The sequence below is a fragment of the Chlamydiota bacterium genome (assembly GCA_016178055.1).
Lineage (GTDB): Bacteria > Auribacterota > JACPWU01 > JACPWU01 > JACPWU01 > JACOUC01.
Genome location: JACOUC010000035.1, coordinates 1 through 57671 on the forward strand (window position 1 = coordinate 1; position 57671 = coordinate 57671).

General features: G+C 40.6%; 49 protein-coding genes (1 of these 49 running past the window's edge). 12 read left to right on the forward strand and 37 right to left on the reverse strand.

The window, feature by feature from the left end; all coding sequences use genetic code 11:
* The 8 genes from HYS07_04525 to HYS07_04560 form a co-directional block, all read right to left on the reverse strand.
* A partial coding sequence (locus HYS07_04525) for a hypothetical protein (GenBank protein MBI1870441.1) occupies positions 1–681 on the reverse strand: 681 nt, incomplete at its 3' end.
* A gap of 6 nt (positions 682–687) precedes the next feature.
* Positions 688–1293 (reverse strand): septum formation protein Maf, encoded by a 606-nt coding sequence (gene maf / locus HYS07_04530; GenBank protein MBI1870442.1) that lies wholly within the window; start codon positions 1291–1293, stop codon positions 688–690.
* 134 nt (positions 1294–1427) lie between these two features.
* A complete protein-coding gene (locus tag HYS07_04535; GenBank protein MBI1870443.1) occupies positions 1428–2804 on the reverse strand; it encodes a glycosyltransferase family 39 protein in 1377 nt (458 codons plus the stop codon).
* On the reverse strand, positions 2801–4390 hold the full coding sequence (locus HYS07_04540; protein ID MBI1870444.1) for an FAD-binding oxidoreductase: 1590 nt from the start codon (positions 4388–4390) through the stop codon (positions 2801–2803). The genes HYS07_04535 and HYS07_04540 overlap by 4 nt, the downstream gene beginning before the upstream one ends.
* A gap of 118 nt (positions 4391–4508) precedes the next feature.
* Positions 4509–5756, reverse strand: coding sequence for a tetratricopeptide repeat protein (locus tag HYS07_04545; GenBank protein MBI1870445.1), 1248 nt, complete (start codon positions 5754–5756; stop codon positions 4509–4511).
* Positions 5753–7375, reverse strand: a complete 1623-nt coding sequence (locus tag HYS07_04550) for a tetratricopeptide repeat protein (GenBank protein MBI1870446.1) — start codon at positions 7373–7375, stop codon at positions 5753–5755. Before HYS07_04550 ends, HYS07_04545 begins: the two co-directional genes overlap by 4 nt.
* A gap of 198 nt (positions 7376–7573) precedes the next feature.
* Entirely contained in the window at positions 7574–7768 is a 195-nt protein-coding gene (locus HYS07_04555; GenBank protein ID MBI1870447.1) for a hypothetical protein, read from the reverse strand.
* A 54-nt stretch (positions 7769–7822) separates the two neighbouring features.
* Positions 7823–8734, reverse strand: a complete 912-nt coding sequence (locus tag HYS07_04560) for a hypothetical protein (protein ID MBI1870448.1) — start codon at positions 8732–8734, stop codon at positions 7823–7825.
* 516 nt (positions 8735–9250) lie between these two features.
* Here HYS07_04560 and HYS07_04565 point away from each other — a divergent pair.
* Together HYS07_04565 and HYS07_04570 are read left to right on the forward strand one after the other, a co-directional pair.
* Positions 9251–9433: a hypothetical protein gene (locus tag HYS07_04565; GenBank protein MBI1870449.1), complete on the forward strand. Its 183-nt coding sequence runs from the start codon at positions 9251–9253 to the stop codon at positions 9431–9433.
* Between the two features lie 248 nt (positions 9434–9681).
* Complete coding sequence (locus tag HYS07_04570) at positions 9682–11088, forward strand: sigma-54-dependent Fis family transcriptional regulator (GenBank protein MBI1870450.1); 1407 nt, start codon at positions 9682–9684, stop codon at positions 11086–11088.
* Here HYS07_04570 and HYS07_04575 read toward each other — a convergent pair.
* From HYS07_04575 to HYS07_04585, 3 genes are read right to left on the reverse strand one after another with little or no spacing between them, the layout of a single operon-like run.
* Positions 11083–11856: an ABC transporter permease gene (locus HYS07_04575; GenBank protein ID MBI1870451.1), complete on the reverse strand. Its 774-nt coding sequence runs from the start codon at positions 11854–11856 to the stop codon at positions 11083–11085. The two genes, HYS07_04570 and HYS07_04575, sit on opposite strands and share 6 nt — an antisense overlap.
* 25 nt (positions 11857–11881) lie before the next feature.
* Positions 11882–12676: a polysaccharide deacetylase family protein gene (locus HYS07_04580; protein ID MBI1870452.1), complete on the reverse strand. Its 795-nt coding sequence runs from the start codon at positions 12674–12676 to the stop codon at positions 11882–11884.
* Positions 12673–13776: a glycosyltransferase family 4 protein gene (locus HYS07_04585; GenBank protein MBI1870453.1), complete on the reverse strand. Its 1104-nt coding sequence runs from the start codon at positions 13774–13776 to the stop codon at positions 12673–12675. Before HYS07_04585 ends, HYS07_04580 begins: the two co-directional genes overlap by 4 nt.
* A gap of 124 nt (positions 13777–13900) precedes the next feature.
* Between HYS07_04585 and ugpC the strand changes: the two genes are divergently transcribed.
* The 5 genes from ugpC to HYS07_04610 all read left to right on the forward strand — a co-directional run bounded on the left by ugpC (position 13901) and on the right by HYS07_04610 (position 20488).
* Positions 13901–15004, forward strand: coding sequence for a sn-glycerol-3-phosphate ABC transporter ATP-binding protein UgpC (gene ugpC, locus HYS07_04590; protein ID MBI1870454.1), 1104 nt, complete (start codon positions 13901–13903; stop codon positions 15002–15004).
* A 104-nt stretch (positions 15005–15108) separates the two neighbouring features.
* Complete coding sequence (locus tag HYS07_04595) at positions 15109–16524, forward strand: sensor domain-containing diguanylate cyclase (protein MBI1870455.1); 1416 nt, start codon at positions 15109–15111, stop codon at positions 16522–16524.
* Positions 16524–17852 (forward strand): GGDEF domain-containing protein, encoded by a 1329-nt coding sequence (locus HYS07_04600; GenBank protein MBI1870456.1) that lies wholly within the window; start codon positions 16524–16526, stop codon positions 17850–17852. Before HYS07_04595 ends, HYS07_04600 begins: the two co-directional genes overlap by 1 nt.
* Positions 17853–18132: 280 nt before the next feature.
* Complete coding sequence (locus HYS07_04605) at positions 18133–18333, forward strand: cold-shock protein (GenBank protein ID MBI1870457.1); 201 nt, start codon at positions 18133–18135, stop codon at positions 18331–18333.
* 121 nt (positions 18334–18454) lie between these two features.
* Positions 18455–20488, forward strand: a complete 2034-nt coding sequence (locus tag HYS07_04610) for a response regulator (GenBank protein MBI1870458.1) — start codon at positions 18455–18457, stop codon at positions 20486–20488.
* A gap of 5 nt (positions 20489–20493) precedes the next feature.
* Here the strand turns inward: HYS07_04610 and HYS07_04615 are convergent, their stop codons facing one another.
* The 11 genes from HYS07_04615 to HYS07_04665 all read right to left on the reverse strand — a co-directional run bounded on the left by HYS07_04615 (position 20494) and on the right by HYS07_04665 (position 32920).
* Positions 20494–21639: a citrate synthase gene (locus HYS07_04615; GenBank protein ID MBI1870459.1), complete on the reverse strand. Its 1146-nt coding sequence runs from the start codon at positions 21637–21639 to the stop codon at positions 20494–20496.
* Positions 21640–21650: 11 nt separating this feature from the next.
* Positions 21651–22487, reverse strand: coding sequence for a methylisocitrate lyase (gene prpB, locus HYS07_04620; protein MBI1870460.1), 837 nt, complete (start codon positions 22485–22487; stop codon positions 21651–21653).
* Positions 22484–23866 carry an MmgE/PrpD family protein gene (locus tag HYS07_04625; GenBank protein ID MBI1870461.1) on the reverse strand — a complete coding sequence of 461 codons (1383 nt, stop codon included), beginning with the start codon at positions 23864–23866 and terminating at the stop codon, positions 22484–22486. The genes prpB and HYS07_04625 overlap by 4 nt, the downstream gene beginning before the upstream one ends.
* 156 nt (positions 23867–24022) lie before the next feature.
* Positions 24023–24658 (reverse strand): metal-dependent hydrolase, encoded by a 636-nt coding sequence (locus tag HYS07_04630; protein ID MBI1870462.1) that lies wholly within the window; start codon positions 24656–24658, stop codon positions 24023–24025.
* A 3-nt stretch (positions 24659–24661) separates the two neighbouring features.
* Positions 24662–25507, reverse strand: a complete 846-nt coding sequence (locus HYS07_04635) for a ferredoxin--NADP(+) reductase (protein ID MBI1870463.1) — start codon at positions 25505–25507, stop codon at positions 24662–24664.
* A gap of 36 nt (positions 25508–25543) precedes the next feature.
* On the reverse strand, positions 25544–26059 hold the full coding sequence (locus tag HYS07_04640; protein MBI1870464.1) for a cyclic nucleotide-binding domain-containing protein: 516 nt from the start codon (positions 26057–26059) through the stop codon (positions 25544–25546).
* 73 nt (positions 26060–26132) lie between these two features.
* Positions 26133–27362: a glutamate dehydrogenase gene (locus HYS07_04645; GenBank protein ID MBI1870465.1), complete on the reverse strand. Its 1230-nt coding sequence runs from the start codon at positions 27360–27362 to the stop codon at positions 26133–26135.
* Entirely contained in the window at positions 27362–28798 is a 1437-nt protein-coding gene (locus HYS07_04650) for an undecaprenyl/decaprenyl-phosphate alpha-N-acetylglucosaminyl 1-phosphate transferase (GenBank protein ID MBI1870466.1), read from the reverse strand. The genes HYS07_04645 and HYS07_04650 overlap by 1 nt, the downstream gene beginning before the upstream one ends.
* Complete coding sequence (locus HYS07_04655) at positions 28795–29988, reverse strand: glycosyltransferase family 4 protein (GenBank protein ID MBI1870467.1); 1194 nt, start codon at positions 29986–29988, stop codon at positions 28795–28797. The genes HYS07_04650 and HYS07_04655 overlap by 4 nt, the downstream gene beginning before the upstream one ends.
* 177 nt (positions 29989–30165) lie before the next feature.
* Complete coding sequence (locus HYS07_04660) at positions 30166–31155, reverse strand: NAD-dependent epimerase/dehydratase family protein (protein ID MBI1870468.1); 990 nt, start codon at positions 31153–31155, stop codon at positions 30166–30168.
* A 16-nt stretch (positions 31156–31171) separates the two neighbouring features.
* On the reverse strand, positions 31172–32920 hold the full coding sequence (locus HYS07_04665; GenBank protein ID MBI1870469.1) for a carbamoyltransferase: 1749 nt from the start codon (positions 32918–32920) through the stop codon (positions 31172–31174).
* A gap of 267 nt (positions 32921–33187) precedes the next feature.
* Here HYS07_04665 and HYS07_04670 point away from each other — a divergent pair, with 267 nt between their 5' ends.
* The 5 genes from HYS07_04670 to HYS07_04690 all read left to right on the forward strand — a co-directional run bounded on the left by HYS07_04670 (position 33188) and on the right by HYS07_04690 (position 39729).
* The gene (locus HYS07_04670) at positions 33188–33676 is read left to right on the forward strand and encodes a hypothetical protein (protein MBI1870470.1); all 489 of its coding nucleotides are present in this window, start codon (positions 33188–33190) and stop codon (positions 33674–33676) included.
* A gap of 62 nt (positions 33677–33738) precedes the next feature.
* The gene (locus HYS07_04675; GenBank protein ID MBI1870471.1) at positions 33739–34935 is read left to right on the forward strand and encodes an outer membrane beta-barrel protein; all 1197 of its coding nucleotides are present in this window, start codon (positions 33739–33741) and stop codon (positions 34933–34935) included.
* 41 nt (positions 34936–34976) lie between these two features.
* Positions 34977–35825, forward strand: coding sequence for a polysaccharide biosynthesis/export family protein (locus tag HYS07_04680; protein MBI1870472.1), 849 nt, complete (start codon positions 34977–34979; stop codon positions 35823–35825).
* A 27-nt stretch (positions 35826–35852) separates the two neighbouring features.
* Positions 35853–37793, forward strand: coding sequence for a polysaccharide biosynthesis tyrosine autokinase (locus HYS07_04685; GenBank protein MBI1870473.1), 1941 nt, complete (start codon positions 35853–35855; stop codon positions 37791–37793).
* A 340-nt stretch (positions 37794–38133) separates the two neighbouring features.
* A complete protein-coding gene (locus tag HYS07_04690; protein MBI1870474.1) occupies positions 38134–39729 on the forward strand; it encodes an O-antigen ligase family protein in 1596 nt (531 codons plus the stop codon).
* Between the two features lie 265 nt (positions 39730–39994).
* Here HYS07_04690 and HYS07_04695 read toward each other — a convergent pair whose 3' ends face one another.
* The 15 genes from HYS07_04695 to HYS07_04765 all read right to left on the reverse strand — a co-directional run.
* Positions 39995–40420 (reverse strand): hypothetical protein, encoded by a 426-nt coding sequence (locus HYS07_04695; GenBank protein MBI1870475.1) that lies wholly within the window; start codon positions 40418–40420, stop codon positions 39995–39997.
* Complete coding sequence (locus tag HYS07_04700; protein ID MBI1870476.1) at positions 40407–42224, reverse strand: carbamoyltransferase; 1818 nt, start codon at positions 42222–42224, stop codon at positions 40407–40409. The genes HYS07_04695 and HYS07_04700 overlap by 14 nt, the downstream gene beginning before the upstream one ends.
* Before the next feature lie 43 nt (positions 42225–42267).
* Positions 42268–43353 (reverse strand): methyltransferase domain-containing protein, encoded by a 1086-nt coding sequence (locus HYS07_04705; protein ID MBI1870477.1) that lies wholly within the window; start codon positions 43351–43353, stop codon positions 42268–42270.
* A gap of 374 nt (positions 43354–43727) precedes the next feature.
* A complete protein-coding gene (locus HYS07_04710; GenBank protein MBI1870478.1) occupies positions 43728–44954 on the reverse strand; it encodes a putative DNA binding domain-containing protein in 1227 nt (408 codons plus the stop codon).
* A 124-nt stretch (positions 44955–45078) separates the two neighbouring features.
* Positions 45079–46164, reverse strand: a complete 1086-nt coding sequence (locus tag HYS07_04715) for a Gfo/Idh/MocA family oxidoreductase (protein MBI1870479.1) — start codon at positions 46162–46164, stop codon at positions 45079–45081.
* 50 nt (positions 46165–46214) lie between these two features.
* On the reverse strand, positions 46215–46994 hold the full coding sequence (locus HYS07_04720) for a methyltransferase domain-containing protein (GenBank protein MBI1870480.1): 780 nt from the start codon (positions 46992–46994) through the stop codon (positions 46215–46217).
* A gap of 31 nt (positions 46995–47025) precedes the next feature.
* Complete coding sequence (asnB, locus tag HYS07_04725; GenBank protein MBI1870481.1) at positions 47026–48927, reverse strand: asparagine synthase (glutamine-hydrolyzing); 1902 nt, start codon at positions 48925–48927, stop codon at positions 47026–47028.
* Positions 48928–49095: 168 nt separating this feature from the next.
* Positions 49096–49980: a nucleotidyl transferase AbiEii/AbiGii toxin family protein gene (locus HYS07_04730; GenBank protein MBI1870482.1), complete on the reverse strand. Its 885-nt coding sequence runs from the start codon at positions 49978–49980 to the stop codon at positions 49096–49098.
* Between the two features lie 15 nt (positions 49981–49995).
* A complete protein-coding gene (locus tag HYS07_04735) occupies positions 49996–50808 on the reverse strand; it encodes a hypothetical protein (GenBank protein MBI1870483.1) in 813 nt (270 codons plus the stop codon).
* Positions 50809–50872: 64 nt separating this feature from the next.
* On the reverse strand, positions 50873–52930 hold the full coding sequence (locus HYS07_04740) for a glycosyltransferase (GenBank protein MBI1870484.1): 2058 nt from the start codon (positions 52928–52930) through the stop codon (positions 50873–50875).
* A 6-nt stretch (positions 52931–52936) separates the two neighbouring features.
* Positions 52937–54070 carry a glycosyltransferase gene (locus HYS07_04745; protein ID MBI1870485.1) on the reverse strand — a complete coding sequence of 378 codons (1134 nt, stop codon included), beginning with the start codon at positions 54068–54070 and terminating at the stop codon, positions 52937–52939.
* The gene (locus HYS07_04750; protein MBI1870486.1) at positions 54071–54883 is read right to left on the reverse strand and encodes a hypothetical protein; all 813 of its coding nucleotides are present in this window, start codon (positions 54881–54883) and stop codon (positions 54071–54073) included.
* 8 nt (positions 54884–54891) lie between these two features.
* The gene (locus HYS07_04755; protein ID MBI1870487.1) at positions 54892–55956 is read right to left on the reverse strand and encodes a hypothetical protein; all 1065 of its coding nucleotides are present in this window, start codon (positions 55954–55956) and stop codon (positions 54892–54894) included.
* Positions 55944–57263, reverse strand: coding sequence for a hypothetical protein (locus tag HYS07_04760; GenBank protein MBI1870488.1), 1320 nt, complete (start codon positions 57261–57263; stop codon positions 55944–55946). Before HYS07_04760 ends, HYS07_04755 begins: the two co-directional genes overlap by 13 nt.
* A gap of 13 nt (positions 57264–57276) precedes the next feature.
* Positions 57277–57671 carry the 3' portion of a glycosyltransferase family 4 protein gene (locus HYS07_04765; protein ID MBI1870489.1) on the reverse strand. It continues 805 nt past the right edge of the window, so 395 of the gene's 1200 nt are visible here — the last part of the coding sequence; its start codon lies off the right edge, out of view; its stop codon occupies positions 57277–57279.

The following is a 57671-nucleotide window of genomic DNA, read 5'->3' on the forward strand; positions in this document are numbered from 1 at the left end:
AACATGTTCCAATTCCCTCTGGAGAAGCCCTATTTTATTTTTCTCATTCCATGCCAGAATCAACTCTCTGGACTTTTCCAGACTCAATCCATGCAGGCGAAATTCCGACAGCAATCGAATCACAGAATTATTTCTTAAACCCGGTTCGACAGAGTTCTCATACATTTTTAAAAAGGCTGGGCACAAAAATTCTGAAATCGTATTGGAAAGAATTTCTTCTACACTTAAAGGAATTTTATACAGCTTAGATTTTTCATGAAGCGTGTTCGCAAGCCTCAAAAGGCGCACGGCATCTTTGATCGTCAAGTCCACCAAGGCATGATCAAAAAGCGGAAGTTCATACATTAAATTTTCGCGCAAAGTCGAAAAAATCTGATGCAAATGTTGATTCGCAAGTACTCTCCCGAATAATCGAATGTCTAAAAGAATATGAAAGCCCTTCGAGCCGCTGAAATAAAAATGACACGCCTCTCCTGGAACTTTCCATTCCTGAATCAAAGTTTTTGCAATCACACGTGCCGCATCCAAAGCCTTTTCAAGATCCACCGCGTCTATATCCAAAGGTAAAAAAGGCGCCCATAATTTCCCCGGAAATCCGCTGATCGAAGGATGATCCTTTTCGACATGCGTATTCATGTAGGCAAAAATTTCATCTGTATCGTGCGGATCTTTATTGCTCAATGTTGCCTAATTCTTATTTTTTAATAGAGAAATACTACGCAACATCTTGTTTAGCAACTCTTTAGGAAGTCCAACCACATTTGAATAAGAGCCATTGATTCTCTCAACAATCTTCGGTCCCTCTTGAATAGCGTACGCCCCTGCTTTATCCAGAGGATTCACACAATTAAAATAATAAAGAATTCTTGCTTCTGTTAGATTTTTTATCCAAACATACGTCTGGGCACATCCGGTCAAAAGCCGATCACTGATACGATCCCACAAAACAACCCCCGTCCACACCTCATGCCTTTGGCCAGACAAAGCCTTCATCATTTTCAAAGCTTCCTTTAAATGCCTCGGCTTACCCAACGCCTTACCGCGACAAAACACCATCGTGTCCGCTCCCAAAATCCATTGCGCCGATTTTGGAACCTCCGCTTTTCTCGCCTTTCCCAAAGCATGTCTCAGAACCAACTCCTCAGGCTCAATCCCTTTAAAAATTTTCTCATGATAGGAAGAAGAAACGACCTGAAAAGGAATCTTCATCTTTTCTAAAATTTCTCTGCGCCGAGGGGATTGGGATGCGAGATAAATAGAAGAAGGACGATAACGATAAAAATAATCGTTCATAACATTCTCTTTAAGAATGTATTATTATTTTTTCATAACACTCTTTTGAATAAAATTCTGCTCCTTTACATTTACTTCTCAATGCAAGAGCGTTCCGACAGCTGTTGTTCACATAAGCAATACTAACTCTCTTCTTAGCTTCCATCACAACAATATTTCTTTTTAATACGCTCTAAAAGATAAGACACACCCTGCCCAGCAAAAATAATGATCAGAGGCATGATGGGATGTCGAAATCTTGAGACAGCATGAGGTCCTCCTGAAAGGGCCCAAAAATAACTTGAAGTGAGAATCAATAGCCCACTGATGGGTGAATGCGGTTTCAAAAAAAACCCTAAAACTCCCAAAGAAAAATATAAAAATGGTACGACACCCATCAAAAGACATAGAAGAAATAGGCGGGGTTGTTTTAAAAAAATATGTCTCGCCATTTTAAATATCCCTTGATCAACGACTTCGGCTAATAATCCCCCAGATGAAGGATAGATTTTTAACATTTTCAGATATTCAAAAGTCCCTGGATCCCATAAAACCCTGAACATTCCTTTAAGATGAATCACAAAATAGCGCAAGGGATACTCCAAAACAATTTTGAGCCCCTCTTTTTTTAGATATTGATAAATCTTGCCTTGATTCCAAAATTTTTGGTCGGGATGACTTTTATAATAAATTTCCTGATCATGATATCCCATCGAATCTTGTATTTCGTGATACGAACGATTTTGAGCAATAGAAAGAATGGAAGCCCCTTGATAAAAATATAAATTAATATCTGTGATAGCGGAAAAACCTGAATATCCTGTTTCAGAGTTATTTCTGATCTGCCATAAAGCTGTCGAGCCTACAGAAATCAAAAGAAAAAGAAAAATACAGAAAAGATCTTTAGCTCTCTTACATTTTAAAAACCAAAAAAATAAAAGAAATACGAAAATGACCCACGTCAAATAGTAAGAGATCGGCCGAATATAAGTTGCAAGACTGAACGATATTGAGGAAAAGAGAAGTGCCTTCACTGATCTATGATTTAAAAATTGAACAAGGCCATAAATTCCAGCCATGAGGATAAAAGTGAATAACGTCTCGGTTAAAATTTTGACAGAATATAAAATTGAAAGGGGTTCTACCGCAAATAAAAAAGCACAAATAAGAGCTGTTTTTTTATCTTGATAAAAAAGAAAAGCAGTTTTGTAGATTAAATACAATGTCCAACCGCTCAAAAGAATTTGTAAACTGATCGTTACCCATTCCAAATGTCCCAAAATTAAACCCGGGATTAAGAAAAGGGGATAACCCGGAGTTCGAACAAGTTCCGGAATCCCGTGAATTGAAAAATGATGTAGGGTGATCATTTCTTTGGCGAGCGCCACATAGGATGCAGAATCAGGAGAATAAAAGATAGATGCATCCCGCGTAAAATAAAAAGCCACCATCCCCCATAAACCTCTCAACATCACCGCCAAAAATAAAATACTTCTTAGGGAAAGCATCGATCTCTTTATTTCTTGTTTCATATCTGCTTTTTCCCATATTTTTCATAAAATTTATTTGAAAATAATCCGATCGAATCGTAATGCTTCTTGATCTCAAAGAAGGCGTCAATCTCTGGATAAGCTTTACGAAGCTGCTCTTTAGAATAATAAAGCTGATAGGGCAAATAAAACGTCCCATCTAAATGAATAGCCAAATCAATCAACTCTCTTGTTGTCTTTTCTAAAATTCTTGATTCTTTCTCATTAAATTTTTGATTAAAACATAAAACAAATGCGAACATATTTTCTTTTGCATAGGGAAGTGACGTAATATGATCTTTACTCACAATTCTGATCGTCACGTTCAAAAGATTGGCCCCATTTCTTTTGACTGTATTTCTTAACCCATCAATAAACTCGGGCATTTGGTCATGGGGAACAAAATATTCTTGTAAAATATCAGTATCCTTTAATCTATTTTTTAAGTAATTCATGGTGTCATACATTTCTTGATTTCTAGAAACCAAACAAACCTCTTTCTCACCCATCGCTTGATTTCGAGAGCAAAGATGTAGAGTAGGTTCCACATATTTTTCAAGCATCCATCGGATCCAGCGGCCCAAGTTCCCAGTTTTTGAAAAGTTAATGACCAATCTGTTGATCCAAGTATGCTTAGGAAATTGAAGAGGAGGCAATTTTGTCTCTATTAATTTTTTTCCATATTTATGAATAATAACCTCTTTCAAGTAAGAAGTTGGAGATAGGGATAATCTTCCATACAAAAGACCTATGTTTGAATGGTTCTCAATATTTTTTTTATAATATTCTGGAAAATCTCTGTAATTCATAAAATCCCTTGTCCATTGGTAGATCTCGTTATCTACAACCTCTAAATCAACATCAAGGATAACGCCCAAAAGGCCATAACCACCTAGAACGGATCTAAATAACTCAGAATTTTCAACTGGACTTGCAGTTTTAATTTCTCCACTGCTTAGCATAATGTGCATCGACTTTACAGTTGGGGCAATGGATCCAGGACAATGATCAATCCCATGAGCATTAACGCTTAACGTACCGCCAACGGTAAAAATGTTAATCGACTGCATCGCTTTAACCGCAAGCCCCTCTTTATTGAGAAATTCCTGTACATTGGCCCAAATTGCACCGCTTTGAACCTTAAGAATTTTGTGCCCTTTATCCAAGGTCATCTGATTAAAATTTTTCATGTCAAGCACCAACCCATTTGAAATAAAACTTTGTCCCCCCATACTATGTTGCTGGCCAGCACTCGTTACCTTCAAATTGTTTTCCTTCGCAAAAAAGAGGGCATTTTTAACATCTTCAACAGAGGATATTTTAGCAATGCCATAAACCGATGTTTTATTGAGATAACTTGCATCGTTCGTAAAACCACCTTTTTGTTTGAACTGAATCCGAAACGGTGAAGGATTGACCTTTATGATAACGGGCTTAGCTTCATCTTCATGATGAGGATAAACAAAATTTCCCTCTTTTTGTTCGGTGGGTAAAGCTCCATATTGATAAATTTTTGCACTTAGGAAAATGATCACCGCAATGAGCAGCGATGCTATGACAATCTGTTTTTTACGAAAAATTTTTCTCATATCATGCGCAAGCTTATTTAGATTTTTGGGGACGATTAATCACTGAAGATAAATTAAAAAGGATAAAAATGATTAATTCTGATCAATTGGGCAATTTATTTTTCTTGAAAACCTTTTCTTAAAGCGAACAAATCTTACTTACTTTTTCCAACATCTCATTCACAAATTTTTCATCTTTAAAGCGAGATAAAACGGTAAAAAAAACATCCACATCACCTGCTTTCCCAATCCCCTGAATAAGATAAGGATAATCATTTTCTTTGGGTTCTTTACCAACAAGAGATCGATCTGTAAGAAAATAAGCGCAACCATGGAATGAATCAGATTCGATTTGGATCAGTGAAAGTTGGGTTTCAACAGATTCTTTTAAAGATTCTTCTCCATTTTTGCGAACGGTTTCCTGAATCTCAAGAACATTTTTCTTACTTACCATGAAGCTTAACATCAGTTTAAATTGATCGTCCTTTTTTGGTTGAAAAGTAATCGTACCCGGTTCTTGTCGAGAACCTTCCGTAACATCAATTTCCCATAGTTCCGGGACCTTAAGCAAAACTTTATGGGAAAAACTAACGGGTATTGTATATTTCACTTCATCCTCAATCTTTAAGCCAAGAGCTGTACCCAAAACAGGCTGTTTTAAAAATGGCTCAGGTAAATTCTGAAAAAACTGACCCGTAGATAATGGAGGGATCAATACGCCTTCATCTTTCATGATATCTAAAACATTTTCTGCGTAAATTAAACCCCTTTTATTATCCTCATTTTGAAGGGTGAGAATAGCTTCATGAATTTGATGAAGGCCCTCTTCAAGTTTTTGTTGAGATAAAAGAACAGCACTTATATCTAAAAGAGTCTGTCCATTGGATGAATTTAACTTAAGAGCTTCATTAAATGTTTTTAAAGCCGCCTCGGAATCTCCAAAGATCCATTGACGAAAGCCTAAATTCAAAAAATTTTGAACAACATGTTTACGGTCTTCAGATAATATTTGCACCTTTTTAAAAGCATCACTTGCGCTATTCCAGGCATTTGCATCTAGAAAAACATTTCCTAAATTGGTCCAAACTGAAGAGGAATCTTGCCCCAACTCAACCGCCCTCCATCCTGCCCGTACTGCCCTTTGCAAGTGATGACACTTTCTTAAACATGAAGTATATTCTAACCAAGCATCTTGAGATTCAGGGGCTAACTGAATAGTCTTTTCATAGAGTGTTTTAGCTTCTTCAAGATTTCCCTTTTCAATAAGGGTAAAGGCCCGATCAAAAGTGGCTTTTGCTTCAGAGTTCATTTCTGAAGAATGACCCTCTATCCCACTCTCAAAAAATAAAATTATCCCAATGAATAGAGAATAAAAAATTCTTTTCATATCTTTTTCCTTTTTAGGCGAATACCCACAAATGTTCCTAATAACAACACCATCAAAATTACTCGAAGAATATCAAAAAAAGATGGCGTTAGCTTCTTTACTTCTACTACTCTCTTAACTTCCCCTGATTTTGAGAGTCTCTGCTTGACGGAAGAGAACCAACGCTGAGCATATTGATCATCAGGATTATACTGAATAGCTTTTTTAAAATATTCTAAAGCCTTTTCAGGTTGCTCCAATTTGACATAGACATATCCCATATTAGAAAATATATATTCATGCTGATCTGTGATCTCCATAACTCTCTGATAATCTTTAAGGGCTTTTTGAAAATCATTTATCATTGAATAAGCATACGCTCGGGAAGAAAAAGCTAGGGTGTCTTTATCATCGATCTCCACTGCTTTTGAACAAAAATTAATCGCCTGCTTGTAATCCTTCTTTGAAAGATAAATCGAGCCTATTTGTGAAAGACCATATTCATTACGAGGGTCTAATTCAATCGCTTTGGAAAAATCATTTAAAGCCGCTTCATATTCTCCAAGTCTAACATGAGATACTCCCCGCTTGGTATAAGCCTCTTCATACGAAGGAAACATTTCTATGGCCTTCGTAAAATCCTCAATCGCTTTTTGATATTCCTTGAGAACCATAAAATACCGCCCTCGCTCATAATAAGGGGTATAACTTTTTGGATAATATGAAATGACAAGGTCCAAATGCTTCTTTGCCAATTCAAGCTTACCTGCATCAATGGCCAATTGTGCAAACATCGTTCTTCTAGAATTACACTTGGGAGATGTTTCAAAAAACTTTTCAAATACCGCTTCAATATCATTCCAAACTTTTGGATCTGATAAATATTTATTCCGATCACCTGATCGGTCCGCCATTTCATCATGCGCATAAGCCAAAACCAAAGGAATCGCCGAATGCTGTGGCGCTTCAAGAGCGGCCCTCATGGCAAATCGAAACATCTTCTTTTTTGAACCTTGCCATTTGGGCATGAGATATTGCAATTTTTCAAAATAGGCATCAAAAAAGGTGGGATCTGCTTGAATAGCCCTCTGAAAATAATTTTCCATGATCTTTCTCTTTAAAGAAAGTCCTCGACAGACCGTGATCAAGAATGTAGAGGAGTTAGGGTCTGAAGAATCCATCTGATAGGCCTGTTCGAGATAAAACTTTGCGAGTAATATTCTAGCTTTAAAAAGAGGCCACATTTCGCTAGCTACTTTGTCGGCCCACTCACTCCCTCGAGCCTTCCATGCATAATGGATATAAAAATAGCCACTCACCGTATATGCAAAATGGGATTGAGGAGAAGAGTCTCTCCACCTCTTTAAAATTTCTTCTGTAAGCTCATTATGTCCAGAAATATAGTCATAGAGCAAATTAAGGCTGGTAGAACCATCAACCGTCTGAAGATGTTTCTCATGGGTTGATTGTAAAAACGCATCAACTTCAGAATACCTCTCTTCTCTCAACATTTGAACCATCTCATTGGCTTTCATTCGATGCTCCAAAATAGGAGAATACCCGTTCTCTTCAGAAAAGCAGAAGGCTGAGAAAAGATTAAGAAGAAGTAAAGCGAAAGCACCTAAGCGAAGAAAATTCATAAAGATTTATCCTAAAAATTTAGACTCTTCCTTCTTTTTCAAACACCAGGATAAAAATTCAAAACCCACGAAATAGCTACAAACAGTATCGGATATAAAATAGACAAAATTGAACCTGACATCAGTCTTAATAATTTCATATCGGCTATTTTAAATGACTCACTCAATAATCTATTCTCTGGGAAAAATACATAAGGCTCATAATGATACTTTGTCAATTATTGTTTTGCGTTGCTCGTCAAAAAGAATAATCTCACCACCTAGCGAGGTGGTTGGGATAATCTCCGCCAAAGCATTTGCCTCAGCTTTTCCTCCAGGCAAAACCTTGAGCATTGGCCCTTCGACCAACATCAAATAGGGAAGTTCATTTTCTTGTTTTAGTGCGAAACCCATTCAGTTTCTCTGTCTCTTTTTTATTAAGTTAATAAGTTCGTCATCTATTCTAAATCAATAAATCAATGAACGTCCCCCATAGAAATAATGAACAGTATTTCTATGGATGGGGAAATTCTCGTATGGAAAATAAGGTCTTAAAATCTCACAAGTTTGAGTAATGAGACCTCCCTTCTCAGCGTAGAAACGATAATTATGTGTATAAGAAAAATCACCTCTCCACAAGCTACCCTTGACTTTTTCAGGGTTACCTTCTGATTCATTTGCTGGTTCCAATAAAATTATTTGGAGTTTTGGAATGCAACTAATAGAATCAAAAAATATCTCTACATGTTCGGGTTGAACATACTGTAGTGATCCAGAAGAGAATACAATGATTCTTTGACCTTTATATCGATTCAGCAGATTAGATATTTCCTTGGCCGAATATCTTTCAAAGCTCAAATTGGATAAATGATGGTGTTTAGAAGAATAGGCTAGAACTTCGGGATAGATATCAGTTCCGATATAGGTATGGATGCGGTTTCTTCCCGCTAGCCAGGCAATTTCCCTTCCGGAAGAACTTCCTACTTGAACAACAAGAAGAGGTTCAGTTGTGGAGGAAAGTATCTTGTCTAATTTAGAAAGCAGAGGACAGGCTTCATTATATGTTAAGTGACCCACTTTAGCTTTAAAATCCAAAGGTTGATTATCATAATATTCCGCCCATCTCCTCCCTCCCCCCTCCATGGGTGTTTCTTTCAATAACTCCCTTTTATCCGGATCCTTTTCAGATAAATATTGAAATCTAAACCAATATAAACGCAAAGCACGATAAAACAAATTATCAAGTCCCTTTCTCTTTTCTTCCAGTCGCCAAGATGAGAGTAAATGGAATTTGTATTTTCGAAGTAAATGTAATCTGCAAATAAGCATACCTATTGCTAAACCAAATGCGTATTTTAGCTTTCCAAAGATGGCTCTCATTGTTATTCCTCTAAAGAGTTAGCTTGCATTTCTCATCAATTCTAAAAAAAGTAAAAGTTTAAGCATTTTTGTTTTTCACATGAATCCAGAAACTAAAAGGGGATTCTCACCTTTCTCCATATATTCTGCCTTACCGATCACCCGCCTTTCACAACTCCAAGAGTCTAGTGTGCGATATCGAAAGTCCACAATTGGATACACTCTGTCAGGGTGGTTGTACCTTTCTTTTGAGTTGTAACTGGTTACTATTTTACCAGTTACACTCAAAAGTTGGGCTTCCTTTTTTACCCCCCATGAGAAACGCAGGCGCTTCCCTGACAATTTTTGTCACCTGCATTACAATTTTTGTCAGGTGATTGATAACAATGAAGTAACTCCCCCAACCCCTCTTACCTTAAGAGGAGGGACTATCCCTTTATAGCAATTTCAATGATCCTTCGAGATGATCATGTGCGATGAAAGTTCTCCCCATCATGCTTTTTTTGTAGTCGCCCGATTCATCGGGCAGCCCCATAAATGGGGCGACTACAAAATGAGCCTCACCTTTATATCAAAGAAGATTGGAAGAGGTTATTAGATCAAGTTATTTTTAGGTTCAACAAAAGGTTAAAAGCTGAAATTTTAGAGGGGAATGAAGCGAAGTTTCACCTCCATTCCCCTCTTCCTCTTACCGTATGGACCGGGCTCCATACGGTTTGAGTGCTTCGTATCGAATGAATTAAAATTCTCTATTATTTAAGAGCACAAACCATGCCGATTTCTAAAAAGCATGGAAAATAACTCCGCATCTTATTGGAATAAGCTTAGTTATATTAAAATAATTAAATTTTTTGACTGTTTTTCAGCCATCTTTTTCAAGAGAAAGGACAATTTTTGTCTTACAAAATTTGTCAGACAAGACAATTTTTGGTAGTTATCCTCATTTAAATCCCATAGAATCGATCCCGATGATGACCGTGACAAAAGATGATCCTTTGCCTAAGCTGCTTTCAATTGAAGATGATGAAGGCGTACGCGAGAGTATAGAACTTGCTCTTAAGAATCTTTATTCCATCCACTTCGTCCCTTCTGCCGAAGAAGCGTTGAAATATTTACAAGAAGGAGGCCAAGCCGATGTCGCAACCTTGGACATTTGCCTGCCAGGAATGAGTGGAATAGAGGCCCTTCCTCAAATCAAAAGAATTCGTCCCGAACTTCCGACCATTGTGATCAGTGCAGTCAGCGATGCCTCCACAGGTGTTAAATCGATTAAACTAGGGGCATATGATTACATCGTGAAACCTTTTATGATCGATGAAATTCGTCAGATCATTCATCATGCCTTAGAATCCAATCTTTTAAAGAAGAAGAATCTTTCACTTATCCGAGAAGTTTCTGAAAAATTTCATCCAGATTATTTGATTGGGATTTCAGCCTCCATGACAGAAATTCGTGAAAAAATCTCACAAGTGGCCTACGGAATGACGAGTGTCCTGATCACAGGGGAGACGGGAACCGGAAAAGAATTGGTCGCCAAGGCCGTTCATTATATGAATCCCCATCGGTTGGGACCTTTTACTGCTGTGAACTGTGCCGCCCTCCCCCAAGACCTTGTTGAAAGTGAGCTCTTTGGACATGAAAAAGGATCGTTCACAGGGGCTAGCCATCGAAGAATAGGCGCCTTCGAACAAGCGGAAGGGGGAACGCTTTTTTTGGATGAAGTCGGAGAACTAGTCCCTCATGTCCAGGCCAAGCTGTTACGTGTTCTTGAGGAAAAGAAAATTCAAAGACTGGGAGGATGTTCTCCTATTCGCTTGGATGTCCGTCTTATTTCTGCAACCAATAAAGATTTGAAACAAGCCATTGAAAAGGGGGAGTTTCGCAGAGATCTTTATTATCGACTTTGTACCTTTCCCATTCATCTTCCCCCTTTGAGGGAACGTCAAGAGGATGTCTTCCCCTTGATCGAACATTGGGCTCGAATCCTTCAAAAAGAAATGAATTTAGAAATTCTTCCGCAGTTTTCATCGGAATTAGTCGAGGCCCTTCAGGCGTTTACCTGGCATGGGAATGTCCGTGAATTGAGAAATGTTTTGGAGGCAATGTTTTTAACTCATCGGTCCCGGAAACCTCTCGTGTTTACCATTAATCACTTGCCAAAAGTGTATTTGAATAAAATTTCTTCTCCCAAAGAATCTGAAATTTTCAAGGAATCGCCCGATGAAGAATCTCTGATGGGAAAATTGGAGGATTTTGAAAAAAAGCTGATTACAGAGGCCCTCACTCAATGCCAAGGAAAGAGTATCGAAACTGCAAAGCTTTTAAAAATTTCTCCGAGAATGCTTAAGTATCGAATGAAAAAATTGGGATTATAGCTCATCTGCAAAATAGGGCTCTAATTTGATGAAAACCCAAATCCCTCCCGCAAAAATGACCCCACTCAAAAGGCAAGAAACAATTGTCGCTCCTCCCCAGGGGAAAGAAGTCCCTAAAAGGCCTGAGCGAAATCCAAGCAAGATCGTCGCCATGGGATTCATCAAATAAAGAGTTAACCAACGTTCGGGAACTAATTGAACAGGGTAAATCACAGGACTCATAAAAAAAAGAGCCATGAGAATGATGCCCACCACATGCTGAGTATCTCGAAAGTAAACCGTTAGACTCGAAAAAAGAAACGCGAGCCCCGAACAAATCATAAATTCTAAGAAAATTAAAAAAGGAAGATAGACAAGATGAAGAAGATGGATTTTAACCCCCAACAAAAATAGAAAAATAATGAGAATCAACAGAGACAACAGAAAGTTAATGAGATTGGCCAAGGCGGTTGCCAAGGGAAGAATAAGCCGGGGGAAGTAGACTTTTTTGACTAAATTAGTATTACCTAAAATCGCATGGAATGAATCTCCGACACACAGAACCAAAAACTGCCAAATAAAAACACCCGATAAAAGATAAGGAAGATCGGTTTGAAATCGGGTCAGCTTAATAAAGACAAGATAGACCACCGCCATCATCAAAGGATCCATCAAGGACCAGAAAAATCCAAGCAGAGACCCTTTGTAACGAATCTTGAGATTGCGTTCGACCAGGCTCCTCAAAAGTCCTCGACGAAGCCATAATTCTTTAAAAATTAAGTTTTTCATTATCCTATCTTTTAACTTTACACTTTTAACTTTTAACTTTGTTTTTCCTTGCTTCCCACCATTCTTGAATCAGAATAAAATTTCCCCAGGCTTTGAATTTGAAAAAAAAGGTATTGTCATCCTGATAGGTAATCGAAATACGCTTCATCGCATAGGGATTATTGTTTTTATATCTTTTCCCTGGGGTCAAAGCACAAGCTCCATGATATCCGCTCTCTTTTGCCAAATTTTCTAGAGCCGGTTGAATCCCACCTTCAGGATAACTAAAAAAATAAACCGGACGCTCCACCTCTTTTTGAAGAGCCATGCGAGAAATAAAAATTTCACTGTAGGCATCCATTCCCGTCTTAGCTAAATTTTTACCTGTTTGGCCATTGGACCCAAACTCGATGACTCCCCTTTGCGCAATTTCAAAAACCTCATTTTTTGTCATGTATCCTGCTTGTCCCAGATAGGAGGACCGCAAGAAAACCGTGGCAGGAAACTTATATTTTTCAAGAAGGCCAGCCGCATAATTCTTAAAATCAGCATATCCTCCATCAAAGGTAATGGCAATCGTATGGCGAGGGATCGAGTGGCCTTCTTGATAAATTTTAATCACCTGGCTCAAGGGAATAACATGGAATTTCTCACTTGCAAGATACTCCATCTGCCTTTGAAACGCACGGGGATGAACATAATCGGGCGACTTAGCATCAGATTCACCCATATGTTCATATCTCAAAATCGGAAGGACACTCACCGGGCCATAATCTACATAAAAAAGGGCCCCACTCACGACCAAAGTAAAAAAGATAAGCAAAGAAAATAGAATTCTCATTTTGAATGAGATAAGACCTTTTCATACAATGCAATGACTTTGTCGGTCATGCGATCCAGGTTAAATTTCTGACTCACGTGTTCACGACCTTGACTTCCCATGTGACGAGCCAAGGCAGGGTCCTCAAGCATTTTGTTGAGGGTGCGCTCAAGAGCTTGGGAATCCTGAGGTGGAACCAAGATTCCTGTTTTGCCATCCACCACGACTTCAGAAATTCCCCCTACATTGCTTGCAACCACGGGAACCCCTGCGGCCTGAGCTTCTAAAATTGAGAGACTCAAGCCCTCCTGTAAAGAGGGAAGGACAAAAACATCTAAAAGCGATAGCACCTCCCATGAATGATCTGTCCAAGGAATCCAGCGTACAATATTTTTCAGGTTGAAACGAGTTAAATCATCGAGAAACTCCTTTCGAGAAGGACCGTCCCCAACAACCAAACATTGAAGCTTTCTAACTTTAGATAACGCATGAAGAGCCTCCAACAGAAATCGATGTCCCTTGACAGGAGACAATCGGGCAATGATTCCAATGGTTGGAATATCTTTATCCAAATGGTATTGACGTCTGAATTCCATTTTTTCCTCTTCCAAAGGGAGGTGATTCAACTTTGAAAGATCTGTTCCATTATAAATTAAATGAATCTTTTCGTGCGAAACTTTAAAGTCCTTTTCTAAATGATCTCGAACGTGACTGCTGATGGCAATCACTGCATCCCCCCAACAAGGAAATATTTTACGACCCCGATGAGGTCGATAAAAGCCATGGGCCGTGGTTAAAAAAGGAATACCACACAGATGGGAAGCAATAAAGCTTGTGACGGCTGCCACACGGGTTTGGGCATGAATCAACTGGATTCCTTCCTCTTGTATAATCTTTTTCATTCTCCACGCCCCTTTTAACACATGGAGACTCAGCTCTGACTTGGTATGAATCCCAATATTGAAATGGGCCAAATCCGTTGACCTTTCAAACTGACCTCCTCCCGACGCAATGAAAGGATCAACCCCTTTTTCTTTTAAAGCCTTGGCCAAGGTCAATAGATAGGAAGTAATCCCTCCCGCATCTAAATGGGAAGCGACCAAAAGTACTTTTATCTTCATTTAATTCTCCATGACGTAGAAGCCAAGAATAGAGATTGAAAAGTAGAAATTGTTACTCGCCTCAATCTACCCTAAATATGATTGTGTTGACAAGGCTCTCCTTTGTCGAATATCATTTTTCCCTATGGCCCAAGTAAAATTAATTAATCTCAATAAGATTTATCCCGGCAACATTACGGCTGTTAACAATGTCAATTTAGAGATCAAAGACAAAGAATTTGTTGTTCTTGTTGGACCTTCGGGTTGTGGGAAATCCTCAACCTTGAGGATGATCGCGGGTCTGGAGGATATTTCCTCTGGAGAGATTTGTATCGAGGGTAAAAGAATCAATGAGGTTCTTCCCAAAGACCGAGATATCGCCATGGTCTTTCAGAACTATGCCCTTTATCCCCACATGAGTGTCTATAAGAATATGGCGTTTGGGCTCATGCTTAGAAAATTTCCAAAAGCTGAGATTGATAAACGTGTCCGCGATGCTTCCGAAATCTTAGGGATTCAAAATCTCCTGGACCGAAAACCTGTGGCTTTGTCTGGCGGACAACGACAGCGGGTTGCGGTTGGACGAGCCATTGTTAGAAAACCAAAAGCCTTTCTCTTTGATGAGCCGCTTTCAAATCTAGATGCGAAGCTGCGAGTCCAGATGAGAACGGAAATCAGTAAACTCCATATTCGTCTGCAATCCACGATGATTTACGTCACCCATGATCAAGTCGAGGCCATGACCATGGGAGATCGCATTGTCGTGATGAAGGATGGGGAAATTCAACAAGTGAATGATCCGCTGAGTATCTACAATGAGCCGGCCAACAAATTTGTGGCAAGTTTCATTGGAAGTCCCCCTATGAATTTTATCGATGGAATACTGATCAAGCGGGATGGAGCCCTTTTCTTCAAAGAAGATCTCTTTCAATTCAAAGTCAGTGAAGGAATGATGTCTCGTTTATCGAATTATATTGATAAAAAAATTACCTTTGGAATACGCCCCGAAGATATTTATGATAAATTGTTTTTAGGGGATGCCTCTGCCGAAAACACGACCAAGGCGACTGTTGAAGTGGTAGAGCCCATGGGGGCTGAGTTATTTCTTTATCTTAAGAAAGGGAAGCTTTCCTTTGTGGCACGTGTCGATGCTGATCAAAAAGCAGAAGTCAATCAGGATATCGAAATGGTCTTGGACATGGCAAAGGCACACTTCTTTGATCCAGTAACTGAAAAAACGATTTGCTGAATTCGCATTGGGTGACAGACCTTGAGTTTTGACCCGTGAAATTCGAACCCTTATTCCCTCCAGACCTCAAAACTCACCTCTCCTAACCCCTTAAGAGATCAGTCATGAATCGCTATTTATCTGAACGCGTCTTAACGGTCCTTTCATTCCTTCTACTCGTCTCATTCCAACTCTTCATCACAAGCCCTGGACGAAACCTCCCCCAAGAGTGGATCAAGTTGAGCAGTCTTTTTTATATTCCTATCATCTTGCTCGCCCGTATGAGCTTTAGTGTTCTGGGCACTTTGATGGCTACCGTCACAAGCCTTCTTTTATCGTGCATCGTTTTCTTTAGAGGGAATGTCCCCCACTGTTGGGGATGGTTAATGATTCCTCCCATGGTCACCCTGTCAGTTTTTATATCGATGCAGCGCTTTCATAAAATGAGGGTTCAAAGGAAAATCGAGCTCCAGCATCTGGAAGCTGAATGTAACGATGTATCTGAACAATACGCCAAACATAAAGCCATGATCAAATCCCTTAAAAATAAAATTTCCCATTTTTCAACCCTTCGATGCCTGGGAGAAAAACTGGTCTCAACACTTTCCTTGGACACGACCGGCCAAAAAACCCTAGAGGCCGCTCATCAACTGATTGGGAAGGGGGATAAGGCCCGTGTATTCCTACTGGATAATAATTTAAAAACCCTGATCGAGGTCCATCAAATCGATTTAACCGAAGATGGCAAAACATTATCCATTGATCCTGATGACCTTTTTAATCCGTGGATTCTTAAAAATCACCAAAATCTATTGGTTCAAGACCTCCCGACTGACTTTCGGTTTAAAGAAACATCTAAAAAAAATCCTCAACTTTCATTGATTGCGTCTCCCTTAATTACTGAAAATAAATTGCTCGGCGTTCTTCGCATGGAAAGCATTCAATCTCACGCCTTCCAACTTGAAGACCTACGAATGCTCGCGACCCTCTCAACCATCGCCTCTACCGCCCTTAAAAATGCCCGCCTCTATGGCGAGACTCTAGAACTTTCTATTAAAGATGGGCTAACGGGACTCTATGTTCCAACCCATTATCATCAGGAACTTGAAAAAGTATTTGGTCAGGCAAGAAAAAAAGGGCAACCCCTTTCCCTTTTGATGGCTGACATCGATTATTTTAAATCCATCAATGACCAATTTGGTCATACGGTAGGAGATAGCATTCTTAAAAAAATTTCCGAAATTTTACGCCAGGAGATTCATCCAAACTATCTTCCGACTCGATATGGCGGAGAAGAATTTTCAGCGTTCTTTCCAGGATGGAACATCCGCCAAACAATAGAACTCTGTGAAACTTTAAGAAAAAAGATAGAACAACTGTCCTTCGAAATTCGTCGTGAAATTTTGAGTGTGACCATCAGTATTGGAGTCAGTGAAATGAAACCGAATGATTTGAGTAAGGAAGATTTGATCCACCGAACCGATCAAGCCCTTTATCAAGCCAAAAGAACAGGAAGAAATCGCGTGTGTCTGGAGTCATAATGGAACCGTTTCTCATCCTCATACTCTTAACCTCTTCTACTGCTTTAGTTCTCATGGAGAAAGATCGGTGGAATTATCATTCGATCCTCGGCCTCGTTTTAATTTGGATTTTTTTTCAACGTGAAGGCTTTTCTATCATTTTTCTTGAAATAGGTATTCTTGGCCTTTGCTGGTATTCTTGTTTAAAGATGACCTTTCTTCTTAAGAAAAGAGAACAAGAAAATTTAGAGAAGTTTATCCCTCCTATTCAACAAAAAAGAACCATGATCGAATCTCTTGCCATGAGTGACTCCGTCATTTTCGAAGAGTCTAAAATCCTTGCAAGAAGTTTGGCTCAAAAAGAGGCCTTATACGAATCCCTTAAAGAATTAAATAAAACACTCGAATTTTCAAAAACAATTGAAGTTGCTTCCAACCTCATTTCTCAACTGACGAGTTTTGAAAAAGGGTGGCTTTGGGTCAGTGCTGCCTCTGAAAATAACGCCACCCCCTCTTTATGCTACGAACTTTCTCGCAATGAAAAACCCATGCTTAGAAAAGGAAATTTCGAAGAAAACTTCACTGATTCACAGAAAAAACTTCTTACACGATGTATTCATTCACGAACTCCCGTATTCATCAATCATCCAGACCAAGATCCTTCATTGAGCCCTCAAGAAATCTTCTCTGGAATGGCCCTTTCAGGAATTAGTCTTTTTCATGAAGAAACTTTTTTGGGCGCCTTTCTCATTGAGGGCTGTAAGAAAAAGGAACTCGAGTCTCTAGAGATTTTAGCGCTTCAATTGAGCATGGAAATCAAGGAAACCCTTCTTTATGAAAAAGTCAGGAATTTATCCTTCATGGATGGACTGACCCAAGTCTATTTAAGACGACACTTGCTTTTACTTTTGGAAGAAGAATTAAAACGTCTTCAGCAACAAAAAAAGCCCTGTTCCATTTTAATGGTCGATCTCGATTATTTTAAAAGTTTTAACGATCACTTTGGTCATTTGGTTGGAGACATTCTCCTCAAACAAATATCGATGAGCCTTCAAGAAAACTTAAGACCCATGGATCTTGTTGGCCGCTTTGGAGGGGAAGAATTCATGATTGCACTCCCAGAAACCATGGTGGAGGAAGCTTTGGATATCGCTGAAAGAATTAGAACCAGCGTTGAAAAAGCTGAATATTGGATTCATGAAAAACGATTTAAACTCACCCTCAGCATCGGAATTGCAAATTATCCTCAAGATGCCCTCAAACTCTCTCTCCTCATCCAAATGGCAGACACCGCTCTTTACCAAGCCAAAAACCAGGGAAGAAATCGGACGTGCATCTACCATCAATGAAAATTAGTCCACAGTCCACGGTCAACAGTCCGTAGAAAAAAATACTTCCTTTAAATCTGTCGACCGTTGACTGTTGACTGTGGACTCTTCTCATCCCCCTAACCGCCTTAAAACAGAGTATTTATACTAAAAAATAACCCTTGACTACAATCCAATGATCATCGTATGATGTACCTCGAGTTATAGATAGACTTCGGTCCAGAGATGGAAACGTGAGTGTCTTGATGAACTCACGCTTTTTTTTTGCAAGACCAAGCGTGTGACTCAGAAAGGATTCAAAATGGCCAAAGGAACAGTTAAATGGTTCAATGACCAAAAAGGTTACGGATTCATTACCCCTGAAAATGGAAAGGATTTGTTTGTTCACTATTCTTCTATCCAGGGCGATGGCTTCAAGACACTTCGCGAAGGCGATGCAGTAGAGTTTGAAGTGACACGTGGCCCCAAGGGTGAACAGGCAACAAACGTTGTAAAGCGCTAATTTTCCAACGGTTGCTACTCAAGAGAGCCCCTCTTGCGATTCTTATCGTAAGAGGGGTTTTTCGTTTATACAACTCAATTTTTTAGATAGGATGGTATAGAATTTCTAAAAAGGATGGGTCATGCAATTTAAAAAGATAAAATTAGGGCTCTCTTTAAAATTCATTCTGCTGACGACCCTCCTCATTATTCTCACCTCCCTCACGTTAGGATTCTTCTTCCTTCACAGTAAAGAAAAAGACTATGTTAATTTTCTTAAATCCAGAGGGATTGCCCTTTCCAGGACCCTTGCCTTTAACAGTGAATATGGCGTTTTAACCAGTAATACAGACGTTCTAGCAAAGCTAGCCCAAGGGATTCTTCAAGAATCAGATGTGTCTTATTGCGTCATCCACGATTCACAAGGAAAAATTTTGGTTGAATATTATCTTGGGAATGCCCTGAAACCCAACATTCCTCTTCCCCTGATCGATCATGCCTTAAAAATCAAATTCCCTGGAGAAGAAACTTTGATCCAACCGCTTTCAATCAAGATAGATCTCCCCCAAGCTTTTGACATTGCCACGATTGTTAAAACCCGTCGTCTTTCGAAAACACATGAACGGGGAGAACTCCTACCAGGATACCTAGGCATTCTGGAACAAATTAAGAGAAGGCTTAAGATTGAAGGTCAGATCATCGAAGAAAAAATTGGAACTGTTCGAGTGGGATTATCCCTGGTTAGCCTTAATCAATCGGTCTTGAGAATTCAAAAGGCGATCGGCATGATTACCTTACTCGTTGCCTTTGTCGGGATCCTGATCACCATTATCTTAGTCCAACTGATTATTCGACCGATTCAAAGACTGGTGTATGGAACTCGCCAAATTGCCCGAGGCGATTTGACTTATGAAGTAAAAGTTTACTCTCGAGATGAGATTGGAGAACTCGCTTCCTCCTTCAATCAAATGACACTTTTCTTACGAAAATCTCGAGATCAAGTCGAGGAGTACCGAAAGAATCTAGAGCAAATGGTTGAAGAGCGTACCCGACAGTTAAAAGAAACGGAGGCTGAACTGATCCGTTCAGAAAAATTTGCAGCCATTGGAGAACTGATCACGGGAATCACGCATGAACTGAACAATAAATTAACCCCAATCCTGGGCTACGTCCAAATCTTTAAAGCCATGAAGACGAACGATAAATTATCAAAATACATGGAAATTATCGAAGAATCGGCTCTCGCCGCAAAAAAAATCGTTGAATCCCTTTTGAAGTTTTCCAGAACCACTCCTCCCCAAAAAATTTATTACAACCTTAATGAAACCATGGAGGGGACCCTTTTACTCGTTGAACCCGATATTCGAAAAAACAACATCCTCCTTAAAAAAACGCTGGACCCTCAACTTCCCATGACCATGTCCGATCCCTCTCTCATCAGCCAGGCCTTCTTAAATATTTTGAACAATGCATGTCAGGCGATGGAGGAAAAGGGAGGGAAATTAACCATTCAGTCGTATCAGAAAAATGAGAAAATTTTCTTTTCCATCCAGGATACAGGAGTCGGCATTCCCAAAGAAAATTTGATGCGTATCTTCGACCCCTTCTTTTCAACCAAAGAAGTAGGGAAGGGAACAGGTCTTGGCCTCTCGATCTCTTACGGAATCATCCAAAGTCATGAAGGAAATATTCATGTCGAGAGTCAATCGAAAGAAGGATCCACCTTTATCATTGAACTTCCCATTAAAGCTCCAGACCAAATCTCTACACGAACGCCCATCCCCCCGAAAAGACGTCGAATCTCTAAAAAGGGAAAAATTTTAATTATTGAAGATGATCCTTCTGTTCAAACCCTTTTAACCGATCTCTTAAGGAACCGACATGAAGTCACAACAGCGATGGATGGACAGGAGGGAAAAAAGATTATTGAAAAAACAAAATTTGATCTCTATCTGGTAGACTTAAGAATGCCCTACATGAATGGAAAAGAACTCTATGAATGGATAAAAACTGCATGCCCCTCAGAAAAAGAAAAAGTGATCTTCATCACGGGAGATACGCATGATAAAAAGACTCAAATTTTCCTAAGTGAAGCGGACCGACCCCACCTTTCAAAACCCTTTCAGATGGAAAGTCTAGAAAATTTAATATGGCAAATTCTTGAAAAAAAACTGTAAGCCCCTCACCTTTGCTCAATCGGAATATAAGGCTCATCTCGCTTCCCGGTATATTCACATTCAGGACGAATGAGACGGTTATGATCCAGTTGCTCAATCACGTGTGAAGACCATCCTGCAATTCTTGCCAACGCAAAGATGGGGGTATAAATCTCGGTCGGAAACCCAAGTAAATAGAAAACAACCGCTGCAGGAAAATCAACATTGGGATAAAGATTTTTCTCTTTGAGCATGACCTTTTCAATCACTTCAGAAATTTCCATCCATTTTGTTTGTCCCATTTTCTTTCCCAAAGATTCGGCGAAGGGCTTTAAAAGTCTTGCACGGGGATCCCCTTTTTTATATTCCCGATGCCCAAACCCCATGATTTTCCTTTTTTGAACCAAGGCTTCATCAATCCAAGATTTTGCTTTTGAAGGTTCCCCAATTTCTAAAATCATCTTCATCGCCTCTTCATTCGCCCCTCCATGAAGAGACCCCTTTAGAGTCCCAATCCCAGAGGTAATCGCTGAATGCATGTCGGAAAGGGTTGAGGCTGTTACACGACTTGAAAAGGTGGACGCGTTAAAGCCATGTTCAGCATAAATCATCAGGGTCCGATCAAAAATACGAGTGGCCTCGGCGTCGGGCCTCTTCCCTTTCATCATGTAAATAAAATTCTCTGCATGCGTTCCATCCGAAAGAGGGGAAATAACCTTCTCCCCTCGCGTCAGTCGAAAACTGGCAGCAACAAGCGTTGGAAACTGCGCAATCAATCGAATAGCCTTTTTTAGATTTGCATCATGGGTATGAACCGTTCGATCGGGATCAAACACACTCAACATGGAAACCCCGGTCCTCAAGAGATCCATGGGGTGAGATGAAGAAGGAAACTGTTTAAACATCTCAAGAAGGGGTTGGGGAATCGGACGGTTTAGAATTAATTCGTTCAAAAATTTTTTAAATTCATCTTTCTTAGGCAACGTCCCAAAAAGCAAAAGATAAGCAACTTCTTCGTAGACAGAATATTTTGTAAGTTCATGAATATCGTAACCTCGATAAGTCAAATGATCGGTCCGAGGATCAATTTCTGAAATTTGTGAGGGGCCCGCAATGACACCCTCTAAGCCGGGGCTATAGGATTTTTGAGATTTTAATTCGGTGTTGCCCATGATGAACCTTCCTAAATTTGATAGTTGATGAGATCGTAGAGTTCTTTTCTTGTCTGCATTTTCGGAAGAAGCCCTTTTTGAGACCCCTTTTTTTTAATTTCTACAAATGAAGCTTCCAGAGAACGCATCATCACTCGAAAGGCTGTCATTGGAAAAATTACCAGATCATACTCCAATTTGTGAAATTCTTGAACAGAAATATAGGGGGTTTTACCAAATTCGGTCATATTCGCTAAAAGAGGCGCTTCGACTTTGCTAGAAAACTCCTTAAATTCTTGACGAGATTCCAAGGCCTCAGGGAAAATGACATCCGCCCCTGCTTTAAGATAAATTTTTGCCCTCCGAATAGCCTCTTCTAATCCCAGAACCGATCTCGCATCGGTGCGGGCTATAATCAAGAAATCCTTATCTCCCCTTGTCTGAACCGCCGTCTGAATTTTTTGAGCCATTTCTTGAGCATCAACTAAGGTTTTTCCTGGTAAATGACCACATCTTTTAAAAGTGTTCTGATCTTCAATTTGCATTGCCGATGCTCCAGCCCCTTCTAATTCCAAAACGGCTCGCGTCACATTCCGAAGACCTCCAAAACCTGTATCGGCATCCACTAAAATGGGGGTTTTAACACAATTTGAAATATATCGAACCTGCTGGGCTACTTCGGGTAATGTCAAAAGCCCAATATCGGGCTTCCCCAAAAGGCCATTGCTCAGGCCCGCCCCTGAAAGATAAACAGCCTCAAAACCAACACTTTCAGCCATTCGAGCACTAATAGCATTAAAGACACCTGGAAGAACGATCGTTTTTTTCTTTTTTAAAAGGTCCTTCAATTTTAATTTTTGATCTGTCATTTTGATCTTTGATTTTTAATTTTTAAATTTCGAAATAGCCTCAAAATTGCTCCGACATCCTCCATTTTTTCCAAATTCCAAAGTTGGTTCAAAATGTGCTTCTGCTGGTTGGGTGAAAAAATCTTTCGGGTCAAATTTTTGAATTTCTCCTCTACCTCTAAATCCGTAAGAGGTCGAGCCGCATATCCTTTTGAATGAAGAATTTCTTTTTTAAGAATATGCCCATTTTTTAATACGATTTTTAAAGATATAGGAACTGCCTTTGGATAAAGGCGTGTTAAACCTAAATCCTCTTCAACCTTTACTTTTAAAATAAGATTATGAAGTTTTTCATCCTGAATTTTTCGTAATGAAAACTGCTCCAATTCCATCTTACCATCCATCAGGGCCACAGCCACACAATAAGGCAAACTATGATCCGCTGTCTCTCGAGAAACAGGATGCCACTTTTCACGTTCTCCTGCGATAATTTCAATGGCCGCCTTAAATGTCTTAACGTGAATAGATCGAATCTCATCGATGTTCAAAATCTCCTTACGAAGTTCAAGAGCTGCTTCAACAGCACTCTGGGCATGATATTCAACCGGAAAATATTTAATGGCTGTATCCAAAATCTTAAAGCGTTCTCTTTTTCCACCCCATTTTTTAATTTTAAAAGGACCTGAAACCAAGTGAAAAAGACCAAATCTGCCTTCAAAAATGGGGGCAGGACCTGTCATTCCTCTGGACGCTAATCGAGCTGCAAAAAGACCATTACGAGCCGCATTTGCAAAGGCACAACCCTTCCACATCGACAACTCTCCTACCCGTGTTTGCCGTAAAGTAATATTGGCAACTCCAGCTAAATTAACCGCATGATAGGTCTTTTTTTCGGAAAGATGCATTAACTTTGCAGCCACCAATGCCGTCGAAAAAGCCCCATAAGTCACATGATCCCACCCCCGAGCTCGAATGGAAGCCGCATCACATAACCGACATTGAACTTCATAGCCCAAAACGACTGCCGTTATAAAATCTTTTCCTGAAGAATGAAGATCTTCACCCATTGCAAGTGCAGCTGAGAAATTGTCACTAGGATGCGCCGGCTCTTTTGATAAATACGTATCATTGTAATCAAGATAGCGAATCAGAAGGCCATTGTAAAAAGCTGCTGCCTCAGGACTTGTTCTAAAACGTGTTCCAAAAAGCGTCGATCCTTTTTTAGAAGGAAATTCCCAAATAACTTGTCGAGCCATTTGAGCAGGAACACTTGAAAATGCGGCAACTGCACAACCCAAAGAATCAATCAATCTTCGTTTCACCTCATGAACAACCTCACGGGGGATCTCTCGATAGGAAAGACAATAGGAATATTCACTTAACTTTTCAGCAAGATTCATTTTAAAAATCCACCATAAAAATGGCAACGTCCTCCCTCCCCTTTAGTTTAAAGGGGAGTTGGAGGGGTTACGGGGTCTAAAAGGAATAACTCCCCAAACCCCCAACTCCCCAGGCCCCTCTTACCTTAAGAGGGGGTATTGATAAAAGAGGGGGTATCAATAGGAGAGAAAAACTTTTATAAATTGTACTCTTGAAGAAGTGAGATCCGCATAATAAAGATAATGTAGGATAACTCCCAAAACCAGGGCTCCGGCAACCATCCAAACCCAACCCTTTCTTTTTCCATTGAAAATCCAAGCCAAAACAAGCGGTGCAAAAACTGCAAACTCAATCCAATAAGACCAAAGATTACTCGATGAAAAAGGAGATTCTCTTAAACTCGTCCGACCGAAAAAAACGAAGGGACTGATCAGCCGCTCTTTATAAAAAGGATAGAAAAGTGGACAGCCATAAGGAGGCGATGGATCTCGAACAAAAATATCGAGAATTAAATGAAGATTCACCAAAACTAAAATGATGAATAAATCTTTTCCTCTCCATGTTTTCCGCCAAATTCCGTAGAAGAACCAAAGAAATAGAGCGATGGCCGTAGCCCCTAGAAAACTATGCGAAAATTGATGATGAAACCGATAGACATCCCCCACAAAAAGACCTGGAATAAAATCCAAATCGGGGCTATTTCCGCAGAAAATAAAAAAGAGCAACAATTTCCAATCTGAATTCCACTTTTTTTGAATGCTGCCTTTATAAAAAATGGCACTGACCATGGAATGAGCGAGTGAAGATGGCATGGATTAATACACCTCAACTAAAATTCTTTTTCTGAGCTCCTCATAAGCGGTCGGGGATAAAATAGATTGAAGGGTTTCATAAATTCCCTTTTCTATTCCCTTTAAGCCGCAGATATAGATCAGCGTCTTGGTATCCGTTAGAATAGGAACGAGTTCCTTCTGATGCTCTAGCAAACGATGCTGAACATAAACTTTAGTTCCATCTCTATTCTTATCTTCACGACTCACGGCCGTCACAAAATGAAATTTTTGATGTGTTTCATAATTTTGAAATTCTTTCTCATAGAGAATATCTGAACGATAAGGCGTTCCAAAAATCAGCCATGCGTGATTTTGAAAACCCTTCTGAAAAAGCTCTTTTAACATTCCCCGAAATGGCGCAATTCCTGTCCCTGTCGCAATAAAAATATAAGAGGGATCGTTCACATGCTCGGGCAAGAGAAAACGATTGCCTACGGGCCCTGTAATTCTTACAGCATCCCCTTTTTTTAAATCACAGATGAAGTTTGAGCCTACTCCCCTTTTTTCAAGACCCGTCACGGGATCTTGATAAACGACCCGCTTCACGCATACCGATAAACTTTGAGCATCCCCTTTTTCTCCTCTGCGATGAGAAGCAATGGAATAAAGACGCACCGCATGAGGTTTCCCTTTCTCGTCTATCCCTGGCGGGAGAATTCCTACGCTTTGACCTTCAACATATTCGTAAGAGCTTCCTTGAAGATTGATGACCACATGACGAGTATCATTCGGACTTGAATCGGCCGTTAATTTGATATTTTCAAGAACCGTAGCCGTCCATGGACTGGAAACCTTATAAGTATTTAAAGAAATTTTTTTCTCGCTCATAAAATCCGCAATCCGAAATCCCCAATCTAAAATTGTTTAAAATGGCCAATCGGCTTGTAGTCGAGCACGAAGTTGATTGAGTTCATGGGGCCGCTGAGTCTGCCCCAACATATTTGCAAACGCTTCATCCATCTGACGTAATCTGAAACTCAAAATTTTGGCAATTTGATACATTAATTTAAAAGCACCCAGCCTTCCCTCAGACAAAAAACGCTCGAGGGCTCCTCGGTTCATTTTAAGAAGCGTCGTCTTTAAAACAGCCACAGCAGTAGCCGATCTTATTTGATCTGTTAGAATTCCAACCTCTCCCAAAACTGCATTTTCACCCAGACGTGCAATCGTTTCTTCATGCGCCCCCGCAGGAAGGCGAATTTCTATAGCCCCTTGGCCAATCAGATAAAGGGCATCCGCCAAATCCCCTTTCTTAAACAAAACATGCCCCTGGGAAACCTCTAAGAGCTGGGCACAACCCTTCAGTTCAGAAATTTCATGATCTGAAAAACCTCGGCACAAATCCGATCGCTTTAAAAATGAAAAAACATCGATGGACATTTTAAATCTCCAGCGGTTTAAAAAATAATCCCTTAAATCCGCAATCTGAAATCCGCAATCCGAAATTTCTTTTTTAGATTCCTCTCAACGTCACAGTCTTCGCCACTCGACCCACCCCTAAAGCAAATGCCGCCGTTCTCAATGAAATTTTTTTGGACGAAGCAATCTGGACCACAGACTCATAACTCTTCAGCATGACCCGTCTTAATTCTGAAACCACCTGGTCTAAAGTCCAACGAAAACTCTGAAGATTTTGAACCCACTCAAAATAAGAAACAACTACTCCTCCCGCATTGGCCAAAATATCAGGAATCACGACAATCCCTTTTTTTTCAAAAATCTCATCTCCTTCGGGATCTGTAGGTCCATTGGCCGCTTCTAGAATGACCTTTGCACGAACCCGAGCCGCATTTCCTTGATGTAAAACCCCTCCCAACGCTGCTGGAACCAGGCAGTCACATTCAAGTTCAAGCAATTCCTCATTCGTAATAGACTTCCCTTCCGGAAAGCCTACAATGGTTCTTTCTTTTTTCAAATACTCTGAAACGTCCTTTATTTTTAATCCTTGAGAATGAAAGGTACCACCTTTAGAATCCGAGACAGCAATAATAAGGCCCCCCCTCCCTTCAATTAAACGAGCAAAATGAGATCCCACATTTCCAAATCCCTGAACGGCAAATTTTGCCCCCTTAAGCCCTTTCCCATGATCTTTGAAATATTGTTCAGCAATGATAGCGCACCCCTGCCCCGTTGCGGCCTCCCTTCCTTGCGATCCCCCCAATTCAACGGGCTTACCCGTCACCACCGCAGGGGCATAGCCCGCTCTCCTCGAGTATTCATCCATAATCCAGGCCATCACTTGGGCATTGGTATTCATATCGGGGGCGGGAATATCCCGGGTCGGCCCAATAAAATCTTGAATCTGTTGGACAAACTTACGCGTTAGAATTTCTAATTCCCGTTCACTAAGCTCGCTCACATTACAAGCAATTCCCCCTTTAGCTCCTCCAAAGGGAATATCCACGACCGCTGTTTTCCAAGTCATGAGCGAGGCAAGCCCCTTCACCTCATCAAGATTGACGAGCGGATGATATCGAAGACCCCCTTTAAAAGGGCCCCTGGAATTATTATGCTGAACTCTAAATCCTGTAAAATGAGCGAGCGTTCCGTCTTCCATTTCCATGGGAATAGAAACCTTCACTTCCCTAGAAGGATTGAGGAGAAGGGCCTGGACTCGTTCATTGAGTCCAATCAGCGAGGCTGCCTTTTGAAAATAATAATTGGTCGCTTCAAATGTATTCATTATTTCACTTGCGCAAAGGATGCTTCTACCACTTTTGCAATTTCCCGGGTAAGAAGATCCGCTCCTAAAAATAAGGCGTGATCTTTTTGAGAAGGATCTAAAGGCGCATGAACTTTCCTGAGCTCGATTTTTCCAATCACTTTTAAATCAACCAAAAGAGGCAAGATAATTTGTGTATAGGGGTGGAGTGTCCCCTCTAATCCACTGCGAGACCATTCTATCGACTTTGAAAGATTTTCCATTTCAAGACGAGCATAGTCAAAATCCGCCTTCTCAGAAAACTCTCTTGTTAAATGCCAAACTCTTTCTTCTAGAGCCGGAGTTTTTAATCCCTTAACCAATTCCCTTAATATATAACGGTAAAATCTTTCTTTACGAATTTTTCCAAATTCTTCTATCCGATCCTTAAAGACATGAGGCTTCAAATATCCCAAATATTTCAAACCTAAAAGGGAACATAGCGCAATAAAAACTAAAATAAGATGCGGATTATTAGATACATATAAAAATAAAGCCAGACCATTTAAAAGAATGCAAAAACCATAAAGGAGAAGTACGACTTTTCTTTGGGAAAACCCCATTCCCTTCAAGCGATGATGAATATGCTCTCGATCCCCTTTAAAGATCGGAACTCCGCTAAAGTAGCGGCGAGACATACTCACCACCATATCAATAATGGGAAGTCCCAACGCCACCATCGGAGTCAAGAACGCCACCATCGTACTGGCCTTATTCGAACCCCAAATGGAGAAAATAGAAAGAAGATACCCTAAAAGAAGACTTCCTGAATCTCCCAGATAAATCTGGGCCGGATTAAAATTATAGCGAATAAAACCCAACAGAGATCCCGCTAAAGCGACACATAGAAGAATGGTCAAAGACTGACCCGTCATAAAGGCAATGCTGCCCAACGTCACAACGACAAAAAGAGAAATTCCACAAGCCAAACCATCAATCCCATCAATCAAATTAACCGCGTTCATCAAACCCACAATCCAAAGAAGGGTTACAGGAAAGCTAAAAATCCCCAACGAAAATGCCTTTTCAAGCGAAGGAGAAGAAATATGGCCAATTTTGAAACCGCATGCGTAAACGAAGGACGCGATCAAAAACTCGATCATTAGCTTTCGCCAGGGAGAAAGATTTTTAAGATCATCCCAGACTCCGAGCAGTAAAATAAATGTCCCGCCCAGAAAAATTCCCAAACAAAGTTTGGCTTCATTCCAAAAGAGGACAGAAACTCCATTTTCATAAAAGAAAAGGCCAATCAAGGGAAGGAGAAAAGAAAAATAAACCGCAACGCCCCCCAAACGGGGAATGGGCAGGGCCTCTCCTTGCCCAAACGCTTTTAGACGAAAAGCCATTCTCTTAACGACAGGAACTAAGATTAAAGAAGCCATCAATGAAATGATAAAAGCGGCAAGATAGGTTCTCAATTCAACTCGACCTCTCTCTCACTATTCTGAATCAAATCCCTCAAAGCCCTATTCCACTTGTCCATCACAACTTTTTTTGAGAAAAAGCGACGGTACACATTATAAGCATTTTCTCTTGAAAGTTGCAATTGTTGAGGCGATTCTGCTATTTTCAAAATTTCATCTCTAACCGAAGAAATATTTTGATCTGTCAAAATAAGCCCCACCTTAAATTCTCGAATCCACTCAGCAAGGGAAGAATTTTCAGATCCCGCATATATCACTGGTTTTCCGACTGCGAGAGAGCCAAAAAATTTTGAAGGGACCACAACTCCATCCCACTCTGAACGCAAACTCGCTAAATGAATATCCGCTGCATTTAATCTTTTTTCAAGATCCTCCTCATTTGCAAAAGAAGCAAAACGGATATTGGAATCCTCTAAAGTTACCGCTTCACGAAGCTCTTGGAATCGATTGCCCCGACAGGCAAAGCAAAACACAACTTTAGAATTTTTCACCCGAAGCTCCCGAGCTAACTGAAGAAAAAGTGAAAAATCATGAGCCTTACCCATATTTCCAGAATACAATAATCCTAGCTTGGCATCTCCAAAGAGTTTCCTACGAACCTGAAAATCTCCGGATTCAATCTGATCAGGCTCCACCAGCGCCCATGGAACCAGGGTTTCAGCCCTTGCCCGATGATGGTATGCATCCAAACGCTTTCTCATGCAAGGACCAATATCCACCATCAAATCAACTCTCTTATATGCCCATCCCATCCATTTTTTGAATCGACGAGCGAACCATAAACTGGCTCCCTTAGCTCCATCCGAGATAATCGCTTCTGGATAAAGATCATAACACCAATGGACTAATTTAGATTTTGGCACAAACCATTTTAGGCCAAAAAATAACAAAGGGGAAAATTGGGGATCCGTCCCAAGAATGATGACATCTTTTCTTGGAAGCATAAGAATTTTAAAAAACCATCCCAAAATCATCCAAATCGAATTGGCTAAACGCAAGAATTTATGCGCCTGATTCCATGCAGGGCGCCAAATTCTTATAATCCGAATCTGATTCCAAATCTCTTCTCTCTTTTCGATTTTTTGATCAGGATAGCGGCAATAACGGTTTGAAGCCAGCGCCGTCACCTCCCATCCTCTTTTCACCAGCTCTTCAGCAAATTGAGAAAAATGACGACTGCTCACGACATCGTCAGGATAGAAAAAATGATAAAGAACAATCGAGGAAGGAATCTCAGCAGCTCCTTTCGGTTCGCCAGTTGCCCGTTACCGGTTACCCGGTTACCATTCACCTGTCACCAGTTCTCCAGTTTTTCTTGCTTTTGCCTCGAGCTTCTAGCTTCCTAGCCTCCAGCCGTCTTTTTAAACTCTTGCCCCGTCGAATGACGGGGTTAAACTGTTTTGATTTACTTGAGCCAAAATCCATTCATAAGTACGTTCCAACCCCTCCTCCAGAGAAGTCCCCGGCTCCCAGTTCAAAACCTGTCTTAATCGAGTATTGTCACTGTTTCTTCCTCTCACACCCTGAGGCTTTGTCAAATCATGCCGCTTGACGATTTTCTTTCCTGCAATATGCGCTACAATATCCACCAACTCATCAATCGTCACTAAACGATCCGTTCCCAAATTCAAGGGTTCTTGATAAGTCGACTGCATTAATCTGAAAATTCCCTCCACACAATCTTCAATAAAGCAATACGATCTCGTCTGAAGACCATCCCCCCAAACCTCGATCTCATCTTCTCTTTTTGCGAGAGCAACTTTTCGACAAATAGCTGCCGGTGACTTCTCCTTTCCACCGTCATACGTCCCCAACGGTCCATAAATGTTATGGAAGCGGACAATATGAACCTCCATTTTATAATCCTCTCCATAATACTGAGTGGCTAACTCCGCAAATAATTTTTCCCAGCCATAACCGGGCTCGGCATCTGCCGGATAGGCATCTTCTTCTTTAAGAGGTGCCACATCAGCCTTTTTCTGTAAATATTGGGGATAAATGCAAGCGCTACTCGTATAAAGATACTTCTTAACTTTGGTATGATGAGCGCCCTCCAGCATATTTAAATTAATCAAAGCATTATTTCTTAAAATAGGGGCATGATTTCCAGTAATATAACCAATCCCACCCATATCGGCCGCAAGCTGATAAACCTCATCCATTCCCAAACAAGCCTCTTTACAATTCTTAAATTCTCTTAAATCTAGAATGCGAAAGTCATCCGCTTGTGTTTTCTCGTATTCAGGTTCTTTAAGATCCACCCCTCGAACCCAATAATTTTTGGTTTTAAGATATTTCACCAAATGATGCCCGATAAAGCCACCCGCTCCTGCGACCAATGCTTTTTTCAATACTATACCCTCCTATTTATTTGCCATTTCTTGAAATAAAATATTTTCCAATCACCAAAACGTCCATTTTTGTTCTTAAAAGGCAATTAATCGCCTCACTTGGCTGACATACAATGGGCTCATTCTCATTGAATGAAGTGTTGAGTATGATGGGAACACCCGTCAAAGATTCAAAACTTTTGATGAGACTCCAATAAAGAGAATTATCTTCCTTCCTAACGGTCTGAAGCCTCCCTGTCCCATCCACATGAGTGACGGCCGGAATCAAGCCTCTTTTCTCTTGTTTCACTGGATAAACTTTTAACATAAAGGGATCGGGATAATCATTCTCAAAAAAATCCCCGACCCGCTCAAGCAAAATGGAAGGAGCAAAGGGTCTAAAAGGTTCCCGGCGCTTAATCCGGGCATTCAAAATATCCTTCATTTCGGGCCGCCGAGGATCCGCTAAAATACTCCGATTTCCCAAGGCCCGAGCACCCCATTCCATGGGCCCCTGAAACCAACCCACCACTTTCCCCTCCGAAATAGCCTGGGCTGTTAACCTAATCAATTCCTCTTCAGGTAAATCCGAAATCCGAAATCCGAAATCCGAAATTTCACCACTTTGAATGGCTTTTGAAATATCCTCTTGATTAAACTCCGGCCCCCAATACGAATGATTCATTACAAAATTTCGGGGATTCCCCAAAATTTGATGATGAACGTAATAGGCACTGCCAATGGCAGTTCCAGCATCCCCAGCAGCAGGCTGAATATAAACCTCCTCAAAAGGAGTCCGGTCGAAAATCTTGCCATTGGCGACACTGTTCATCGCACAACCCCCAGCAAGGCATAATTTCTTTAGCCCAGTTCGCTGATAAACATGATTTAATATTGCAAAATAAATTTCCTCAAATACAAATTGTAAAGAAGCTGCAATATCTTGGTGATGAGGGGTTAACTCCTCCCCATTTTTCAGAGCGGAACCCAAAAGTTCTTCCCATTTTTGAGAGTACATCGTTCCAATGACAGGTTCTCCTCCCTCCCAACTCATCGCAACCCCTTCATTGTGATGCCTAAAAAAATTCAAGTCCAATTGAAGGCCTTTTGATACATCCCAGCGAATCATCTTACGAAACCCTTCTATATATATGGGCTTTCCATAGGAAGCCAATCCCATCACCTTATATTCATCCCCATAATGAGGGAACCCTAAAAATTGAGTCCCAGCCGTGTAAAAGAAGCCTAAAGAATGCGGGAAATTCACGCATCCTAAAACCTTCATTTTATTCCCCTGCCCCTTAGCCCACATGGTACTGACATAATCTCCGAGGGCATCAATTGAAATAACAGCAGCTTCCTCAAAAGGAGAGACAAAAAAACTACTTCCCATATGAGAGCGATGATGTTCCACGGGATGCAATTTTGATTTCATCTGGTAACGAGGAAGATCAAATTCAAGGCTCAAAACCTCTCGTAAATTTCTGACCTTAGAAAAATTTTTCGCCCGATTTTTGAGAAAAGAAGATTTCAAACGATGAGAAAGTAAAAATTTTATTTTTTTAAAAAAATTCGCTTTGGGGTCTCTTGAAATCGAAATGTGATCCACTTGAGCTAAAGATACACCCGCTTCTTTAAGACACGATTGAATGGCTTGTGTTGGAAACCCCGCCCAATGTTTTACACGACGAAAACGCTCTTCTTCCACAGCAGAGATTAACAAGCCATCAAGTAAAATTGCGGCTGAAGCGTCCGCATGATAAGCATTAATTCCTAAAATGAGCATAAGAAAAATAGAGGTTGAATTTAAATTGAAAATTTAAAAATAAAGAGTTTTTTATAAAACGTTTTAACATTATAATTTTTTATTGATTTATTCAAGTAACTTATAATAAGATGATTGCAATGTTTATTGCTCAATAATCTTTCTTGACAGTCAATTCTAATTTTGGTTAATCTTTTAGACAATTCTGGGTTTTTTTATTTCGTGCTTCTTTTCAGCTTTTTAAAAAGTTGTTTTGTCTCTCAACCAACAAACAGGGGGAAAATCTACATGAGATTTAAAATATTTCTTTTCGCTTTCATCATCACTCTTGTAACGTTTGGAATTCTCTCACCCGTTTCACAGTTCGTATCCTCAAGTGAAGCAGCCCCACCGGTAGCCACGGGCGGTCAAGAAGCTCCCGTTATTCAATATTTTTCAGGTGAGATTATTATTTATTATAAAGATGGAACAACGATTACTCTTCATACCGGGGATCAAGCCCCAGCCCTACAACCTGGAACTGTCATTTATGTCAAAGAGGGTGCACTCGCTCTCAATGTTAATAACGATGTAGCAAATTTCAAAACGGGTGAGACTGTTCGAATCACCCAGAACGAAAATGGAAACTGGGTCGCTATCAGCTCAAATACTCAGTCCTCAGGGGCTTCTAATACAAGCTTGGCAACTCCAGATAATGCGGATAGCGAGTCTGAGATCGTAACTGAAGAAGAAGAAACGCCTGAAACAGAAGCACCGACAGAAGTCAGTCCAAGCTAAATTTTGAGCATATTTTTGGCTGTGAATCACAAACATCACTTTAAAAACAGGGGGAAAATAAAATGAAGAAATGGAAGATTTATTTGTTTCTTTTAGGAATGAGCTTTTTACTTGGTTCTATGGGAGTTCAGGCTGAAGTCTCATTTGCCAAAGCACCTGGAAAAGATAAAATGAAGGAAACCCTTCACTGGTTTCATCCGCGCCTAGATTTTTCTACGCAATATGACGACAACATTTTCCTGGAACCCGCTAACGAACAAGATGGCTTCATTTTCACCACAAGTCCAGGTTTGTCCATCTTTGTTCCATTTGATGGAGATCGTCATCTTTTCTCTCTAGACTATCAGGTTGATTTTCTTAATTTTTCTGAATTTGGAAGTCAGGACTTTGTTGCCCAAAGCGTTCGAGGAACTCTGGACTTTAACTTTCCTAAATTCTACGTCATTAACTCTGATATGTTTAGAAGAACCTCTTTACGATCTGATACAGAGTTTACGGAGAGAGTCGACCGAAACGAAAACACCTATAACTTTGCAATCGGAACAAAGGATTGGAATCGGTTTTCCTTTGAAACGGGCTACAATCTATTTTTCACTTTTTATGATGACGATTCACTCGATTCAATTGACCGATATGAGCATGTTGTCCGTGCTACGGGTTATTATCGTCTCTTTACTAAGACAAAAGCTCTTTTGGAATATTCTCATGGCTTCCTCATATATCCTGACGATACGAATAATCGTGACGGAGACTATGACCAAATCAGTGCTGGCTTAACAGGAGAACTTTTTACAAGGATGGTTGGGACAGCCAAGGCCGGTTATCAAAATCGTGACTATGACAATGGTCAGGATTTATCCAATTTAGTGGTGGATTTATCTGTCACTGAATATTTCAGTCCAGAAACTTCCCTGACGGTCGCGTATACGCGAACAGCCATTGAATCGGTGTTTGTAACGAATGATTTTTATTTCACAGATTATGTATCCGCCACTTTGGACCAGAAGCTTTTTTGGAATTTGAATGGGGTTCTCGGATTTTCTTATCAAACCAATGATTATGACGAAACCGTCACTGTTGATTCTGTTACCGGAGCCAGAAACGATGATCTTTATGGTGTCAAAGCAGGGGTTACCTATCCTTTCCGTGAATGGCTTACCACAGGAGTCGAATACAACTATTATGATCGAAGTTCCAATTTCGATGATTTTGACTATAATGACAACAGAGTCATGTGGAAGGTATCTGCTAAGTACTAAAATTCTTTCTAACTTGATGCTGGGAAAGGGATGGTTAAAAAATGCTTCGAACGCAACGAGTAGGTTTCTTTCTCTTTATTTTTTTTCTTTTCCTTTTTAAACCATCCTTTTCTCAAGCCACCAATGATTATCTGGTCGGAATCGACGATGTCTTGGAGGTCTCCGTGTATGATGAACCCGATCTGTCTCTTACAGCTCGAGTGAGCCAAAGTGGTCGAATCGACTACCCTTTACTAGGAAATGTTAAAGTCAAAGGGCTAAATGTCTCGCAAGTGCAACGACTCTTAAAAGAGCAACTTGAGAAGGACTATCTCATCAATCCTATCGTAACCGTTTCTGTAAAAGAATTCGGCAGTATCTACCTTCTAGGCGAAGTTCAGAAACCGGGCCCTTACAAGCTCTCTACAAAGACAACCCTTATGCAAGCTATTTACATGGCTGGGGGAACGACCTCACTTGCCGACCGGAGCAAAATTTCAATCGTTCGAGTTGAGGGAGAAGAAAAGAAAATTTTTCATGTGGACCTTACTGAAGTATCCGATGAAACACTTTCTGGCGAAAATTTCAAAGAAAAAGATATAGACCTTCTCCCTAATGATATTGTTAAAATCCCCACAACTCGACTTGGAAAGATCAACATTCTAGGAGAAGTCAGCCGACCCGGTCAATATGATTTTATGAACGGTTTGACTGTTGTGGACGCCATCACTCTTGCCGGCGGCTTCTCAAAAGTTGCTTCACCCAATGGGACCCGAGTCATCAGAACTGAAGGGGGTGTTAAAAAAGTCATCAAAGTCCCTGTTCAAAAAATTCTAAAAAGCGGCGATAAAAAGAAGGATGTCCAACTTAAGCCGGGCGATATTATAACCATTCCTGAAAGTTTTTTATAAAAAACTTAATCTCAACTTTGGAGAACCATGCCATCTCATTCCGATCGTGTCATCCCTGGATCATTTTCCTTCAAAAATGAAATAGCGCAAACGAGTAAGCATCTTTCAGATTATCTAAGAATTTTTTGGAAAAGGAAGTGGCTCGTTTCTTTCGTTATTGTTGCCGTTCTTTCCATCGTTGCTATAAAAATTTACTCTGCCAAACCCCTTTATGAGGCCAACTGCAAAATTTTGATTGAAAAAGAGCAGAAAAGGGTCATGCCTGTTGATGAAGTGTATCAAGTAAATTGGGAAGGGGTTTATCTCTCCACTCAATATAAAATTATGACCTCAAAGAAATTTGCAACTTTGGTTTATGATAAACTCCATTTAAAAGATATGATGTCGATTGATGCATTTATCCTTTCCTATCGAATTGAGCCCGTGCGGGATACCAGTATGTCCAGTATCATTGTTAAAGATACGGATCCTGAAAGAGCTTCTCTCATTGCAAATACGATCGCCAGCGTTTTCATTGAACAAAATTTAGAGCGAAAATTAGAGGCTGTGCGATATGCAGTGAAGTGGCTCTCTGGGAAGCTGAAAGGAATGCAGAATAAGATTAACAAGGCTGAAAAAAATCTTGCGAGCTATGTAAAAGAAAACAATATCATCAGCCTCCCTAAAACTGATCTATCGGAAGATCAATCGGTTTCGTTTAGTTACTATTCAAAAGAAAAGGTGAATCTGGAAGAAGAACTTTCTAAACTCGAGAAACGTTACAAAGAAAAACATCCAAAAATTATTCGGGTTAAGCAAGAACTGGCTGCCATTTCTGAAAAGTTGAATCAAGAAATTGTTCAAATTACCGACCTTCGTCAAAAACAGATTCAGTATAGAGTTCTCAAAAGAGAGGTAGATGTTAATCAAGAACTTTTTAATACCCTCCTTAATCGCATCAAAGAAACAAATTTATTAGAAGGTTTGAAAACAAATAATATATCTATCGTTGATCCGGCTGAGCCACCTTCATCTCCTGCCTGGCCGATCAAGACTAGAATCTTTCTTAAAGCTTTCTTTTTATCTCTTCTTTTGAGCTCTGGACTTGTATCTCTCTTAGAATATTTTGACAATACTTTCAAAAATGATGAAGATGTAGAGAAAACATGTGGATTTCCTGTTCTCGGCCATATTCCCCTTGCTTCTGTGATCAAGAAACGAATGAACTCTCGTGATGTAGCCCTTGCATCTTTTTATTTCCCAAATTCCAATTTTGCAGAATCCTACCGCTATGTTCGAACGGCCATCTCTCTTTCTGCAGTTGATAAGCAGTACCCTGTTCTTCTGGTCACAAGTACTTATCCTAAGGAAGGAAAAACCACTGAAGCGATGAATCTTGGCATAACCATGGCTTCTACAGGTGAGAAGGTTCTTCTGATTGATGCTGACATGAGAAGGCCTTCTTTTCAACATGTTATTCCATACAAAGTTCCGAAAACTGGCTTAAGCAGCTACTTGACTGGTAATAGTGCTCCAGAATCTGTTATCTTTGAGACTGAAATTCCTAACCTGTCCATTTTACATTGTGGTACCGTTCCGCCTAACCCCTCGGAGGTTTTAGGTTCTCAGAAAATGCGCTCACTTATAGAGTGGGCAAGAACTCGGTTTCAAAGGATTATCATTGATTCTCCCCCTGTCATGGCTGTTGCCGATGCCCTTGTCCTGTCATCCATGGTTGATGGTGTTATTTACACCATCAAAGCAAATAGAACTTCTAAGAAACCGGCCACGACATGTCTCCAGCGTTTGGTGGAATCACATGCAAAAGTGCTTGGAGTGATCTTAAACCAGATTACCCCCAAAGGCTCTGGTTATTATTACCAATATAATTATAAATATTATTATAACTATCGGGATGCAAATCAAAGTAAGAACGCGCGTAATAAGTCTTTTCAAAATGAGGAGTTGGTATCTCTCCAAGGGAAATAGTCTTCTTGATTTTTTCTCTTTCCTTATCCTTCTCTCCACCCTTGTCCTTTCTCCACTTCCCTTTGGGGCAAAACCTATATGGGGTTGGGGGCCCAGTATCATTTTTGTTTTTGTCGCATCGTCTTTATTCTTTTATAACCAGTTCTCTCAGAGTAGACGACTCCAGTTTCCTCTTTCTCTGAATTTTGGATGGATTCTAATCACTTTATTTACACTGATCTTATTGCAACTCTTGCCACTCCCTATCATCCTCTATAAGTTTCTATCGCCGAATCGCTATCATCTTCTCGTCAGCACTCTTCCTCAGTCTTTATCATGGTATCCTTTAAGCTTTCTTCCTATGAAAACTTACGAATACCTGATTCAACACTCTGGTTATGTTCTCTTTTATGTATGGATCCTCCGTTTATGTACCAAAACAAAAAATGTTCAGTTCCTTGCCCTGCTCATTTCTTTGATGGGATTTTTTGAGGCAGTGTATGGTCTGGTAGAACATCTTTCGGGGAGTCAGTCAATTTTTAGTTACAAGAATTTCTATCCGGAAAGTAGTCATTTAATTAATGTTGCAACAGGAACATTCATCAACCCAAACCACTATGGAAATTACCTGAGCGTATGTTTCTTTATCACGGTCGGTCTTATTGGATTCGAATTCTCAAAAAATGAAGTTCAGGAAGCTGGATGGAAGGAAAGATTTTTTCAATTCACATCTGAAAGGAATTCCAAAATACTTTTTTTGATGGGGATCTCTTCCATCCTCATGCTTGCCATTTTTTTTTCTCGATCCAGAGGCGCCGTTATAAATCTTATTTTAGGATCTATCTGTTTCACTCTTCTTTCCTGTCAGCACACTCGTATCTCGTGGAAACATATCGCACCGGGCGCTTGCATCCTCTTAAGTTCAAGCATGTTCCTTCTCTGGATCGGGAAATGGCCCTTCACAGACAAATGGCTCAATCTAACAAAGAATATCTACTTGGGAGAATCCTTTCGCTTCAAAATCTGGGAAGACGCACTGACTTTATTTTCTAAATTCCCTCTATTTGGGACAGGCGCAGATACATTCGGAGATGTTTACCCCTTATCTCAGTCCATTCCAGATGTCTACATCCAGCATGCCCACAATGATTATGTTCAAGCCCTTACAGAATATGGACTCCTTTGCTTAGTCCCAATGATACTTTGCATCTTTAGAATTCGTACTTATTTAAAAGTCCTAAAAATAAGAAGACGTGATTCCACTGACTATCTTGCCTTTGGAGCTTTTGCGGCATGTTTTTCATTTCTTTTGCACTCAATTTTCGAATTTAATTTCCATATTCCTGCTAACGTTTTTGTGTTCTTAAGTGCCGTTGCCATTTCCACACTCCCCTTAAGATTAGAACCTAAGTCACAAAGAGATATCCCTTGGGGGAAAGGAAGAACCATCCACTTTCCAAGATGGACACAACTTGTTCTCATCTCTTTTTGTATGTATTCCGTTTCCTTCTGCTATCGTATTTCAAAAGCAGGTTGGTATCTTTTCAAAGTTGAACAAGGGCAAGGAAGAGACGATAATGGAAAGACGATAGAGCTCCCCCTCGAAGAGACCCATACCCTTCTTACCCATGCCATGTACTATGATCAAAAGAACACTCAGATTCTCTATCGCAAAGCCCTTCTCATGCAAAAAATCCCTCCTCTTAAACGCAGTTTATCTACGAAAGAATATCTGAATGAACTTTACGACTATCTTATACTCATTCAAAGATTAGAACCGCTAAACTACAATATTCATCTTCAACTTAATCAGCTTTATAAAAAATTCTCCCTCTATTATGAAAAGTTAGGAATGAAAGAGGAGGTTGAGAAATTTAGAAGAGAGGCACTAACAGAATTGAAGGTGGCGAAGAGACTTGCTCCAACCTTATCGAGGATTCAAAATAAAAAATTTTGAGGATGTATTAAAAGAGGGTATAGATAAATGGGGCAAGTGCGCTAGATTGAGAAAGAATAAGCAATAGTCCAAAAAGCAGCAGCATTAATACAATCGGGGTAATCCACCATTTTTTATTGTTTTTCAAAAATTCAAAATACTCAGTCAATATCTTCAATTTTGCCATTTCAATCCTCCCTGATTCTGTTAGCAGGTTTACCAGTCTCCGTTAGCCAGTTTTCCTGTTTCCCTTCGACCTTCCACCCTCCACCTTCGACCTGTTTTTCTAATACATTTTCTCATAGTTTACAGTCTTATCTTTATTGATCCAATAAGAATTTTTCTTTTTATCAAATTCTAAATCCAAAAAATTCTTACCCATCACCCTGGCAATGAGTCCAAGAGGGGTGATGACAAAATAGAAGAGTAAAAGAAGGATCAAACGAGAAACGATGCTGCCCAAGAGAAAGGCGATTCCCATCCATACACGATAGACACCCCGTAGAATTCCTGGATAAAAAGCCCCTGAGATAACAAGAAAAATTCCACTTCCAAAAATAATAGACCTTAAAAATGAGAACGATTTCCTAAAAATGAGCCAACCCGAAAATAGAAAAAGCACCGCTCCCATCGTGATCCCAAATTTTTTGAGAGATTTTTTTGAAGTGTCTAGATTTTTAATTTCTTCTATAACTTCCTTAATCCAGCTCATAGACCTTCTTCCAATCTATATCCTCATGAAAGGGAGGATGATCTTCTTTTCTGACAATAAAATTCTCAAGAACCAGTGTATCCATTTCAGTTCTCATAAAACATCTGTAGGCATCTAGAGGTGATTCCACAATCGGTTCTCCACGAACATTAAAAGAGGTATTGATCAAAACAGGGCATCCTGTTTTTTTATAAAATTGACTCAAGAGACCATGATAGCGAGGATGATCCTCTTTATGAACTGTTTGAACACGAGCCGAATAATCTACATGCGTCACAGCGGGAATTTCTGATCGAATGACATTAAGCTTATCAATCCCCCACCTTTTTTCTTCCTCCTGGGTCATCTGCCGCTGCTTTTCTTTTTTGACATCCGCTACCAAAAGCATGTAAGGACTTTCCCCTTCCAACTCAAACCATTCATTTACTTTCTCAAACAAAACTGAAGGGGCAAAGGGCCTAAAACTTTCTCTCATTTTGATCTTTAAATTCATTCTCTTCTGCATATCAGAAGACCTTGCATCACCCAAAATCGATCGAGCTCCCAAGGACCGAGGCCCAAACTCCATTCTTCCCTGGAACCAACCGATCACTTTTCCTTGGGCCAAATCATCTGAAACTTGATCAAGAAGATCTTTCACTTCATAAAAATGATATGGAATTTGATGCTGATCTAAAAATGTTTTAACGTCTTCAGAGGTATAAGAAGGTCCCAAATAAGAACCTTTTTGAAGGTCCCGGCCATTTTTTTGAACGAGAGACTTATTTAGATAATGATAGTAAGCAATGTACGCAGCGCCCAAAGCCCCGCCTGCATCGCCTGCTGCTGGTTGAATCCAGAGCTCATCAAAAATTCTATTTTTAAGAATTTTACCATTTCCCACACAATTTAAAGAAACACCTCCAGCTAAACATAAATATTTTTCACCCGTTACCTTCTTTACATGACGGGCCATGCGGAGCATAATTTCCTCGGTCACTTCCTGAATGGATCTTGCCAAATCCATTTCCCTCTGAGTGAGGCGACTCTCGGACTTCCGTGCGGGTCCATCAAATAATTCTTCGAACCCTCCGTTGGTCATCGTAAGACCTGCACAATAATTAAAATACTTCATGTTCATTTTGAAGGAACCATCTTCTTTAAGATCGATCAAATGATCATAAATCTTTTGAACATATTTTGGTTCTCCATAAGGGGCAAGACCCATCACTTTATATTCCCCAGAATTTACTTTAAATCCTGTGAAATAGGTAAAAGCCGAATAGAGAAGGCCTAATGAATGAGGAAAATGCAACTCTGAAATGATTTTAATTTTATTATCAGCCCCCACACCAAACGACGAAGTCGCCCACTCCCCCACTCCATCCATGGTTAAAAATGCAGCCCTCTTGAAGGGAGAAGGGAAATAAGCCGAGGCCGCATGAGATTCATGATGTTCGGGGAAAAGGACTTTGCCTTTGTACGCAATCTCTTTTTCAATCAAATCTGGAATCCAAAGCTTTTGCTTTAGCCAAAGGGGAATCGCTTTAATAAAAGAGGGCAAACCCTTCGGAACAAAAGCAAGATGGGTTTCTAATATGCGATTAAATTTGATGAAGGGTTTATCGTAAAACGCAACATAATCTAATGGGTCAACGGAAATACCCGCCTCTTTCAAACAATAGCGTACAGCATGCGTGGGGAACACCGCATCATGCCTTTTACGCGTGAACCGCTCTTCCTGAGCAGCAGCGACGATTTGGCCATCCCTCAAAAAACAGGCGGCTGAATCATGGTAATATGCGGAAATACCTAAAATATTCACATTAGCTTTTCCCTATCAAGTTCTTCTAAAAACCTTCATACCGTTATGTTTTGATTGATCTCACATAGACACTATCTGCAAGTATCTTAAGAAATGGTATGAAGCGACTGATTCGCTTCAACAACTCCGAGCTAATAATAACAATTTTTTGTTTTTTCAGCATCATGGGTAAATCAGCCTTTTGCACCCCCAGACCCAAAAAACAATCTACAAAAATTTCAGTCTTCCCAATGATTTCACGAAACATCTTTCCTAACGAGGGAATACTCCAGTACCTCACCTCAAAATTGCGGGCCTTTCTGAATCTTCTCTTTGCTTGATGATACAAACATCGTATTCCTAAAAAATTTGGCATTTGAATTAAACTCTCTCCTTTCTTCTTAAGCACTCTAGCAACGCCAGGAAGTAAGAAACTCACATCTTCCTTACTGAAATGCTGCAATACGCTATAAGAAAAGACATGATCAAAAAGAGATGAGGGGAAAGGGAGATACCGGGCATCGGCAACCACATACTTTATCTTTCCAGAAAGATTCAAGGCACGACTCACTCTTTGAGCAGCCATGATCGCCCCCAGAGAAACGTCAATACCGACCACATCATATCCCTTTCGAGCAGCAGAGATAGACCATCGGCCCCAGTTGCAACCAAGGTCTAACAAGGTCTTATCACTCCCCCTGTGAATATATAGATCAGGAATGGGATAGGAGTCTAGACGTCCAATCAGATGCTTATACAGATATCCATTTGTGGCTCCGATGATGTATGCAACCACAGGATCAATTTTGCAATCACCCGAAAGAGCAAGTTGGACAACCCCTTGCTTTTCTTCTTCACTCATCCCTAAAGACTCTAAATAAAGATTTGGCACTTTGTCATTAATAGCTACTTCCCCCCTCGCTCGCCTCAGTGAGCCATTGACCAATTGCATTGTCTGCTTTACATCATCTAAGAGCATGACAGGGACTCCTTCTACAACAGGATAACGATGCCCAACAGGGCATATCAGCATATGGTCCGAAGACCTGAGTCTACCGTAATCTCGCGGGCAAACGAGATAATCTAAATACCATGAATCCAGAGAAAAACTTTGAGAACCCTTTGTCACTTCTTTGATTAAATTTGCCATCTTTTCTTCAAGCCTCTTCTAAAATTTCTCTGAAACCTGCTCTTTGAGAATTTAAGCTCATTGACAATGAGATCCATGACTCGAACTGCTTCACGACCCTCCTTTGTGCAGATATAGGAGAAGACACAGGTAATTGATTGGCTCAATGCTCCTCTCTCGAGGTCATATGTAATCTCCCGGTGTCGAAAAAAAACTCTCCCCCTTCTCCGTAATCACATAACGTTGTTTCGGACTTCGAGGAGATCGTGGGTCTGTCATAGCTAAAAGCCCTTCTTTGAGCAAGGGACGTAGATATTTATTGATAAAACTCTTCCGATCCCTAAATTCCATAAATTCTAGAATTTGTTGAATGGCCCTTGGTTCAGAGCAAAAAATTAGTAATTGATGCTTGGGGGGTACTTGGGGGGTACTTGGGGGGTACTGAAATCACCCTCCTTGTGCCGTACTTTCTCCCCTTCTCTAAAAGGGCTTTTAGCAAAAGTAATTCTGAACCCCATCAGCTCTTCAAACTTCGGTTCAGGCAACCCAACAGTGCGGCATGCCCCAACCATTTTTTGTATCCCACTTCCCCATTGCTCAATTAATCCAGCATAAAAGAATATTTTCGCAATCAGGCGATTCCTCGGAACCGAAGTGTGTCTACCTTTAAGCATAGCCAGGGAAATACCCGTCGGAAGCCCTCCCGGATTCCAAACCATCAACTCTTGATCATAAAGACGCACCTCGGTATGGCCACCACTCAGATAATCCCTGTGACAGACCGCATTGATCAAGGCTTCTCTAAGGGCGTCCAAAGGATATTCCCATATTACATTTCGCTGAGGTTGACCCGTCATTTCGAAACGGGTCTCCAATTTTTCCCTAAAGTAACCGGTGGCTCCCTCAACTTGATCAAATAAAGTTCCTTCGATTTCCCTGTCGTCAACAATCAGCGTTTCATTTCTAAAACGTCCTATTTTTACAATGGCATGAATATAAAACTTCTGCGGATTTTTCCCAAATAAAAGTATGGCCGCCCTTGTTGGTTTACCCACACGAACCAACTCCAGTTTTTCAAGCAGTTCCATAGAAGAGACTTTATCTGGAACAGGACGGCGGCCCATCTCTTTAGCCAGTCGAAAAAAGGCTTTAACCTTTACCATAGAAATATCAGACATGCTGGCTCTGGGCTCTATGATTTCATCCCAAGTGATCCCAACATTTTCCAAAGCTACGCGTGTCAGTTTTTCTAAGTTCATATGACGCGTCGTACTTCCAAACCGCCTATAAGCCTTCCCATGAAACATCATGGGCTTCATCCGACTTTCTAACACTGAGATTCGGACCACAGACTTGCTCTTGACCTTATAAAGGTCTATCGAGGGATGAAGCCCCAACCCTTGAGAAATCTGATTCGCCCAATCTTTCAGAAGCTGTTGACCCACCTGAAGATCCATAATTTGACCCGAATTACTCACTCCAATCAGCAATGTCCCTCCCGCTGTATTGGAAAACGCACAAATCGTCTCCAGGGCTTCACGACCAAAAGACTCTTTGAACTCAACCGCTTCAGACTCACCCTGGCGTATCCACTTTAAAACTTTTCGATCGATTGCCGTCATAAATCCTCCCACCCTTACAGGTGAGCTATCTGTCTTTTCTCACTTCGCAAGAAATCTCGCCATCCCTTCCACGAACTCACACCCTAGACCTCACGATGGGGGGATAAACTTTCGCACACTATGATTACATTTCTTTTGCAGCTTCAAGAAGCCCTTCAGAATTTTCAACCGGAGCCTTTAAACCTTCCACAATGAGATCCATGACCCTCACCGCCTCGCGACCCTCCTGGGCAGAAACAGGCGAAGGGCTGTCATTTAAAATTGCGTCGACAAATTTTCCGATCAAAAGCTCATGCGTTCTCTTAAACCGCCCCATCAGCGTTTTTAAACCTGTTGCGAAAGTACCCCACATAAGCTGTGAAGCCTCGCTCGCTCCCGACAGGGCAATTTCGGATGGTTTAAATGAATTCCTTCGATACTTCACCAAGGTCATAAGCTCTAAATCCAATTTTAAAAGCCCCTCAGTTCCCCATAAATCCACGGTGGCAGCCCATTGGTCCGTTGTGTAAATCGAGGTGATCGAACTTGAAGTCTTTTCACCGATCAGTTCAATTCGATAATCCTCATAAGGTGACCACGGGAATTGAGAGAGCAGTTTCAAGCCCGTTACTTTTACGTCTAATATCTTCGGGATAAAAGCCAATGTTATGTAAACCACATGCGGGCCAGATTCCCCAATCACCCCCCCGGGTAATTTATTGGCCCAATGGTTTTCTTTAGAAGTCATATAATCCGTAGGGGTCGAAAGGAAAATCTTCATTCCCATAAATTGTCCAATAGCCCCCTTACACACCCATTCTCTTGCTTTAAGAAAGGGAGGATAAAAAAGGTCACTATGACCTACACAAATTTTCTTTCTAAACTTTTGAGATGCTTCAATCAATTGATCGCATTCTTGAACATTCATAGCCATGGGTTTCTCAACAAACACATGACAGCCCGCTTGCAAAGCCTCTAGCGCTATTCCAACATGGGTGCGGGGAGGCGTACAAATATCTATCAGATCCGGTTTTTCCTTCGAAAGGAGTTCCGAGAGACTCCCATAGATTTTTTCTATACCAAAAGTCTGGGCCAACTTCTGAGCAGCCTCGCGATTAGGATCTACAAGGCAAAGAGAAGCTATTTTTTTCTTTAACTTTAAGAAAGCGGGGAGGTGTTTCTTTCCCGCAATCAGTCCTGTTCCGACAATGGCTACATTTATTTTTCCCATAAAAGACCTTTCTCCTACACAAAAAAAATTTAAGCAATAAAGGGAAATGTCTATCTCTTAACGCCTGAGACAACCATAAACCAACCAAAGCAAGACGGTATTATCTTTCTAACCCAAGAAGGTAGAAAGAATCGTCTCCCAATCCTGAGATCGTATCTTGTTACAATGGTACGCACCTGCAGCTGATCCAGTCCTTTAAATAAATCTGACGCCTCTTTCCTACTGAATATCTTTGTTCCTGGACTTTCTAAATGCTCTGCAATAATAGAAGCACCTGTTCGAAAGGGTTTACCACGTAAAAGCCCATAATAGAACCACGCCTGTAAGACCAAGAGTGAATAACGATGATAAACCATGGCTAAAATACGCCTTCCTGGTTTACAAACTCGTATTAACTCACGAGCTGCAACATTTGTATTTGGTGTATGGTGAATAACCCCCCAAGAATAAACTAAATCAAACAGGTTATCTTCAAACGCCACCCTTTCAGCATCACCGACCACAATGGTTCCACTAAGCCCATAGATTTTCAACCGTCTCTTCGTAAGATTAACTCCCTTTTCTGTCAAATCGACTGCATGTACTTGAGCCCCGTGTCTTGCAAATTGGAGAAGATCCGTTCCCATCCCACACCCAACCTCCAAAACCTTTTTTCCATTCCACTGATCAAATCTTACAACATCATGCATAAAATCATCACCCGAAAAACGATTTTTCTCAATCGTATCAAAAAACTCACGACTTCCTTCTTCCAAGAAGGTGACATCACCGCTCCCACAAGGCTTCATTTCCCAATACTGCTTGACTTGTTCTTTAAGAGAAGTATTCATAGCCTGCATTCTTTAATAAAAATTGTGAAAGTTAAAGTTTAAATTCTATAGATGAGAAATCCCTTAAAATGTACTCATGGTACCATACATCAAACATGATGAGAGAAAACAATTCATAAGAATAGTCTGCTTTCCCTCGTTTATGGGAAGAGCGCAGTTGTTGAATATATTCCCAATTAAAAATTCCTTCTTTTTTTACAGACGCTTGAGTCATAGAATGGTCGAAATAAGCATCAAGTTTTTTCATCCAAAAAACCAAGGGAGCATTAAAACCCTTTTTCTTTCTTTCTAAAAGTTTTTTAGGAAGAAGATCACGAAAAGCTTTTTTAAGAACGATTTTACCCTCTTTACGATTCATCTTTTGAAAAGAGGGAATCTGAAGACTCATCTCCACCAAGCGATGATCCAGATAAGGCACTCGAACCTCTAAACCGACGGCCATGCTCATTTTATCCGTATACTCTAAAATGTTATCAACCAGAAAGGTTTGAAGATCCACCTCTAACATACGATTTCCAAAATCGGCTGAACTCTCTTGAAAATATTTCCTTAAAATTCTATCTGAAGGAAGAAATTGAGAATGATTCAACAGTTTTTGTTTTTCTCCTTTGTCAAAAAAATAAGCCCAATTCAAAAATTGCCTCACAAAATCTTTGTCAAATCCAGCAAAGAATTCTCGAACCCTTCTTAAATTCATCGTTCGATGCTGATCAGGGAATAAACTTAATAGACTCCCTATCCCTTTAAAGATTGCGGGAGGAAACATTCGCAAGCTCTGTGCAATCAAAGCAGCACGATAACGAGGATAACCCCCAAAAAGCTCATCTCCTCCTGCACCACTTAGAGCTACGGTCACTTCCCGCCGTGTCTCCTTTGAAATAAGGTACATTAAATAAGAGGTAGGATTTCCAAACGGTTGATCAAAAAAATGAACCAGCTCCAAAAGAGAAGAAGGACTAGAAATATCTACTGGAATTTCATGATGTTCTGTCTTAAAAAAATCCGAAACGATTTTCGCTTCTTCCTGTTCGTTATAGAAATCGAGTCCTGCCCCCTTAAAAATAATGGTAAAAGTCTTGACCGGGCGAGTTGAATGTTTAGCCATTAATCCTGTCAAGATGGGAGAATCCACCCCACCGCTCAAGAAGACACCCAAGGGAACATCGCTTACCATTTGCCGATGAACACTATCCTCTAAAAGAGACCGCAATCGGTCTTCCTGATCTTCAAAAGACAGATTTGTCTCATGAGTATGGAAATCTGCTAGATCCCAATAACAATCAAATGCTAACTGATTCGACTTTAGATCCAACACAACGACATGAGCCGGAGGCACTTGATGAATATCCTTAAAAAGCGTATCTGGGCAAGGAACATAAAGATAAGTTAAATAATCATATAGCCCTTGCCAATGAATATCTGGTGAATAAACACCCGACGCCAAGATCGCTTTTATCTCTGAGGCGAAAACAAAATGTCCTTCATGATGATAATAATAAAGCGGCTTAACACCCAAGCGATCCCGCGCGAGAATAAGTCTCTGTTTTTTTCGATCTAAGATTGCAAAGGCAAACATCCCATTGAGATCTTGAACAAAATCCTTTGCCCTTTCCTGATAAAGTCGAAGGAGAACCTCTGTATCGGTCCGTGATTGAAAGCGATGACCCTGCATTTCTAACTGATGACGTAGCTCAACAAAATTATAAATCTCACCATTGTAAACGATCCAGAACTGGCCTGTTTCATCACTCATGGGCTGATGCCCTAAAGGCGAGAGATCAAGGATACTCAGCCGCTGATGACCAAGACCTACTTTTAATTCCGGAAAAAATTCCAGTCCTCGATCGTCAGGGCCGCGATGACGAAGCATATTGGTCATACACTGAAGGGTTTCTTTACCTCCAGAATTTACAATCCCCGTAATTCCACACATCAGATGCGCCTTTTTAATTTTTCTTCATAGATGAGCGCATCGGTATAAAACATATACCAGCACCCGTGCAAAAAATGAAAAATCAACCCTTGAAATCCATCCAAAATCCCGAGCCGAAAAAAATAACGATATAATAAATATAGAATGAGACGCTTATCTTGCGCTCGGTCATCCCGCCCTCGCCTGAAGCTTCTTCACCAGTGAAGACTCATGGTGCTTCTTAGTGTCCAAAAGCACCTTTTTCTCCTCGGACGTAAGATCAGCAAGAAATCGATAACCCTGCGTGCATTTCCGTAAAATCTTTTTTGCATCGAATTTTTGATCCTTGCGCAAAAGCCGCCTTAAGTCATCCCAGTCATAAGCGCCGGATTCGAGCCGCACAAGATAGGTTTCTGGATTGAATTCACCACGAACATGCCAGAACTTTAGCACCACAAGCTTCCGGAGGAGTTCCTTATCAAAGGGTTGTTCGACCAGAAAGGCAAGGTCATAGATATCGCGGGATCTAAGTCTTTGATAGGAAGCGCGGACTTTTTCCGCTTGAAGCTCCAAGAGATCAAGGCATGGAACCGTGGGAGCAGAAAATTCAAGATAGCGGGAATAGCCTACCTTCACTAAGGCTCGCGACACTGGACTCAAGAGCATGGGTTCTCTCAGACTTAAATCAATGTCAAAGACGGACTGGTGGAACGAGTGCGAATAACGGATCATAGCCCCGCAGGAGAGCCCGTTGTCCCTGACATAAAAATCTTTGTGGCCAACGGAGAAGCGGATACCGCGATACTCGCAACTGAAAAGATCCGCCATTTCGAGAATAAGATCATCCAGATTGTCCTTGCCAATACAAGTAAAATCAAGATCCAGGGAAAAGCGCATAATTTTGCCAATGTAAAATTTGCGAAGGCAGGTGCCGCCTTTGAAAATGATTCGATCAAACCATTTTTTCTCCTCCAGAAATTTGAGCGCATAGGTCAGAACAATGTCGCGCTCAGCGATATCGAGCGCCACTTTGTTATCACGAGCATAAAGATTGGCGATATTCCTTGAGATCATCCTCCAACTCTTTGTTTAGTAATTTTTCAAGAGCTTTTCCGGAACATTTTGAATCACCAACCAATCTCCAGAGATCTCGCCGTTAGAGCCGAAACGGGTCGGCGTGGCAAGCGGAATGAGCTGCGCCTTTTCTTTAACCTCGTCCAATAGCTTCTTGCGAATTCCTTTTGGCACGGTGAGCTTTTGAAAATCGATAAGAAAACCAAGCCGCTGGAGAAGAGAAATAGTTCCAAAACGAAGAGCATAATCGACAAGTTTGCAAGAATCAATTTCCCCTTTGGCCCGATCGAATACCGCGAAAATCTCTTCAATGCCGCCTGCATATTGGGGTTTATCCAAGGAATCAAGTAGGGCCTTCTCGAGCTCTGCCATTTGAACCTTCTCCCCCATGACGTTGGCTTCCCTGAAACCAAAAAATTTGGACTTGGGAAGGGTAACAAATTGAATATTGACTCCTTTGAGCGAGATTGTGCGGCGCTGCCTTTTTAGGGCTACAAACAGCGTGGTATAAACCTGAACTGAGAAACCGTAATGGGTATTGGCTGTAGCATAAGAGAAAAAATACGGCTCATCTAGCAGCCCACCCATGACATAAGGGTTCATTTCAGAAACGCGTTTCGGTCCCCCTTCCAAAGGAATCACTTGATAACTTCCGGATTTCAATCTTTCGAACCATCTCTTATCGCAAAGGACACTTGCGATCTTGTAAGCATAATTACGCGATACCTTGAGAATCTGGATAATCTCGTCGAGTTTAACAATGCGTTTTGTATTCCAGGCTAGCTTCATCAACAGCTTGGATTCTTGAGCCGATAGGGTGGTTTTCATATCTAATATTTTATATTTAATTTCTTACTAAATCAGTAATATTATACATAGTAAATATTAGCATTCAAGCGATATCTTTCTGTCTTAGCTTTGCCTCAAAAAGCAGTGCATCCGTATAAAACATATACCAGCACCCGTGCAAAAAATGAAAGATCAACCCTTGAAATCCATCCAAAATCCCGAGCCGAAAAAAATAACGATATAAAAAATAGAAAAAAGCCCTTAAGAAAATAGGTGCCTTCCCATAGAGATGGCCAATGAACCAACGCTTACGTTCAACCTGATTTCCGAAAAGCCTCATTTTATTCCAAGAAGGATCATAGGTCTGATGCGTCTTGAGAAGAAATCGATTTTGACGAATGGCATATCCGAGATGTTTACGCGACCAAGCGGAAAGGTCTTTATAGTCCTCATCCACAAAATCATTTTTCAAATGGTCCCCTCTTCCTTCTAAAAGCACAATATGTTCATTGAGCTCTGCATCTTCACTTCTGGCCTTTCCATGCTTGAACAATCTCAAAATCCAGGTAGGATAATACCCCCCATGCCGAATCCAACGACCTAAAAAAATCATACGCCGTTTGATATATAGTCCACAAATATCTTTTGAAAGATTGGGAAGAGTTTTAAAAATCTCTTCCTTTAGTTCGGGTAGTAAATGTTCATCTGCATCTAACCGTAAAATCCATTCACTTTTGATGGGCAAATGATCTAATGCCCAGTTAAATTGTTCCGCTTGAGTTGTAAAAGCATGTGTAACAACTTGCGCTCCGTATTCAATAGCTATTTCAACCGTTCTATCCGTGCTTCCTGAATCAACGACGAAAATATTCTTCACCAAACCTTTTACACTCTCGAGACATCTTGCTAAATTGACTTCTTCATTGAGGGTCAAGACGATAAGATCGACCTCCAAAGTCTCACTTTTGGGTTTTTCCTGAAAATCGTCACTGACTCTCAAAATAGCGGAGGGAGAAGTCGGAAAAGCATTAGAAAGTTGAACTCCCTCGGATGCATGCTTGAAGAGATGATGATAAAGTTCATTCATTCGACGAGCAACGTAGCCCCAAGAAAACTCTTCCCTCATCCACTGTCTCCCTCGATCTCCCATCGCCCGTAAGGGCATTTCTCTCATCTGTTCAATAGCTTGGGCTAAACTTTCAGGCTGGTTTTTCACCCATAAGCCACAACCTTTCTCTTCTACACGCCTCCAGGGTGTTCCTTGACTCACAATGACGGGAACCCCATGAGCTAAAGACTCTGCTACAACAATACAAAAGTTTTCTGTATAGGATGGAACGACCACCATGTCCGTATTCTCAAACAATTGCCGTTTCTTCTCTTTCCCAACAACTTCACCGATCATCTCAACTTGCGTTCCCAAACCCAGCGCTTCTTTTTGGAAAGCAAGATTCTTGAAATAACCGGGATTGCCTCCGCCACCTAGGATTAGCTTCCATGGGATCTTCAAGCGATCCTTCAATAACTTGCAAGTAAGGAATAGATTTTCAATCCCTTTTTTAGCATCCAGTCGGCCCAGGTAAAGAAGGCGAAGAACTTGACTTTCTTCATGAGTGATCTGAGATGGAATTTCTACGCCATGAGGCATAACAACAGCTTCCAAGGCAGGAAATGCTTTAAGACTTTCTTCTCTCTCTTGCTCAGAGGTAACATGGAGAACCAACTGTTTTGGAAGCGTGTATTTACAAATACTTTCCCAAATAGACTTCAGCCTCAAACGTGTAGATCCTTCCCAACGCTGTAAAGCGCCCAAAGGGGACCATAAAATGGGTTTATCCATGATCTTGCAGGCCATCATACACGGAAGAGTTGGGAAAGAATAAACCTCTGTCAAATGGACAACGTTTGCCCAACGAACCAAATTCAAGAGACGTGAGGGAAGACCTGGAGCAACCGTTTCTCCCCACACTTTCTTAGAAAAATAAACTGGATATTCAAGAGTTCCTCTACTTAAAGCTCGTCTTTCAACCTCTAATGCATCTGTCGTTAGAACGCGTATCTCAGCTCCATAAGGGAGAAGGGAATTACACAATTCATAAACGACAGAACCCCCATGATAAATGGAGGGATAAAAGGCAGGGACCACATGAAGAATACGCATCAGAGATTAATTCCCGTTTTTGTTGATTTCAAAATACACATGGCTCATTTTTTTCGCTTGCTGATCCCAAGAGAATTCCTCTTGCATCCATTGCCTGCCACGACTTCCCATTTGACGCAGTGGCATTTTACTGATTTTTTCAATGGCCTGGGCCAAACTTTCAGGATGATTCTCTACCCACAAACCACAATCCTTTTCCTCCACGCGTTTCCAAGGCGTCCCTCGACTGACAATGACGGGGATTCCATGAGCCAGTGACTCAGCGACCACCACCCCGAAATTCTCTGTGTGGGAAGGAAATATAAAGACGTCCGTATCCTGAAACCATTTTTCTTTTTCATCACCCTCCACTTTTCCCACCATTTCCACCTGATTTCCAAAATTCGATTCCTTGAGCAAGGCCTCTATTTTTCTTACATAAGATGGTTCCCCAAAACCTGCGATCTTCAGTGTCCATTTGAGTGGCTTATTTTGATTTAACAACTGACAAGCCTGAAGAAGATTTTCTAACCCCTTTTTGGGATCAAGACGACTTAAATAAAGTAAACGCAATGTCCCATTTCCATTCGTATGCTTTACTTCTGCGGGAATATCCACACCATTGGGAACAATACGGGTGGGGATCTTTTTGAAACAGGTTTCACTGGCCTTTGCCTCCTCTTCAGAAGTGACATGCAAAAATGTCCTTTGAGGCATTACATGACGGCAAATCCATTCCCAGATACGCTTCACAAGGAGACGCCTCGATCCATCCCAACGCTCCAGAGAACCTCGAGGAGACCATACAATAGGCTTGGATAATAAACGACACATTAAAAGTGTCGGAATTGTGGGAAACGAATAAACAGCCGTTAAATGAACCACGTCGGCCCACCGGACCATCTTAAGCAAATAGCCCAAAAGGCCAGGGGCAACACTCACAAAAAACCGTCTTCGAAAAAAATAAATCGGATAACCCAAAGGGGCATACAAAGGAAACTCTCGAATCTGAAGATGATCTCGTCCACACATGTCTGTCGTAAGCACCTTTAGCTCTATACCTGATTTGACCAAGGCATTGCACAAATGATATAAAGAATAAATGGGGCCACCATGATAGAAAGCAGGATAAAAAGATGGGACAACATGAAGAATTCGCATTCAGCTTTCCCGTTTGACAAATTCCCAGCGCCCCCTCACATCATAAACCGTCGGACATCTTTCAGTCTCAGAAACAGTTTTTTCTTTCTCAGCGATCACATAAATCGTTTTCTTGAATTTGTCTTGAAAATACTGCCACGGCAAAGCTCCCAACCAACCGTATACTTTGGAAGGGCCCTGACGCTTGATAACATCGCAATATCCTGTTTCCAGAATCTTAAAACCACACAGTTCAATCAAATCCACCAGTCCATCTTGGGTAAACACGTACTGATGTCTTTCATAAATATTGCAGCGATAGTTAGGAGTAACAGTTTTTCTTCGAAGCGGATTGGAGAACTGTGCGCCATTGGGTGTTGTCACAATCAGTTTTCCTGAAACGGGCAACCAACGATTGAAATTAAGAAACATGATGTGGGGTGAACGTACCAAATGCTCCACAATTTCACAAGCCAGAATAGTGTCTGGTTTTTCCTGAATGTCAAAAATCGTTCGCTCTACATTGGCAGAATAATTGTTAAATCTAGCCTCATTTCCTGATTCTGTTCGAAGATGATACGGATGCACATGGACACCAATGTCATCGGGCCAATCGGTCATTTCCTCAGCTGATACAGTAGCGCAAATTTCAAAGCCTGGCGTATCAATCATTTGGGCCGTCATCCCCCATGGATGAGCACCCACTTCTAAAATTTTAGAAGCACCCATCATCTTTAACTTTTCCAAAGTCCAATGAAAACGTTCACAATGATAATCGTGATAACCAGAAATGGAAAAGGGTTCGCCATTCACCCAAATTTTCTTTTCTTCCATGGATTCCTCTATCCTTTTAAAAAACCTACCTCAACCTTTTCATGTTTATTTTCTAAACGCTGCCCAACCTCTACAGGATTTTCTAAAAAGCATTTGATTCGAGATTTCATACTTGCAGAAAAAACATGTCCATGATTTTTGAGAACCTCGAGATGCAAACCCTTTCGATTCACCTTCTCCAAAACCAGACGACGCGTACGATCTAAACAGCCTGCATCGCGATCTCCATGAATGATGAGCAAAGGATGTTTCTGAAGAATAACTTTCTCAACGATATTTTCAAGATCAAAATAATGCAGGCTGTTCAGGGGATAGAAAAAATAACCATGTAATCTCGTTTTGCCTTCCTCTAAAAGATCTTTGATGGCTGCACAGGAACCCGCTGAAACTACCTTGGTAATGCTAGGCTCTAATAAAGGAGCAAGATATGAAAAACATCCCCCCATACTCCAACCGATCACATGTACATCCAACAAACCTACATAACGACGCAAATGTGACAAAGCGAATTGAAGCTCCGCTACAAATTCCCGCCACAAGGATGTTCCTAAGTTTGGCAAAATACGGCTGTATTCTCGCTCTGCAGAATACACAGATTTAAGTTTTAAATAAAGCCCTTTTTCTAAACGAGGTCCTTGAAGAGGCCAATCCCAACAAGCAAGCCCCATTTGGAGAGATTGTGCAATCCCGCTTATATTCTGAAAATGATCCTCTCGCTCCAAGACATCCGCTGCATCCATCCGATATCCTGGCAAAAAAACAATCAACGCCCGGTCTCGAGAGTCCAGTTTAACACGCAAACACCCTTTTGAAAAAAGGCTATTCGAATATAACAAGCGTCCCTCCCCTGAAGAAGAATCTTGATGCCAATCCTTTTCAATTTTTATCTTCCCAATCGCCCTATAGTCTTTAAGATATTGGTCAAATCCACCCCGGTTCTTTTCTTTCATGCAATGATCTGAAAACTGTTGAAGAAATTTAAAGATAGATTCGTTGTGAAGAACTCGAGAGATTTGCCGTGTTTCTTGAAAGACCTCCCAGACTTTTTTGAATTTTTCAATTACTTGAGGCACATCAAGCCCTCCTTACCTGCCAATGTTTTCAGCAAACTTTTTGCCTGAAGAATCTCCACACAATCTACATCTACACCTTTATAATCTTTTCCCAGCTCTTTCATGAAATAACGTTTCACTTCGTTCAAATCAAGAATGCGATCAGCGACAAGATGAATTCGAATTCGACAAGAATTTAATTGCTCAAACTGAATCGAAAAAATATGGGGATAAGCCTTTAGAATGTGAACAACCAAAATCCCACTCAATTCCAGATAAGATCTTTGAATCGTTCCAATCTTGAGAGCTTCAGACTTGCGTCCTTGAATAGAAGATATTTCCAAAACGCTCGATTCATGCATGCGTTTAACTGTTACCACATCATTTGTATCATAGTTGATCAGTGGAAAGAACCGATTGGAGAGGGTCGAAACCAAAAACACTCCATCTTCCCCGATCCTTGCAAGAAAAGAATCCCAAAAAATTTTAATGGCCCATGTTTCACGATAAGAATATCCAATCACCCCTGTCTCTGCCATCCCATACTCAACAACGACCGGAACGGAAAAAACTTTTCTTAATAATGCAACATCGTTCTGTGTGACAGTTTCGGAAGTTACAATCACGGCTTTTAATCTATTTTTTTCTCCCTGATCTAACTGATTTTCCTCTATATACTTCGCAAGCTTGTAAACACATGAAGTATAGCCAAGAATAAAAGCAGGATTGCTGCGACGATAAACCTCATAATATTTTTTGAGAGTATCCACCGTCATATCGTAGGCATTGAGTCGATGTGCATTCAAAAAAAAATCAGATAATTTACGCTTATAATTTTTTAGATGCCCTTTTATCCCGCTTCCAAACAAATGAGAATGCCCCCAAAAAAGGAGAGAAACATCCAAGGGTTGAATCCCCCACCAAGATCTTCCCGTGTAAAGATCTGCATAAGTAAGAAGCGCATCTTGGGGATCTGATGGAAATTTTGTAGGATTCCCCGTGCTCCCCCCTGTGCTGACCCATTTTTTGATTCTTCCCTGTTGAAAAATCCTATCTTGATTTTCTTGAATCACCTTTTTGGTCAAGACAGGGAAACCCTTCAAATCCGAAATTTGATCAATCCGTTCAGGCAAATGATGAAACTCCTTCCACCCCTGATAAAAGGGAAGGGTTCGATAACAATACCCCCAGATTTGGTTGAAACGTTCCATCTGACGCTTCACAATCATGTCAGGATTCGTGATTTCAGGATAACGATTCTTTACCTCTGTTAAATATTTCAAACGATTTTGAAATAATGCTCGTTTTATAACTGAACTCAATCTCATCCATTCCTCTAAGTTAGTGAAACATGTTTTCCCAAACAAGATCAAGAGCCTCTTTAATGCGATTTTGATAATGTCCTGTTGTAAAATTCTCATGAAGTCTCTTGAAGCCATTTTTCCCAAAAGTATCAGCTAGATTGCTATCTTTTAAAAGATGTCTTAAGGATTCTAAAAGTTCATTAGAATCATTAGGATTCTTAATAAGAAACCCCGTCTTGCCATGAATAATAATGTCCTCAGCTCCTTGATCAAAACAGCCCACACAGGCCTTGCCATAATTCATCGCCTCCAGATAAGCCAATCCAAATCCCTCTTGAAGACTTGGCATTACATAAGCGTAACAATGTTGATAAAATTTTCCCAACATCTCTAGTGAAACTTGTCCTGGAAAAAAAACGGATGAAGCAACGT

Bases quoted from the DNA above. Each gene is read 5' to 3' on its own strand.
- maf (MBI1870442.1), bottom strand. From the start codon at position 1,293: ATGAACGATTATTTTTATCGTTATCGTCCTTCTTCTATTTATCTCGCA.
- HYS07_04535 (MBI1870443.1), bottom strand. From the start codon at position 2,804: ATGAAACAAGAAATAAAGAGATCGATGCTTTCCCTAAGAAGTATTTTA.
- HYS07_04540 (MBI1870444.1), bottom strand. From the start codon at position 4,390: ATGAGAAAAATTTTTCGTAAAAAACAGATTGTCATAGCATCGCTGCTC.
- HYS07_04545 (MBI1870445.1), bottom strand. From the start codon at position 5,756: ATGAAAAGAATTTTTTATTCTCTATTCATTGGGATAATTTTATTTTTT.
- HYS07_04550 (MBI1870446.1), bottom strand. From the start codon at position 7,375: ATGAATTTTCTTCGCTTAGGTGCTTTCGCTTTACTTCTTCTTAATCTT.
- HYS07_04555 (MBI1870447.1), bottom strand. From the start codon at position 7,768: ATGGGTTTCGCACTAAAACAAGAAAATGAACTTCCCTATTTGATGTTG.
- HYS07_04560 (MBI1870448.1), bottom strand. From the start codon at position 8,734: ATGAGAGCCATCTTTGGAAAGCTAAAATACGCATTTGGTTTAGCAATA.
- HYS07_04565 (MBI1870449.1), top strand. From the start codon at position 9,251: ATGGGGCGACTACAAAATGAGCCTCACCTTTATATCAAAGAAGATTGG.
- HYS07_04570 (MBI1870450.1), top strand. From the start codon at position 9,682: ATGATGACCGTGACAAAAGATGATCCTTTGCCTAAGCTGCTTTCAATT.
- HYS07_04575 (MBI1870451.1), bottom strand. From the start codon at position 11,856: ATGAAAAACTTAATTTTTAAAGAATTATGGCTTCGTCGAGGACTTTTG.
- HYS07_04580 (MBI1870452.1), bottom strand. From the start codon at position 12,676: ATGAGAATTCTATTTTCTTTGCTTATCTTTTTTACTTTGGTCGTGAGT.
- HYS07_04585 (MBI1870453.1), bottom strand. From the start codon at position 13,776: ATGAAGATAAAAGTACTTTTGGTCGCTTCCCATTTAGATGCGGGAGGG.
- ugpC (MBI1870454.1), top strand. From the start codon at position 13,901: ATGGCCCAAGTAAAATTAATTAATCTCAATAAGATTTATCCCGGCAAC.
- HYS07_04595 (MBI1870455.1), top strand. From the start codon at position 15,109: ATGAATCGCTATTTATCTGAACGCGTCTTAACGGTCCTTTCATTCCTT.
- HYS07_04600 (MBI1870456.1), top strand. From the start codon at position 16,524: ATGGAACCGTTTCTCATCCTCATACTCTTAACCTCTTCTACTGCTTTA.
- HYS07_04605 (MBI1870457.1), top strand. From the start codon at position 18,133: ATGGCCAAAGGAACAGTTAAATGGTTCAATGACCAAAAAGGTTACGGA.
- HYS07_04610 (MBI1870458.1), top strand. From the start codon at position 18,455: ATGCAATTTAAAAAGATAAAATTAGGGCTCTCTTTAAAATTCATTCTG.
- HYS07_04615 (MBI1870459.1), bottom strand. From the start codon at position 21,639: ATGGGCAACACCGAATTAAAATCTCAAAAATCCTATAGCCCCGGCTTA.
- prpB (MBI1870460.1), bottom strand. From the start codon at position 22,487: ATGACAGATCAAAAATTAAAATTGAAGGACCTTTTAAAAAAGAAAAAA.
- HYS07_04625 (MBI1870461.1), bottom strand. From the start codon at position 23,866: ATGAATCTTGCTGAAAAGTTAAGTGAATATTCCTATTGTCTTTCCTAT.
- HYS07_04630 (MBI1870462.1), bottom strand. From the start codon at position 24,658: ATGCCATCTTCACTCGCTCATTCCATGGTCAGTGCCATTTTTTATAAA.
- HYS07_04635 (MBI1870463.1), bottom strand. From the start codon at position 25,507: ATGAGCGAGAAAAAAATTTCTTTAAATACTTATAAGGTTTCCAGTCCA.
- HYS07_04640 (MBI1870464.1), bottom strand. From the start codon at position 26,059: ATGTCCATCGATGTTTTTTCATTTTTAAAGCGATCGGATTTGTGCCGA.
- HYS07_04645 (MBI1870465.1), bottom strand. From the start codon at position 27,362: ATGAATACATTTGAAGCGACCAATTATTATTTTCAAAAGGCAGCCTCG.
- HYS07_04665 (MBI1870469.1), bottom strand. From the start codon at position 32,920: ATGCTCATTTTAGGAATTAATGCTTATCATGCGGACGCTTCAGCCGCA.
- HYS07_04670 (MBI1870470.1), top strand. From the start codon at position 33,188: ATGAGATTTAAAATATTTCTTTTCGCTTTCATCATCACTCTTGTAACG.
- HYS07_04675 (MBI1870471.1), top strand. From the start codon at position 33,739: ATGAAGAAATGGAAGATTTATTTGTTTCTTTTAGGAATGAGCTTTTTA.
- HYS07_04680 (MBI1870472.1), top strand. From the start codon at position 34,977: ATGCTTCGAACGCAACGAGTAGGTTTCTTTCTCTTTATTTTTTTTCTT.
- HYS07_04685 (MBI1870473.1), top strand. From the start codon at position 35,853: ATGCCATCTCATTCCGATCGTGTCATCCCTGGATCATTTTCCTTCAAA.
- HYS07_04690 (MBI1870474.1), top strand. From the start codon at position 38,134: ATGAAAACTTACGAATACCTGATTCAACACTCTGGTTATGTTCTCTTT.
- HYS07_04695 (MBI1870475.1), bottom strand. From the start codon at position 40,420: ATGAGCTGGATTAAGGAAGTTATAGAAGAAATTAAAAATCTAGACACT.
- HYS07_04705 (MBI1870477.1), bottom strand. From the start codon at position 43,353: ATGGCAAATTTAATCAAAGAAGTGACAAAGGGTTCTCAAAGTTTTTCT.
- HYS07_04710 (MBI1870478.1), bottom strand. From the start codon at position 44,954: ATGACGGCAATCGATCGAAAAGTTTTAAAGTGGATACGCCAGGGTGAG.
- HYS07_04715 (MBI1870479.1), bottom strand. From the start codon at position 46,164: ATGGGAAAAATAAATGTAGCCATTGTCGGAACAGGACTGATTGCGGGA.
- HYS07_04720 (MBI1870480.1), bottom strand. From the start codon at position 46,994: ATGAATACTTCTCTTAAAGAACAAGTCAAGCAGTATTGGGAAATGAAG.
- asnB (MBI1870481.1), bottom strand. From the start codon at position 48,927: ATGTGTGGAATTACGGGGATTGTAAATTCTGGAGGTAAAGAAACCCTT.
- HYS07_04730 (MBI1870482.1), bottom strand. From the start codon at position 49,980: ATGATCTCAAGGAATATCGCCAATCTTTATGCTCGTGATAACAAAGTG.
- HYS07_04735 (MBI1870483.1), bottom strand. From the start codon at position 50,808: ATGAAAACCACCCTATCGGCTCAAGAATCCAAGCTGTTGATGAAGCTA.
- HYS07_04740 (MBI1870484.1), bottom strand. From the start codon at position 52,930: ATGCGTATTCTTCATGTGGTCCCTGCCTTTTATCCCTCCATTTATCAT.
- HYS07_04745 (MBI1870485.1), bottom strand. From the start codon at position 54,070: ATGCGAATTCTTCATGTTGTCCCATCTTTTTATCCTGCTTTCTATCAT.
- HYS07_04750 (MBI1870486.1), bottom strand. From the start codon at position 54,883: ATGGAAGAAAAGAAAATTTGGGTGAATGGCGAACCCTTTTCCATTTCT.
- HYS07_04760 (MBI1870488.1), bottom strand. From the start codon at position 57,263: ATGAGATTGAGTTCAGTTATAAAACGAGCATTATTTCAAAATCGTTTG.